The following is a 48,687-nucleotide window of genomic DNA, read 5'->3' on the forward strand; positions in this document are numbered from 1 at the left end:
AGGGCTGTAATGTTTCTGGCATATGCGGGCTGCGGGGCAGCCATACTCATATATAACCTTAACAGCACGGGGGACGGTGTGGTATACCTTGCGGGACTGCTCCTTATCGCCACAGCCATATTCCCGCACCGCTCCTTCCTGCACAGCACCGAGGGTCTTGTTCTGTATTCGATATGCGCCTTTTATTTGGCTGGCAAGCTGGGGTATGCCTATCTGGGAAACGCTTTTTTTCTAGGGTATGCCAGCCATTTGTACCTTGCCGACATGTTTACAAAGGAAGGCATTCCCCTGTCGGTAATCCCCATGATCCTGAAAAAAGCAGGTGTTCATAAGGTGTTGAAGAAATACACTTTGTACAGGGCTGTTTACGGGGTGCTGGACATAAGGCTGAGGCTTCCGTTATCAAGCACGGGAAGCAAGTCAGGGGACAGGCTTGAGGGTGCCTATGTGCTGCTGCTCCTTATTGCCTGTGCCGCTGCATTTTTGATCTCCGGCGCAGGTATAAGTATAGCCATATTATGAAACGCCGGAAGGAGGTGCAAATAGATGCTTTTTCATGTAATAGTCAGAGAAAAATCCTTAGACAGAGACTTTGTGAGGCAGCTTGAGGCGGATGGGCATGAGGTAGAGGTGAGCTTCAGCTTCAGGGATGCAATGGTCAGGATAACCTCTGCGGGGCTTAAGAAAAATTTATACTCGACAATGGATATCAGGGAAGAGGTACGCATACCCGACTACATAATTGCATCTGAAAACGCTCTGGAGGATTGCGGAGCTGTTGAAGAAGAGGACGGCAAATACAGATTGTTAGAGGAGTACATGGAAAAGCTGAGGGACAACATGTCTGAGGCGAAAATATTCCTCCAGATGGATACTGCACCTTCTAACGACTTTAAGGCTAAGTGCGGGAAGCTCAATGTTACAGTACAAAAGGGGCAGACGATAAACCTGAATATAGGGGGCGGTGCGGAGCAGGTGGAGCATACTGCTTCTCAGGCTCCGGCATCGGTTGAAAGCACAGTAAAGAAAAAAGTGCTGCTTGCCCTGCCTGATAGGCTGGAGGAAATGGTAGCAGCTATTGGGGACATAGAAATTGTGGGAAGGGCAGGCACCAAGGCCGAGACAGTACGGCTGGCAGGTGAGCTGAGGCCCGACATAATAATCCTGGAGTCAGAGCTTCCGGGGGATGAAGGAATAAGCTATGTTGCGGAAAATACAGGCATGGAAACAAGGATAATAATGCTTATGACCAAAAGCCTGAACGACCTTATAGTCGGCAAGCTGGAGAGAATGGGAGGTGTAGAGTTCGCCGATGAAGTCTCGGAGGAGGCTATCAAAAGGCTGATATTCAAGGATGGGTATTCCGGCAGCACGGAGGACACAGGGCAGCCCGAAGGTACTCCTTCGGTACATCCACCGGCACGCAGGGTAAGAAAGGCAAAGCAGCTCAACATAGAAAGCGGCAAAAGCATATTGAACGGGATAATGGGTGCTGCGGCAAATGGGGCAGGGCAGACAATACAGACATTTATGGAGGCAGGCAGGGGAGCTGCAAGGGCCGCCAGGGAAATCAGGCCGCCGGGTAAAGGCATGGGGATAAGGCGGTTCATAGGCGTAGGCGGCAGGGATGAAGCTCTGCAGGATGAAGCAGAGGATACATCTCGGGATATACATCACGAAAAAGAAGAAAGAGTAGAAATACAAAAGAGTCAAGATAAAATACAACAGAACAGCAGAGCGGAGTATTCCACATTCAAGGATAAGGATGTGGATTTTTATATGACCAATAGCAGATTGATAGCTGTTGTATCGGGAGCAGGCCATTCGGGGAAAACAACACTGGCTGCCGAGCTTGCATATATGGCCTCAATCAGGAAGGTATCTTGTGCACTTGTTGATATGGACTTAAAGCAGTTTGGACTAAGCCATCGGTTTGATATTAAAGAAAAGAAAATACGGCAGAACTTGAAATATCCGGGCTACAACAAATTTAACATGCTTTTTAACGCACTGAATGAGACGGATATTGATTCACTTCCGGATACGGCATACAGGGAAAACAAACACCTTTATGTATATACGGGCGATGAAGGGGAGATAAATCCAGTACCCCGGCCTGAGGATATTCTTAAACTGTTTGACAGGCTGAAGAGCATATACAATGTGACCATAGCGGATACGGGAGAATATGACGCTTTGGCGCACAGTACGGTTTCCATAGCTGATACCGTTCTGTTTGTACATGATTTAAGCCCTTCGGGTATACGGAAAAATGAAAGGCTTCTGTCGGAGCTGTGCAGGATATCAAATCTTAAAAAGTTTTACCTTGCGGTAAACCGCGCTGAAGATATACATGGGATAACTGTCAGGGAGCTGGTTGACTACTACAAGGAGGAAGGCATAGCCTTCAGGGATGTGTTTACTATTCCTGTGGACAGCAGGGCCTGTCTGGAGAGCGAATGGGCAATGAGGCCGATATCTCTTTCAAAGCACGCTTCACAGGATATTAGGGACAGCTTTGAGAGAGCTTATGCAGGGCTGCTTGGAGGGCAAATATCGCACGATAGTAAGTATAGTAAAAAGAAGAAAAGGTTTTGGAATAAGTGAAATGAATAAGGGAGGAGTGACAGGATGAGGTTTTTAAGAAACAAGATAGTTATATTTGTGCTGTGTTCAGCACTTGCGCTTTTGCTTGCGTTTGTGGCAATACCGGCACAGGTGGGAAAGACACGGGAGACTGAAAAGATCATACGGGTTTCCGACAACATACCCGCAAACACATTAATAACCGCAAAGATGCTTAAGGAGGCGGAGGTGGGAAGGTATAACCTTCCCAAGGACATTATACGGGACAGCGACAGCATTGTGGGGAAGTACTCTGCGATTGCCCTCACGCCTTCCGATAATCTGGTGCCGGAAAAGTTTATGGACAAAAAGGAAATGGAGGATGAATTTCTGTATTCCGTGGATGACAGGGGTGCGGTATCTGTAACCGTAAAGTCACTTGCGGCAGGGCTGTCCGGTAAGCTGCTGCCGGGGGATGTGGTGTCGGTATTGGTGTATTCAAAGGAGGATGAGGCCTTACAGCCGGGATATACCACGGCAAAAGGAGTGGTGAAGGAATATGCCAACCTTGAGTTTGTGGAGGTTGGGGCGGTAACGAACAATAAGGCCGAGGACACGGATGTTGTAAAGAGCAAGCAGGATAAAAGCTCCTCGGATACCATAATACCCAACACAGTAACCCTGCTTGTAACGAAGCAGCAGGCAAAGGATTTAATCGACGCCGAAAACAGCGGAGTGATACATATACTCTTCAGGGGCAGGGGAGAGGCTGCAAAAAAGCTGCTCGGACAGAATGGCGGGAAGGATGTCAAGAACACTACGCATGAGGCCAAGGCCGAAACAGTGCCGGAGCAGATGCCGGATGTCGGCACACAGGCCCAGAATGAAAAGAAGGGAACTCAGCAACCTCAGCAAGCGTTCCATCCGCAGCAGCCTCAGCAAGCGGCCCCGCCTTCAACCGGGCAGCAAGGTCAAGGTAAAAAGAATACCGACTTTAATTTACGGTAAAGGAGTGGGGTGAGGAGCTTGGTTATAGCAGTATGGGGGAAAAACGGATCGGGAAGGAGTACAATAGCCTCAAATCTGGCCGTGTGCCTTGCCGGCAAAGGGTACCTTGTCGCACTTGTTGGCGCAAGCAAGGCTTACGGCTCGGTGCAGCATTATCTGGGGATGGAAGTGCCGGAGGAAAAGAGCATTAAAAAGGCACTTGAAGCAATTAACGAAGATGACATGGTAAAGAGCTTTGTGCAGCATAAAAGACTGAAGGATCTGTTCGTAATGAGCCTCAGTAATACGGAAAACTGCCTGCGGCTCAAAACGGTAAAGGAGGAGGAAGGAAAAAGCCTGCTCATAAACACAAAGGACAAATTCAACTATTACATAATAGACTGCACCGAATCCTTCGGAGATACCCTTACCACTCTGGGCTGCAGGTATGCCGACAGGGTTGTGGAGGTAATCAGGCCGTCAATACAGGCGGCAGCCTTCAGGGCGGCGCACAGGGAGCTGATTGACGGGCTTAAGCTTGCATCTAAGCTTATACCGGTTGCAAACAATAATAAGAACCTTATAGATATTAATGAGCTTGAGCAGAAGCTTAAGCTCAAGTTCACCGGGATTCTTCCCTACTCAAGGAGCGTGGAAAGGTCAGAAGGCACGGGCGAGCCTGTATGCCTTTCGGGAGCTGTTACCAGAGCAGACAGGGAGTATATAAAGGAAATACGTAAGATAGTGGTATTGCTTGAAGCCAAATAAGGGGGGAGAAGGATAGATGGAGGAAATAAACTTAGATCAGGTGATATATGAGGCAAACAAGGAGGGTGGGGATGACGAGCTTAATCCTTCAGGAAGTAAGCCGGACAGTAAATCTTATGAGGAAGTGCTTAATATTATTAAGGAGCTGGTGAGTACAAACCACGCAGGGGAGCTTGCAACCGTGCTGGAGGATCAGAAGGCCCAGACGGTTATAAAAGGGCTGATAAGCAAGTATGTCCGTGAGAACAGAATAAGCGTAAGCGATATGGCGAGCCATGCAGCCCTGGTGGACAAAATTTATGAGGATATGGCCGGCTTCGCTTTTATAGGAGCTTACCTTTATGATGAGGAGGTCGAAGAAATAAACGGGAATTCATGGGCCGACATTGAGGTCGTAACGCCGAAGGGCTGGAGGAAAATTCCCGAACGCTTCATATCACCTCAGAACAGCATTGACGTGGTAAAAAAGATGATGCGGCTGGGAGGCATCACAATGGATGACCAGAAGCCCACCGCCGACAGCTATATTACAAAGGGAGTCAGGATTTCCGCTATTATTCCCCCGTGTGTCGATAAGGACACCGGAGCTGTATTTTCAATCAGAAAGCAGAAAAACACTATCCTTACAAAGCAGCAGATAATTGAATGGGACACCGCCACCGAGGAAGAGCTGGACTTCCTCATACTATGCATCACCTTCGGAATCAGTGTTGGAATTGCAGGAGCTACAAGCTCGGGAAAGACAACTGATACGACATTCCTGCTTTTCAACGTGCCTGATTACAAAAGAATATTTTCGATAGAGGACTCCCGGGAGCTTAATTGTATCAAAACCGATGATGAGGGCAGGGTTTTAAACAGGGTTATACACACAAAGACGCGGAGGGATGAAAAGAACCGTGAAAGGAATGTGGATGAAAGTGTGCTGCTTAGAAGATCCTTGAGGTTTCACCCTGACATAATCGTACCTGCCGAAATGAGGGGAGAAGAAGCCCTTATAGCGCAGGAGGCAGGGAGGACAGGCCATACCATATTAACCAGCTTCCATGCGTCAGACGCACTGGATGCATACACGCGGATACTTACCATGTGTATGATGTCCGGTATCAAGCTGTCGGAGAATCTCATGATGAAGCTCATAATCTCCGCATTCCCCATAATGGTATTCAAAAAGCAGTTGCCGGACAAGACAAGGAAGTATATGAAGATAATAGAGGCGGAGGACTTTATTGACGGCAGGGTAAAGGGCAGGACGCTCTTTAAGTTTATAGTAACGGGAAAAGAGAAGGCAGAGGACGGCAAAAGGATAAAAAGGATGTTGGGCTATCACAAAAAGGTTAAGCCCATATCCAAACGGCTTGCGAACAGGCTGCTGGAGAACGGCGCGGATATAGAGTCCATTAAGAGGTTTGCCGAGCCGGACTGGGATCCGGAACGGATTGAGGACGATCAGGAGGATTTGTGATAAGAGTTTGGGTGAAGGGGGTGATAAGTATTGATTAATATATTGAATGTAATATTGTTCATAGTGCTGGAGGCGATGCTGCTTGTACTCTTCGGGATATCTCCAAAGAGCCTGTACGGCTCCGCCTTAAAAGCGCGGATAAGAAGCCCTGAAAAGAACTACAGGCAGGTAAGGAGGGCCATGCTGGTTCCAAGAAAGCTTAACTTCCTGCAAAAGCACAGGGAGGAGGCAATTGAGGTTTTAAAGCAGGGCAGCTCCAGGCTGGATTACGACACATATATAAGGCTTGTCGTGGTATGCTCCGCTGTAGGCTTCGGAATAGGACTTGCCTTCAACAACATACTCATGTCGCTTATACTGGCTGGCGGATTGGCCTATGCTCCGGTGCAGTACCTAAAGTTCAGGCAGATAGGCAATGTTGTAGCATTAAATGACCAACTGGAGTCGGCACTTAATATAATAAGCAACTCATATATACAGGGTGATGACATTATACAGGCTGTAAGGGAGAACATAGGCAGGGTGGAGGGGCCTTTGCAGGTTGTGCTGAAGGACTTTCTGGTGGATACACAGTTTATTGACGCAAACTTGAAAAAAGCAATATTACGTATGAAGGTCAAGATAAACAACAGGTATTTCCGGCAGTGGTGTGACCACCTCATAATGTGCCAGAAGGACAGGGAGCTTAAGTCCACCCTGCTGCCCATCATGGAGGAAATGTCCGACACAAAGAAGATGCAGGCTGAGCTGGACACAATGATGTACAGGATATATAAGGATTTTGCAAGCGTGGTTGGGGTGGTGGCGGCAAGTATCCCCATGATGCGGATGATAAATAAGGAATGGTATGACTTCCTCGTAAGCACCTTCCCCGGCAAGCTGATTATGGCGATAACCTGCGCTGTAATACTGTTTGCCACGGCATATGTTATAAAGACAAACAAGCCTGTAAGTATATCTTAACGCTCATATTTAAAATCTAATATAAAAAATTGCATATAAGGATGGTGATGCCTTTGTACGGGCTTATATTAATATGTACGGCAGCGGTTAGCTTTGCCGGGATGTACGCATTCCTTACCGCTGTATTTTCCATACCCTCACGGAAAACAAAAATAGCCTTGAAGAGAATAAAAAGCTCTGATGATAAGAAGCCGGGCTTATACGATATGCTGCTTAGTCCTCTTGTGAAGAAAGCCGCAGACCTTATCCGGCTGCAGCCGCATAAGCGGAATAAGCTGAGTGTGGGGCTTAAAAAGGCGGGTATAGGAATGGAGCCTGAGGAGTACATTGCACAGGCAGCAGTGAAGTCCCTGCTGACGGCGTGTGCCGGGCTGCTCTTTATACTGCTGGGCATACCGTCTGCCGCAATGGGCTGTATTTTCCTATCAATAGCAATGTATTTTAAAGAGAAAGGTAAAGTCGATACCGTATTGAAAAAGACGAATGAGAAGATACTGAAGGAGCTTCCCCGGTTTATCCGCACCTTCTCGCACAGCCTTAAGGGTACCGACGACATTATTAAGATATTTGAAACCTACAGGAAGGTGGCGGGTAAGGCCTTCCAGTATGACCTTGATGTACTGATAACCGACCTTAAGATAGGCAACCATGAGGAGGCCTTAAAGAGGTTTGACGAAAGGCTCAACATACCACAGTTGTCCACGTTTGTGAGCGGAATAATCGGGACAAGCAAGGGCATTGACCAGAACACGTTTTTTGCGTTTATGGAGGAGAACATGAAGACGCTTGCCAGAGAGAATTTAAGGCGGGAGCTGCAGAAGAGGCCGGGCAGGTTTAAGGCTGCAACGTGGGCAGTAGCTGGCTGCGGTCTGCTTATGTACGTTGCACCGGTTATAAGCTCTATCGCAGATGGATTAAAGGCTTTCGGCTGAAAAGTCCAAGGCCCTTAAATATAAAAAAACAATGAAGAGAAAAGGAGAGAAAGCATGAGGAACATATTAGCAAAGGAAAACACGATAGATAGGTATATAAAAAGGGCTGTTGAGGTAATGAACAACCAGAGGGGTGACGGAGGGGGAAATGCCTTAGGTATAATAATTGCAATAGCAATAGCAATTTTAGTAGGCGGTGTGCTGCTTGGTCTGCTCAATGTGGCCATACCAGATCTTTTTAATTCTATGATTAATAAAATTAAGAGCAACTTTTCACTTTAAGGTTTATAGGAAGGTCAGAGAACACTTTCTGCCCTTCCTATAAAAATTCTACGATTTGGCGGTGATAATGTATATGTCCGGAGTAAAAGTTATAGGAGCAAAATGCCTGAAGCTCCTTAAGAACGACAGGGGCCAAGGCTACATAGATATGATATTTAAAATTGCAATAATAATGGCGCTGGTAATGTCCTTTGTGGCTCTGCCGGCGCCGTTCATTAAAAAACAAAATCTTGATCACATGGCGGTGTCGATAGCCAGAGCATTGGAAACAACAGGTGAAATTAATTCCGATATTGTAGAGCTTATAGAGGAGTATGAGGAGCTAACCGGGCTGAAGCCTCGTATAGAATGGGAGGGCAATTTTAACGCGTCACGAAGGCTGCAAATAAGGGAGAGATTTTCGGTAACCCTGACAGACACTGTAGCCATAAAGGTTATGAAGCCCTCCTTCGCCTCGCCGGTAAGCATAGAAATACCCATTTCAAGCACTGCGAAGGGTGTTTCGGAGGTCTACTGGAAGCCGGGGCAGATATAAAGGGGGGAATATGAAGCGTCTTGTTTTAATTTTTAGGAATAACAGAGGAACGTCAGGGGGATCTGTGATTCTTGCCTGCTGTGTTATAGGGGTGGTAATTGTGTTGATGATGGAGCTGTATAGGTACTATACAATAAAAGAAAATATGGACAGGCAGATGTCCAGAGCGATAAACATGGCGATTGATGTTGCCATGGAGGATTCCGCAAGGCAGGTGCATATATCAAAGATAGATACGGCAGTGGCGTACCAGGAATTCTATAAATACCTTACGGAGGATCTGGGGTTGGATGAGCAGCTTAAGTACAGCAGGGACAACTTAAATTACCAGCTTTACTTAAACAGCGTCAACATTGAAGCAGAGCCTCCGCGCTTTGAGGTTGAAGGCACCGTGATCCTTGAGCCTGAGATGCTTAAGGGACTGGTGCCGTATACAATAGAAATACCGGTGAGGGCCAGAGCCCGGAACCAGAGAATGGATTAGAGAAAGGATGAAGCATGAAAACAAGCAAAAGATTAAGTAGAAGGGGCAGGCACTTGGCCTGCCTTATTATTTCGGCAATGATTGTGTCTGTATTGGCGGGGTTTCCGGCCTATGCTTCCGGAAACGCAGATGTTGAGGTGTCATATATACAAAACAAGGTATGCTTTGAAGAGGAATGGCTGACAACCAATGTGGTATTTAAAAACAACTCAGGCACGTCACTGTCTGGTGTACCAATTCAAATTCAGATAGACGGAAAGACTCTTTCCGTTTCTGACTACAAGATCCCCAAAACGGTAAGCATCCCGGCAAATTTAAAGGTCACCATACCTGTGACATGGTACGCCGGAACGGTGGACGGAGGAACAGAAAAGAAGGTGGCCTTCAGGGCCTCTGTTATACCTCCGGAGGAACTCACAGATACAGGAGGGGAAAACAATATAAAGACGGAGGTGACTCTGGTAAGAAAATATGCTCCTGACTTTGAGGTGGTATCCATAAGCCCCGCAAGCTACAGAGAGTTTACCAGCGTGAACACTGTCATAACGGTGGCAAACAACAGTAAGGAAAACTATAAGGGCGTGACTGTAACCCTCAGTATAAACGGACACAGCATACAGAAAAAAGTGGATTTGCCTGCAGGCTCAAAAAGGAATGTGCTGCTGACATGGGATACCCCTTCTGCGGGGACTGATGTAACAATAAGCGCCAGAATTAACCCGGCAAACAGCCCGGTGGAGAGCAATACGGCAAACAATGCGCTGTCAAAAAAGGTTACTATCGCAAGCTATAACCCTGCCCCATACAGAAGCAATGATGCAATACGCATAGTCCCGCCTCCCAGCCCGTGCACAAACAATAACGTCACATGGTCTGAGATACGGGACAACTGGCAGCATGAGCAGGTAAGGACGGGTACGGGCCACGGAACCGATGCCGAAGGAAACCCTACCTCTTGGCCCATATACGAATGGAAGTGGGTTAACTACCCTTATGAGAAGACCTTCAATGCAAAGCTTAATGTTGAGATTATAGAAGTCAGAGAGGTATTCGGCAGCGGCAGAGATATTGTAAATCCGACTGAAATGAAATCCGGCTACGGTATAGAGGTAACACTGGCTACCGAGTTTGTAACCAACTATGACAGAGGGGACAGCATATTCGGGCCTCAGTATGTATACGCTTACTTCCCTGAGCATGAGTATACGTATTGGGAGGAGATGGAGAGCTCCAGCAGTCCCGGCAGCAGCAAAAACACATGGAAATTCCGCATTAATCCAAGCTCGGGGCTAAACAGGCGGGAGCATAACATACCTGTAAACTTCCCAGACAACGAAAGCTACACCTTGTATTTCAAGGCAGTGGGAGCGTCAGCCGGTGAAAGCGGAGGCATGTGCGACAGCCTTACAAGTGGCATATACATTAACGGCAACATGTATCAGGATGACACCACAGGGGGAAGCAATTGATGCAGATGGAATTGATATGGGGGATAGTATTATCGCCGAATAAAGATATGCTCAGGGTTTTATATCTTGCCGCACAGTTTCTTTATATTTTTCAGAATGTGTTTTTAATATTTGCAGCCATGGTAGCAGCAGCTATAGACTTAAAGACAAGGACTATTCCGGACAAGCTTAACATATTCCTTGCGGCTGTCGGACTTGTGTTTACGGGGTTAAGCTGCGTTATAAGCTATATGGCAGGTGCGGGGATTACTGGAGTTTATGACAAAGCCCTAGGCGTTGTGGCAGCCGGACTGCCGTTATACATTGCGGCCTTTGCCACAAATGGAGGGATAGGGGGTGGGGATATAAAATTCATGGCGGCAGCCGGTCTGTTTCTGGGATGGAAAAAGGCACTTGCTGCCCTTTTTATATCCTTTGCCGGCGCGGCAGTTGTGCTGGTTCTGCTGATTGCCTTTAAGGTCTGGCGCAAGGATACACCTGTGCCGTTGGGGCCTTTCTTTTTAATAGGCATACTTACAAGTGTATTACTTTTGTAGAGGGGGAGATAAAAAATGGGAAGTGCGTTGTGGAAGGATCGCAAAAGGATATTCGGCATGCCCTTATCCTTTACACGTTATGAGCTGGATGAGGAAAGGCTTACCGTAAAAATGGGGCTTATAAATCAGGTGGAGGAAGAGATTATGCTGTACAGGATTGTAGACATGACTCTTAACATGACCCTCATAAACAGGATATTCGGGGTGGGGAATATAAAGATTTATTCGTCGGATGCCTCTACACCTGAGTTTAAAATACTTAGGATAAAGGAGGCCAAGGCCGTCAGGGACAAGCTCAGTGAGCTGGTTCATAAGCAGCGGCGGCAGATAGGCATACGGATGGTGAATTATGAAAGCTGACTCATTAAGAAGGATAGGTGCTGCCGCAATGGCCTTGATCTTTCTGCTGCTGTTTTTGAATATGCCCGGAAAGGCCAGAGCAATTTCAAATGAACAGTCGGAGGCCTTCGCTGCTACTACCGCCGATGCGGATACTGATGATGAAGAGGAAAGAAATTGGTTTCAGAAGATAGGGGACTCCGTAAATGAGGTTATGAAGCCGGTAAACGAGATCATAAAGGCAGTAAAGGACATACTTACAAACGGAGTAAGCTATATACTTGATCTTACCATAGGCAGCATACTTCAGGGAGCATACAGCCAGGTGGTGGAGGGAATGGCAAGGTGGGTGTTCCTGACGCCAAAGCTAATTAATTTTGCATGGGTGAAAAAGCTGTGGTGGGTGTGCTACATTCTGGGTACTGTGGCGCTGGTTATGGGGATGCTGTTTACAGCATGGAGCATAGTGGCCGGCAAGAAAAAAAGGTTTGAGCAGAAGGGAAGGGAATTCAATCCTTCAGGCATGCTGGTAACGCTTATTGTGGCGTTTATAGGGATAACCTTTTCTCTTTTTATAGCTGATACAATAATTACAGCAGAAAACAAAATGCTCAACAGCATAGCTTCAAATACCCTGTATGAGCAGTACGAAAAGCACAGGGAAGGCATGGCGGCGATAGGTATAAACGACAACCTTACAAAGGAGGAAACAGGATTTGATTCGTTTTCGGGCGATACCCTGTGCCGTATGGCATACGGCTTAGACCTTAACCCCTCTCAGTCCATTACAGGCAGCTTCATAAAGCAATCGGGCTTTTCAGTTCTGATACCAATGTCCCTTGCAATGGTTGTGCTTATACTCATAGGCGTTTTTGGGCTGCTGCGTTTCTTTGTCATCGGTATTCTGGGTGCGGCCTCCCCATTCTGGTTTTCATACTGTGCATTTTCCGGAGACACCGATCCGGCATGGGGGTGGGTAAACCTGTTTGCCAGATCAGTAGCCCTTTCCTTCTTCTTTGACATGGCATGGCTGTTTTCGGTATACGTTAATATAAATATTGAGGAAAACTTCTTTGGTTCGGGCCAGCTGATAGCCAGCCTGCTTTTTCTTCTGGCGCTTGTGATTGCAATAAAGTTCTGGTTTAAGTGGGTTATTAAGGCGGTCATGAATCCCGTAAAGCTTGCCGGTGCCGAGGCGCGTATGAGGTGGGGCAGCGCAAGTGAAGGCATAGGCAGGGGTATGCAGAAGATGGGGGCAAGGTACGGGCTGGGTGAACTGGGCTATATGGGCGGACAGATGGCGGCGGCTGGGAAGGCCTACCAGCAGATCGCAAAGGAGACGAAGGAGGATAATTACGACTGGGAGAAGGGCTCTGTAAAGGACAGACTCTTAGATGCGAAGCAGAGATATGAAAATGATTATGTCAGGCAGTACGGAACCGAGGGGTATATGAACCCTAAGGGAAGCGTAACGGTTGAAAATGAGGGCACGCTCATGCAGCTTAATGCCGTAGGGCTTGATACCGGCGAGGTATATAACATATTAAACAAAGGCGGCCTTGGCGAAGTGGCCTTCAAGACAGAGGATGGCAGAGTAATGGTGGATGCTGAGCATATGGAGCAGGCAAAGCAGGCTGTCCGCAATTCCTTTGAGGAAGCCCATATAGAGGAGAACTCAATTATAGGGGATGACATAGGCTTTAAGGTAAAAGGCATTGAGGACACAAGTAAAATTGAAACCTTACTAAATGATAATAAGATACGATATAAGGAACTCAGAAAAGATTCGCATTCTATCACTCTGGAGAAGAAACAAATAGAACAGTTAATAGATTGGGTGAAGATAGGAAAGGAGATACATCCTGAGAACTTTGCAGAGCAGGCCAAGTATGAGAAATATGACAGTCTGCTTAAAAAATTTGTTCCTGGTGCCAAAGGGATCTATAATTACATGTTGGATGACGGAAACGAATATATTGAGGCCAAGAAGATGCTGGACAAGCTGGCAGTTGATTATAAGGTTGATAGCAAGACTAACAGCGAGCTTTGGGTAGATAATAGTTATAGGGATATATTTATGGAGAATCTGGCAAATGAGGATGACAGCAACAGCCTGGATTTCGAGGAAAGCAAAGAATATGTATACTTTAAAGTAAACTCCAAAGATTTAAAAGGGCTAAAGGATGAAATCAACTCCCAGTTCCCTGACTCCGCATTTATTGCCGGCTCCTGCATAGCGGTAGAAAAGGATGATGAAAAGGATGAGAGGATTAACAGGCTCATACAGGCATATTTCAAAAAGACGCCATATTGGGAGGACAACAAGGGGCGGTACTGGTACAAGGACAGCTCGGTAAGAAGGATTGTGCCGCACATGACAAAGCCTGAAAGGGGCGGCAGGTATATGGGCAAGCGATAGGGGGTGTAAAATGGCGTTAAGACAGAGATACATACCTCCTGATATAAGGGAGGATATAAAGATAGGGGGCATATTGCCCATAGACGGCCTGTGGTGGATCATAGGCTCTTTTTTATTGGGGCTGATGCTAGCATTCGGAATGAAGCTGAACATAGCAGTAAGCCTGATAGTGGTATTTATACTGCCTGCGGCCCTGTTCCTCATTTTTGTGCTTGATGCATATAACCGGGTTGTAAAATGCATTGACTTTAGTCTCACGGAAAAGAAACTCCGGGAGCTTTCCGAATTATGCGGCATACAGAAATTTGATACGATCTGCCGCACCAAGAGCAATATGCACAGGATCTTTCTGGAGGCAGATGCCGATCCGTGGGAGGTATGCCCGGATGCAATAAAGGAGCAGAAGGCAAACGTGTTCTCCCAGCAGGTGTTTTCGGTATTGAAGACCGGGGGAACGGTATCGGTTCATGCCACATCCGCGCCTGAAAGCACAAAGCAGCTTGAGGAACGGTACGCAAGGCTGGGCACATACCCTGAAGGGCTTAAGGATTTGGAGGATGCGAGGATAGCAGTTCATTACCGCATATCACGCAGGGCCAGCTCAGCCAGATATATTGTTTCAATCGGTATGCGTGACAGTGAGGAGGTGTCGGATGCGGCGGCAGCCTTTGAGGAGAATGCGGTGGTAATAGGGGGGGATATGGCAGAGGAGGCGGTTAACAGCCACTTGACTCCGGGGGCAAAGGTGAGCCGGGGGAGGATGTGAGGCACAATAATTATTCTATTTATTCCATAACACTTATAAAATATTGGAGAGAATTGACTTACATGAAGATAAATACTACAATATATAGGTAAAAATGAATATGAAAGGATGATAAGCGTGACGTTAGATTCTATAATGGTAGATATAAATAATTGTAGTCAAATATATCTTTTGCCAGACAAGCCTAACTCTATTGATATAATCAACGAGAAAATATTTTATATACAGCCAGAATATAAAGAAATAACAGTGAATAAAGATGCAAAATTTGTATTGTTTTCTGCTTCTGGAGCAATAGGGAAAAGTACCTTGGCTAAATATTTAGCACATACTAAAAGAGGTTTGTACTGGAATTTAGCAAAAATAAAGTTAGGTGAGAATAGCTTACATGGTACATTAGCCAGAGCAATTGGATATGATAAGCTGGGCGATTTTTTTAAAAACTTAAATAATGGAAATGCTTTTATGGTTATTGATGCATTTGATGAAGCTGATATGATTTCAGGAAGAGCAGCAATAGATTTTTTATTAAATGATTTGAATGAAATTTCATTAAATAGTAAAGTCCCGTCTATTGTATTATTGGCAAGAACAGAGACGGCTGTATACATTTCAGAATATTGTAAAAATAGAAATATTCGCTTATTACATTATGAAATAAGTTTTTTTTCTGAGTACAATGCAAGAACTTTTATATTAGAAAAGATTCAGCAAAGCGGGAAGCCTGTTAATGATCTTGTAAGACAATGTATAGACCAACAATTTGTCGAAATAAAAAAACTATTAAAGGATGAAAACCTTGTAAAACCTTTCGTGGGATATGCCCCTGTTCTTGAAGCATTAGCTAGTGCTTATGATGAGGAACGTAACACAATTAAGTTACTACAGAAGCTAACGAGTAAAATGAGCAGTGCGGATATAATTGTAAATATTTTAGAAGATCTTTTAATTCGTGAGCATGATAAGGTTTGTAGTGCATTAAGAGAGCGATGGCAAAATATCTTTCCAATGTTTTCAAAGTGGGATGAAATATACTCTTCCACAGAACAATTAACAAGAATAGCAAGCTATATTATATTTAATGAAATAGAAGATGTATATTATAAAAATGAAGAAATACCAAGCCAGATGTATGATGATTATATAGAAGTCATAAAAGGATTTCTTCCTCAGCACCCCTTCATTTTGAATTCCTGTATTGGTAAGAATAACATTTGTGACTTTACTGGTCCTGCATTTAGAGATTATGTATTAGCATTTATTCTATCACAAAATAAGTGTGAAGAATTAGCTATTGAATATTTTTCTAAGAATCAAGAATTATCACATTGCTCATCACAGCTTATGTTTGATTTTTATATTATTTTTTCAGGGAGTAGAATATTTAGTAATCACTTTCCATTTCTTTATGATTCGTTTAAGGCAAAAGAAACCTCTAATATTATTGCAAAACTTGAAATTTTTAATTCTGAAGATGAAATAGTCTCTATATTTAGCCTAGCGAATATACATGATTGCAAAACAATATCTGAAAATGAACTGAAAGTGAAAATAGTTAAGGATGGAATATATTTCAATCAATTGTCAAATGTATATATAGATATTCCTTGTAAGTTATTTTTAGGGGATGGGAATAGTAATATAAGAATTAATAGTTCATCAATAATCAGTGAAGAGATTTGGTTTAATGCGCAAAATATTTTTATTGAAGCTAAAAAGTCTTTGAACACTTTATTGGTAAGTAGGAAACCTGTAACCTATGGGAATTCAGGCTATCCTAAGTTTGAAATCAGATTAGAAGATGATAAAGATTTGAGGATTTCATTTCCGAATATTGAAATTATGCACAAATTAAAAAATTATGCATACCAATTTGAAGATGACAATAATTTAGACCTAGTAAAATACATTCATGTTGTAAAAAAGATTGCAAATACTCTACGTAAGCATGGTAAAGATACTCCAGCAAGAGATAAAGAATTTATTGATTTTACTGTTATTGGGGAGAATAAATTTAGACGTTCAATTCTTGAGTTTTTACTAAGTGAAGGGGTACTATATATTGATACGAAAGAGACACATTTGTATAAATTAAATATTGAAAAGTTAGGTACAGTAGGTCTTAACTGGGGAAGTTTAGCTCAAGGGAATATACAGATATTAGAATCCGGTTTTATAAAATATTCAGAATGGAAGAATAAAAACCAAATTTAGCTCTAGCATACAATACTCTATTAAAATGTGTAAAAAGTTTATCATGAAGAATTGAAGTTCCCTTTTTTATTTTGGAACAGGAACTTCTTGCAAATGGCAAGTACTTTTGTATTTTCTGCGTCAAAAACATAGTGCTTTTCTATAATGAACATCTTAATACCAGCTAAAAAGTTCCCACTCTTGCAATTATGGGAACTTTTTAGCTGTCTGAAGAATATTAAGGGAGCGTAATTTAATATGAATAATATAAGGACACCGGCAAAGAAAAAAGCAAGGGAGCTTGCAAAACATCTAAGAGGTGAAAGGCCGGATTACTATTATCTTAAGGCATTGTTTAAGGAGCTGCGTACTGAGCTTGAGGTGCAGGTGCCAGGGAGCTCAAGGAAGCTGCCCTATGTTCCGACAGAGGAGGAGCTAAAACGGTACTACAATGCTGTATGGAGCTCCAGCAATTTTCAGGATATGCTGATAATAAAGACTCTGCTTTACACCGGGGCAAGGGTAAGCGAGCTCTCTAATATAAGGCTTGATGCGATTGACTTCCAGAGCTGCAGGATCAGGATAAATCAGGGGAAGGGCAAAAAGGACAGGATGGTGCCATTCCCTCAATCCTTCAAGGAGCTGCTTGCAATGCACCACAGGAGCATGAAGGAAAAGAGAGCTGCATATTTATTTGAATCTTCTTGGAAAAAGAAGTATTCGGAAAGAGGAATTCGGAAAATTATGGCGAAATATACAAATGACGCAGGAATAAAGCAGCAATTGTCGCCTCATAAGCTGAGGCATTTCCTCTTTACATGGCTTAAGAAGCAGGGGGTGGACGATGCGCTTATTCAGCCTTATTCGGGGCATGAGAGCAGGCAGACTCTGGAGGTTTACTCAAAGCTGGCGATTACTGAGGCACAGGAGAAGTATGATGAGGTTATGGGGAAGTTTCCAGTGTGAGGGTAGGGATTATGGCTATTAGGGAAGTTTATAATAACCGGAAACTATTAACGAATTAACACCCAAGAGCAGGAGGATAATTGTGGCTAAGCATATGAGTATTAGATTATCATGGCACGGAAATGGATGGAATGGGAGGATTTGCAATGATCCAGCAAATAATACCTATTGTGTCGGGCATTACTCGTATCCTGGGGATTTAATATTTGAAAATAGAAACCTCGAATGGGAAAAAGAAAATACAGGTACTTTATGTGGAATGTGTAATAATGAGGTAGCGCCCTGTTGCCTAAGCATAAACGCATTCGGTTCAGAACACATTAAAGGCTATGTTGATGTGCCGAAATGGATGGAAGGTAAAGCCGAGGGAGTTAGTATAGATATACCTCCCTATACAGCTTTCACATGGGGTTATGAAAGCATGTACAGTGATGATGTTCTCACAAGCGCCGAAGATGGTCGAAAGTATAATAATGATGTTCGCTTTGCAAATGCTAGAGAGTATTTCGATAGCTTTGAAGTAAATAAATCCTTATTGTTTTATTATGCTAATTACAGTAACCCCTTCAGTGATGATGAAGTTCAGAAATATGTCATTGTGGGCATATCACGTCTTAAACAGATAGGAAATTATCTTTATTATGAAGATGCCACAGAAGAGATTAAAAAGAATTATGCAAACGGCGTTGTGTGGCAAAAGCCAATGACTTCATGCTATCCGGATCAAGGATTTTGTATACCCTATCACAAGTATATGGACAATGAGGAAGTATTGAATCGTATTGCGTTTATTCCTGAAAATACAAGGGTATTTAAATATGGATCTCGTGATGTTACGGATGATGAAGCGATCTATTACATACTTCGTTTTATTGAAATTGTTAATATACTTATTGAACTTAGTGATACTACTGAAAATTGGGGCTTGCGTAAAGAATGGCTGAATAGTTTACTGGCTGAGTTGTGGTGTAGTAGGGGAGCCTACCCTGGTATCCCGGCAATTTTAGAATTTGTGGGGCTAAACGATTTAATTCAAAATTACATGAATATGGTTGAAAAGAATACTCGCACAGGGTTCTATAAGGAATTGGAAAGTCTCCTTAATGGTGAACGTAGCAGTTTATCAAACTGTGAAATCAGTAGTCAAAAAATCAAATCAGCTCAGAGAAACTTTGCTTTACTTGGAGAAAGTGAACAAGAGTTTTTATTAGCTGTTGCTCCTAGATTTGATTTTTCTATAACACAACTAAACAATATCGTATCAGAAAGTAGGGCTAATAATGGCATTCAGTCATCTGTAAGTGAAATAGTACTCAATCCATATATTATCTGTGAAGAATATATACCAAATGATTTAGATGATTATATTTCTGTATATAAAATAGATAATGGAATAATGCCATCACCAGAGTATGGATTAATGAATATCTGTGAGAAAGATTCTCCAGAACGTTTGCGGGCTTTTACAGTTTCCGTGTTAAAATCCATTGCTGCGCATTCATTTGTAGCTGGAACGATCTTACTGGAAAGAATTAATAAAAGACTAACTGTAATGCCGGAATGGAAAAGCACTGAATATGTTTTGAGGAATTTCATGATAAAAGTCGATGCAGACGTATTATCAAAGGCGTTACATATACGAAAAAATGAGAATGGTGATATATACGTCTACTTAAAGCAAATATATGAAGATGAACGTTTAGTCGAAAATACGGTAAGGGAGCTTGCTGAACGTACAAATATCTCAATAAGAATACCTATTAGTACAGAGAAGTTTTATGAGAAATTGAGAACTAACGGCAAACTATTAGAGTTAGCCCCAGAAGAATATGAAAAAGCATTACAAAGTCAGGCCAAAATTTGTTATGACTTATTTTTAAAACCAATAAGTGTGATTTCCGGGGCAGCAGGAACAGGAAAAACTACAATACTGAAGTCTATAATAGAAAATATTAATCGTGTACATGGGGAAGGTACGCCTATTCTAATTATGACACCTACAGGGAAAGCTACTGAGAGAATAAAGAAACAAACTGGTAAGCCATCTACAACTATACATTCCTTTTTAGCGAAGCAGGGATGGATAGGCGAGAATTTTATTCTAAAACAAACTGGTGGTACTCGGGATAATAGTTATGATACAATAATAATTGATGAATGCTCAATGATTGATTTAACCCTATTCGCAACATTGATACGTTCAATAAACTGGAACAGTGTCAAGCGCTTGATCTTGGTCGGTGACCCCAACCAATTACCGCCTATTGGAAGGGGGAAGGTATTTTCTGATATAATTAAGTGGCTTTCGGCTGAATATCCTGAAAATGTTGGCATATTGCATGAAAACATTAGACAGCTTGCCAATCGGGTTGAAGGTAATGGAAACGGCATCTTAGATTTGGCAGAGATATTTATACAGGAAAAACAGAAAAATTGCGAAACATTGGACATGGAAAAAGAGGCCATCATTTCAAAAATTCAATTTGGCGGTGACATCGAACAGGATTTGTCAGTTTATTATTGGAATAGTCATGAGCAACTTGAACAAACATTAAAAAAAGTCATTATATCTGATATGGAGAAAGATACTGGCATAGAATGCGAAGAACGTAAAGAGTACTTGCTTTGGGATGCAGCATGCAAAAATGGTGAAAATAATAGGAGTGCAACATACCAGCAAATAATATCTCCATATCGCGGCGAGTATCATGGCACTCAAAACATAAATTTATTTATACAGAAACTAGTTAATGGTGCCATGTTCAAAAAGAGCCTACTTGATGGGATTGCGATTGGTGATAAGGTTATTCAATATCGAAATCGCCCAAAATCAGAGCCCGCATATGCGTATGATTTGAAATCAAGAAAAACTATAAAAAAAGAAATATTTAATGGGGAAATTGGATTTGTCAGACCCCACGGCTTAGATTTCAAGGATAACGCTTGGAAATGGAAACGAATAAAAAGATTTCAAGTATTGTTCTCAGGAGATGAACGATCAAATTTTTGGTATAACTATGGTGATCAATTGTTGAAAGATAGTGATAATAGATTTATACCAGAACAAAAACCTCTTGATAATTTGGAACTTGCATATGCGATTAGTGTTCATAAATCACAAGGAAGTGAGTTTAATAGAATTTACCTAATTATTCCAAAAAAGCAAAGTCACTTAATGTCAATGGAGCTCATTTATACAGCAATAACAAGAGCCCAGAGACATCTGACAATTTTCGTTGAAGATAATGCGTCGACTCTTTTGGCATTAAGTCGGTTAGAAAAATCCGGAGTACGGAGAATTAATTCGTCTATATTTGAATTTAACCCAATACCGGAAGACTTTTTGAATTTCTCAAGTTGGCTTGAAGAAGGAAAGAAAATTTCTACCCTTACGGAATATCTTGTTCGCTCTAAGTCAGAAATGAATATTGCTAATATACTATATTCTAACGGCATAGGGTTCCAATATGAGGAACCATTATTTGCTGAGGATGGTTCAATGTATCTTCCAGACTTTACAATCGATTGGAGGGGAAAAACATATTATTGGGAACATGTCGGATTATTAAATAATCCCCAATATGCTGCTCACTGGAAGAAAAAGAAATCTTGGTATGAAAAATTCTTTGATGGAAAATTAATCGTAACTTATGAAAGTAATATGCAATCTTCTGATATAAAAGATATATTTAGAGATTATTTTGAATTGATGATATAATATCTTGATTCTGCTCGATGAGTAGTACGAGAAGAAAGAAAACTCATAGAGCGATGGCGTAGGAACAGAAACACAGATTATTTTCCCCAAAATCTACAACAAAGTAAATCAAGAGAAATTCATCCCAGTTGTATTTGAGCGTGGAGCAAATGGTTAGGTACATAAGCCAGCATATCTCAAAGGTTTGCTTCACTTTAATCTATCAATGAGTGATATGATGATTATCTATATAATACAACCCGCCCAAAAACAAGGCATTCAGCCCCTAAGCTGACCACCTTGTTTTTTTATATATATCCCAAACAAAAAGGAGATGATAACATGCTGGCCAACAAAATTAAGCTTGTCAGGGACAGGATATGAAGTAAAATGGAGACTTATATTTATTTGAATCCTTCTGGAAAAAGAAGTATTAGGAAAGAGGAATTCGGAAAATTATGGCGAAATATACAAATAAGGCAGGGATAAAACAGCAATTGTCGCCTCATAAGCTGAGACACTTCCTATTTACATGGCTGAAGAAGCAGGGGGTAGACGATGCACTTATTCAGCCTTATTCGGGGCATGAGAGTAGGCAGGCTCTGGAGGTTTATTCAAAGCTGGCAATTACTGAGGCTCAAGAGAAGTATGATGAGGTTATGGGGAAGTTTCCAGTGTGAGTGTTGGGATTATGGCTATAATGGGAAGGTAGTGAACAATTGTTATATACTAAGCTAAATAATAAGGCATTGATATAGGGAAAGGGCGATTTTATGGATGTAAGTAGAGCACGTGAGGTCGATATTGGAATTTTAAAGTGGTTTCACAAAAGTTATAAAGCAACAGATATGGTAAGTGCATTAACATACAAAATTGGGCGATGTGATTTTGCATTGCAAGTTAAAGAATTACTTGATATTGAAAATTATTTGAAAGCAATACGTCAAGACTTTAGGAAAATATTTCTAGCAATAAAAGACATTGAAGATATTTACGCAAAGTATATACATGAAAAAGATAATACGCGATTACCTGAAAGTGAAACCGTAGCTATTTTTATTGAGTATATTTTTGCAAAATATAGAGTTATAATTGAATACACTTTAAAAATATTAGATATGCTTGTTAAATATAAAGGTGATAAGGTATCGGAACATGAACGGTTTAATATGAAACTAGACTATCTGAAAGCTTTAATTGAAAATGATAATAGACAGTATATTTTAAATTCAGAGTGGTTTCAGAGTATCAGGAAAACGAGAAATGCCATAATTCATAATGGTGCTACTTGTGTTGTGTTTAATGATAATAAAAATAAATTATTCCAAGTGTATAACTTGGAAGTAGACGAATTAGTTACCGATGGCGAGATGTATTTATATAATGGAAACTGTATTTATTTTAATTATTTTATCGTCCTAAATATAGCATATTTGGCTTATTTTATAGATTCGGTTTTTTCAGTAGTATTAGATAATATCGGATATAAGGAAAATCTAGATGCATTAGAGGCACCACTAATTAATTCTATGTTGAAAACAGTGTCCGATAAACAAGATTGCATTATAGGATGGATGGAAAAAATAATTAATCAATATGATGAGAATAAACAATTGTAGGATATATTCACTAACAAGTTTTCATCCAAATAATATCGAAATCAATAAAGTCCAACCGAACTTTCAATCATCCATATAATGGCAAATTCAGCAAACTTCTTATTTGGCTAATAATTGGAAGTTTAGAATATTTACAGTTATAGTAATAATGATAAGTTCGTATTATGGGCCTAATAGGAATTCTATATTGGTATAATTTAATCTGTCGAAGGTGGGATAATAGTGGAATTAGAATTGTTCCAAACCACAGTTAAAGAATACAAGCGTTTTACACAACAACTGCCAATAAATTATTCTAATGCAGTATTGAGCGATTTTCTCGATTCTATATACGTTGCTGCACAAACTCGGCTCATGTTGCTTCGTAAGTACACGCGAAAAGGTAGAGGCAATTTGTATTTAACTAATATTGTTACTGAGGCTATCCGCCGCTTCCCGGGACATTCAGATTATTTATCTGAGTTTCAGGCACGTTTTCAGCAATCCTGTGATCAGTCGCTCAATCACTCTCTCGCTGATGGCACGGAACGAACACTGGATGAATCCATAGATGATACGATGTACGGGCTTCACTTACACGCGGATGAAGAAAGGATTTATCGTATTGCTCAAGATAATGAGCTGCTCAGACTGTTTTGTGTCGTAACATTTGTAAAGGAAATCGAGGCTTTAGTCATTGAACTTTCCGATTTTTTTGAGGTGAACGGCGTGACCTGCATTGAAAAAGCGCACCACTTCCGCGCCCCAGTGATTCACCTTGAATCACAAGATTCAGACGCGAAAAATATCACAGGCTCACCTTTTTGGTGTAACCTAATCGGTTCTGATATAACCGAAGAAAGCACCGCAACCATTTTCACCACATTGCTCGAGCAATACACATTTGAAGAGAAGCAATTGTGGGCGACTGCTTGCGCTTTCACACAACTGCTTGCGCAGGAACAGTTTTCTTATGATGAAATGAAGCGACTTGTGTTTGAGCCGAATATCTACGACTGGGGTGATTTTTCCAAAGCCGTCGCTTATTACAAAGCCATTCCGTCGCCAGGGATGAGCTCTGTCATTCGGTACAACCAACAACGCGACACAGCGTATATCCATATATACCCTCGCGTAGAGAAGGGCTTTATCGTTGATTCTCCCCAAATTACTTCGGATGTCTACATGATCACACTTGTCAAAGATCAAAGGGTGGGTGAGTGGAGAGTTTTTGCCTTCGGAGGTCGCGTCGATCCGTTTATCCGTGACTGATTGTACATGTGCCCCTGTCACAACACCTTATCCACAATCTTCAAAATTGAAATCATAACCCCAAGCTTCGTTTAATATTTATAACCAACTACAACATGAAATTAGCGAGCTTCCCATTATCCATATAATACAAACCCAATACAGCCCACCCAAAACAAGGCCTTCAGTCCTCAAGCTGATTTTATATACATTTCAAACAAAAAAGGAGCTGATAACATGCTGGCCAACAAAATTAGGCTTGGCAGGGACAGGCTTGGCATAAACGACATGCACGTAAAGACCTTTCTCATAACCGGCTTTCCGGAGAAGGTCATACCGGGGATGCTGTACTTTATAACCCACGGTGAGCACACCGGCCCGGAAATAATAATAAACTATTTCCTGCACTTTAAGCCCTCAAAGCTCAAATTTGATTTCAAGATGAAGTCGAAGCTGCGGCGGCTGCAGAGGAACATCAATACCCGGCAATCGGGAGACATTGCGGAAACAGCGCGTTCAGAGGAGGTAAAGGCTCTGGACGCGTTGTTGTATTTAAGGGGCATACTAATTTTATTAGATCCACTTTTTAAATCGTAATAATAGTGCTTAAGGACAAAAAAGTTTGACCAAATTCGGATTCGCAAATGGATAGTTGAATCAACCATATGGATAACAATATTGCCGTATTGGATAAATAAACATATAAAATGGATAATAAATATTGCGACATGGATAGCTTTATGATATTATTTGTATGAAAGTGGGGATAATGAGATGAATCATTTTTCGGAAGTTATTAAAATAATTGATGGAGCTTTAAAAGCAGATAAAAAAAAAGTTGTAGATTATTCTACTCTTTTAGCAGGAAAACTAGAAAACGATGGAGAATTAGTAAAATGTCAAAGAATAAGTAAAATGCTAGAAAGATATAATTATATGCTAAACGAAAATATTAGTGTCAATAGCATAACTGCTGGTAATATAAAACAGTTACCATTTGACCAAGAATCTAAACTTGAATTGGCAGATATACTTTTACCGAACCAGATAGATGAAAGAAACTTAGTCCTTAGTGAGGAAACTGAGAAGCAAATTAAAGAAATTACTCTTGCTTATTTAAATAAGGATAAACTTGCTTCTTATGCATTAGATATGCCAATGACAATGATACTGTTTGGACCGCCAGGGTGCGGAAAGACGGAAATAGCATTAAGTGTTGCAAGGAAGCTTAATCTACCAATTATAATTGCAAGACTTGATACTTTAGTCTCTTCGTACCTAGGCAATACTGCAAAAAATATAAGATTTTTATTTGATTATGCTTCAAAAATTCCTTGTGTACTTTTTCTTGATGAGTTTGACGCAATAGCTAAACAGCGTGATGATATGCATGAAATGGGTGAATTGAAGCGAGTAGTTAACTCTCTATTACAAAATATTGATTCATTAAATAGTAAAAGCATTTTAATTGCAGCAACAAACCATGAACAAATGCTAGATGAAGCAATCTGGCGAAGATTTAATATTAGAGTTAATGTTGTTCTTCCAAATCATACATTGATTTATAAATATTTAGAACAAATAAGCAATGAAATTGGCCACTTATTAGATGCAAAATCAATGGATTTTTTATCATGTCTTTTCCAAGGTCAATCAGTTGCAGATATACAACAAATCGTAAAAAGATCTTTCAGGAGAGCTGTGTTAGAAAACAGATCGGCAGAACTTGCTGATTTTGTTGAACACTTTTTTGCATATGTTTATATTAATCAAGCAGTCCCTGATGACGCTGATTTATCAAGAAGAAAAAAGGTTGAATATTTATTAAAACATAATAGTGGCTTAAGCAATAGATTTCTTGGTGAAGTATTAAGATGCCATCACAATACTATAAAAAATGATCGAGAAAAAATTAAAAGTGAGGTTGATATACATGACTGATGAAAGATATTCCGCTAAAAAGGTCCGTTTTAGACAACGAGACTATCGTAACGATAAAGTACCAAGTTCTATTCCAGAACCAGCTAAATGGATATATGAAAACAAAAAAAATATATCTGATCATCTTAAAAAGCTTATGTTTCAAGTTAATCACCTTTTAAAAAACTATATACCCCAAAAAGTGGTACAAATGGGCGAAGAGGAAATTCCTGTTCCTGTAATTATTAGAATGCATGATAGAAAGCTTGCTAAAAGCCATAGGCCAGACTCAATATTAAATGAAATAGGTTCTAAGATTATTTCAATCCATGGTTTAGGAGAATATATTATTGGTGTATCAAGTAATACACTTGAAGAATTTTTCGATTTATTAAATAATCTTCTCCCCGAAATTCCAAGCCATAGAGAAAACTGGATATATAATAAAAATGATAAAAATGGAATACCTCGTCCTTCAATAATTTCTGAAAGATTAAATGAATACGAGTTATTACATGAGTTGACTTCAATAACGGATATTCTTGAATATTCTACTAAGGATGTTCTTATAGATATGACTACTACTAATTATTATGATGCAGAACAAGATGGCCAAATCAAAGTGCGTTTTTTCAATTATGGAAGCAACAAGTTAGATAATTTAGCTTTAACAAGTTTTATAAAGCAATTTCAGGATTTAGGAATAAGAAAAAGCAAAATCCAAAAGTTATCATATTCAAAAAAGTTTAATACTTATATAGTACCTTATATAAGTGAAAAAATAACAGCACAAATGGCTAACTTCCCGGGCGTAGAACATATATCCACATATCTAAAATTTCAAAACCTAACTACTAATCCTTCTCTTTCTGACAATAAAATTGATGTTATTACCCCTAAAGAAGGAGTTTCATATCCTAAGGTTGCAATTGTTGACTCCGGTATATCGCCAGATAATATATATTTGAAACCTTGGGTGACTCAGCAAGAATCCTTTGTTCTACAGGACAGGCAAAATAACTATCATGGGGATTTTATTGGAGGTTTGTTAGTTTACGGACATATTATAAACCCGGAATTAAAAGAAATTGTTGATAGTGGTGTCAAAATACTGGATATCGTAGTAATCCCTGATCCAGAAAAAGAAACTATTCGTGAGAATGAACTTATTGCATCGCTTATTGATGCATTAGATTTACATTCTGAAGACTATCGTGTATGGAATTTATCTTTAGGCACTAAGTGCCTTTGCGCTAGTATTGTTTCCGATTTTACTGCAGCAATGGATGAACTTCAGGATACATATAAAGTGATTTTTATTATGGCTGCAGGTAATTATGAGACTTTGAGAGACAATTGGCCTGTAAATGATTTCTTTGAAGATGATGAGGATAGAATTTGTATACCCGCGGATTCAGTTAGAGCTGTAACAGTTGGTTCAATTGCTATGATGCATGATGATAGTACGTTGGTAACAACAGGAAATATAGCCCCGTACTCTAGAAGAGGGCCAGGAGTCGGATTAAGTATTAAGCCTGAAGTAGTTCACTTTAGTGGTAATCCCCCAACATTCCCAATAAAATCGATAAATTCCGTTGGTAAAATCATTGGAGATTATGGAACAAGCTTCTCAACCCCCATGATATCAAGTATTTTAGCAGAATACTTTGAATTGTATCCAAATGAGTTGAGTTGTAATCTTGCTCGAGCTTTATTAGTCCATAGTGCCGTTCACCCAATTACAAACAAAAGAGTTAGTCTAGCAAATGATCATTATTTTTATGGTTTCGGTATCCCCAAAAGATTACAAAATGTTCTCTATGGAAATGAGCATGAAATAACGCTAATCTACGAAGGACGGTTAAACTACAGGGAAGGTATAAACTGGATTAAAGTTGCCGATTTTCCATTTCCTCAATCCCTTGAACTAGAGGATAAAAAAATTCGAGGAGAAATTATAGTTACAATTGCATATGAGCCGAATTTAATACCTTATTTAGGCAGTCAATATTGCAGATGTAACATTGACTTAAAATTACGCTCATTAGTAAACGGAACATTGAATACAATTTCTAAAGGCTGCTCAGCAAAAGAGATGGATGTTGAAGAACAATGGGAAAAAAACCAGATGACAAAATTACTGAAGTGGTCCTCAATAAAACAAATCTATTTTAGCAGCCTTCGAGGAACAAAAGGATCAAGTGAAATATCATTAGAATTATCACCAACTTGGAGAGATATAGATGAAAGACAAGAAATACCTTTTGCAGTTGTTATAACTATCAGAGATCCTAAGAAAATAGCACCAGTATATAGCGATGTTACTAAATTATTGCTACAATCATTTCAAAGTACAGACGTTAATATTAAGTATATACCTGTTAGAACAGGACTTATTAAAACAATTTAGGGGTTAAGTAAAAATGAATTTTAGTGTATTTGTTATTCGGATAATTTTACTTCTTTTACCAGGAATAATTGGAGCAAAGATATACAGAAAACTCAGAGGTAAACGCACAAAAAAAGACTGGGAAGATTATTCGGAAATATTTATTTTTTCTGTTGTAAGCTATGTTTTACTTGGTATTTTACAATCAGTGAATTTAGTCATCCATCCTTTTTCATTTTCATGTAAGTACTCAGCTATTACTGCTTTCAACGCTTTTGTGGATGAAAAAGCTGCAATTAATTGGGATGAAGTTTTATTTTCTGTAGTAATCGGGATTATTTTGGCTTACATAGCATCGTATATTTATAGGTTTAAAATTATTAATAGATTTGGACGCTTAATTAGCGCTACGAAGAGATATGGTGATGAAGATGTCTGGGATTACTTGCATAATATTCCTAATATAGAATGGATGGTGATACGAGATCACAAAATAAATATGTATTATTATTGTTGGATAAAAGTTTTTTCTGAAACTGATGAAAAAAGGGAACTGTTATTAGGAGATGTATCAGTTTATAATGCGGATGGACAGTTTTGTTATGATACAAAAGCTATGTATATCTCGAGAGAATATCATGACTTAACAATAGAATTTTTTGATACAGGTGACATACAAGATACCCAAATTACTGGAGAGGAGCGCGATCAAAGTGAGTAAAGATGCAAACCCAAAGGGTGAAAAGATTGTTAACTTTAGTATTTTGAATGAAAGTATGAGTAAAAAGGGCGGTCAAAATCCTCGGCCTTCAAATCCTAAACCTAATTTTTCACCTCCACCTCAAAAACCTAAGCAGTCTTAACACTCAAAATTTAATGACAAGAGTCACCACCAAATTGGTAGTGCAGATAGAGAGGCCTAAATACTACTCTAGGGAAATGTCAATGTGTCTGGGTGTTACGGCTATATCTATAATATCATCAGCAGAAGGGGATTGTAATAGACGTGCCAAACAGCAAAAAAGCAAGGTGTCCTTCTGGGAGTGCGTCAGATATTTGCTGCCCCGAGGAAAAGTAACAGCTCCTTAACTGTGCCTCTCGGCAAAAGATTGTAGCAATCAATAATGAGAATTTGGTTTAGAACGTTTGTAATAATCAAGTTTTTATAAAAAATATAAAATTGAGGTGAAACTAAGCCAATGAAGCAGGTTGCAAAATATATTTCAAGGAAAACATTGTTATACAAGACCGGTGTAGAATATGGTGATTATACTATAAATCATGTGCAGGGATGTTCGCACGGGTGCCAGTACCCATGTTATGCCTTTTTGCTTGCCAAGAGATTTGGCAAAGTGGGAACATATGAGGAATGGCTTGAGCCGCAAGTGGTTCATAACGCATTATCTTTATTAGGCAATGAAATTCCTAAACTAAAGTCAAAAATTCAATCGGTACATCTTTGTTTTACCACCGATCCATTTATGTTTGGATATTCTGAAATTAGCAAATTGAGCGTTGATATAATTAGATTACTCAATGAGGCGGGAATTAAATGCACTGCATTGACAAAGGGAATATTACCCGCAGAGCTTGCAGAACTGAGCAAGGAAAACGAATATGGTATTACCTTAATATCATTAAATGAAGATTACAGAAGAGAATATGAACCATATTCAGCTACCTACCAGCAGCGAATTTCAAGCCTTTATTATTTGCATAAAAAGGGATATAAGACCTGGGTAAGTATTGAGCCTTATCCTACACCCAATATAATAGATCAGAATTTTTCTGAAATATTGAACTCAGTTGCTTTTGCTGACAAAATTATTTTCGGGAGATTAAATTATAACCCGAAAGTCACACAGTACAAAAATTATAAGGACTTCTACAACACTTTAAGCGAACAGGTAATAGATTTTTGCCAGTCAAGAAACAAGGAATATCATATTAAAAATGGCACTATGACGGATAAAGGGAATAGAATTATAGCTGCAATATAGTAATGCTTTAGAAATGTTGCAAATTTTGAAATGCAGATCAGTTTATGTGGTCTGCATTTTGTTTTTATCTTGTATTTTTAAAATATTTTCAGGAGCGTAATTTAATATGAATAATATAAGGACACCGGCAAAGAAAAAAGCAAGGGAGCTTGCAAAATATCTAAGAGGTGAAAGGCCGGATTACTATTATCTTAAAGCATTGTTTAAGGAGCTGCGTACTGAGCTTGAGGTGCAGGTGCCGGGAAGCTCAAGGAAGCTGCCCTATGTTCCGACAGAGGATGAGCTGAAAAGGTACTATAATGCTGTATGGAGCTCCAGCAATTTTCAGGATATGCTGATAATAAAGACGCTGCTTTACACCGGGGCAAGGGTAAGCGAGCTTGCTAATATAAGGATTGATGAGATTGACTTCCAGAGCTGCAGGATCAGGATAACTCTCAGGGGAAGGGCAAGAAGGACAGGATGGTGCCGTTCCCGCAATCCTTCAAGGAGCTGCTTGCAATGCACCACAGGAGCATGAAGGAAAAGGGGGCCATATATTTATTTGAATCTTCTTGGAAAAAGAAGTATTCGGAAAGAGGAATTCGGAAAATTATGGCGAAATATACAAATAAGGCAGGTATAAAACAGCAATTGTCGCCTCATAAGCTGAGGCATTTCCTCTTTACATGGCTGAAGAAGCAGGGGGTAGACGATGCACTTATTCAGCCTTATTCAGGCCATGAGAGCAGGCAGGCTCTGGAGGTGTACTCAAAGCTGGCGATTACTGAGGCTCAGGAGAAGTATGATGAGGTTATAGGGAAGTTTCCGGTGTGAGGGTGGGGATTATGGCTATAATGCGAAGTTGGCTGATAAATAAAATCCAACATGGAGGCTCTTATGCAAGACATCAATTGGAATATGTTTAACCTTAAAAATCCTGATAAACGAATGGCTTTCCAAAATATGTGTAAACATTTATTTTGCAGAGAATTAAGTATCAGTGGATATGATTTACAAGCAAATTATAATAATGCTGGTTTGGAAGCAAAACCAGTACTTCATGATGGCAAATATTATGGGTTTCAGTGTAAATATGTAGAACTAGCAACGAACCCTAATAATTTTTACCGACAAATAAAAAAATCTTTAGATATTGCATATCGAATCTATAAAAGCCAGTTGGATGTTATTTATATATATTCCAATGCTGATATTCAACCCGACATTTCTGATAATGAGGCTTCTACTCAAAAAAGTGATACAAATCGACTCAAAATACAAGAAGATGCTCGTAAGAACGGTATAACAATAGAATGGAATACCAAAGACAGCCTAGAACTTATATTAAATGAGCCAAAAAATGATGATATTGCAACTTTTTATTTTTCAGAGAGTAGAGAACTAAATTTTTTAGACAGTTCTATTTCTATTGAGGATAAGACCTTCTTAAATTCAGAGGAATTTATTCCTTTGCCGATTAGAGAGCATACTGGCTATGATGATGTTATATGTCTTTTGCAAAAAAGATGTTGTGCTATAGTTCTTGGTGACGCTGGAACTGGTAAAACTTTAATGATGAAGAAATTCTTCTCTCACTTTAAGGATGATTTTTTAAAAAATTATTCAAATGCTATAACGGGAGCAACTATTTTCCCCGTATTCATAAGATTGCGGGAATGTATTAATGGAAATTTGGAAGATATTCTGCGGCAGCGATTAAGAGATTATAGAATTGACAAAACAGCGAATACATTTAAATACTTATACTTTCTTGATGGATTAGATGAAGTCTCAGCAAATTTCATTGATAATATCCTAAACTATGTTGAAACCGTAAAAGACTACGAGAACACACACGGAATTGTATTTTCATCAAGAAAAGACTCATTTAATTTAGTATTTATGTATAGACATTTTCCTGATATAAAAAAAATAGGACTATTACCACTAACTATAAAGTATATTGAAGACTATTTTAGGGCAAAAAAAGATGAAAATAAAATTAAAAAGCTCCAAGAATTAACAGGTAAAAACAGATCTTTGGTTGCTGACCTTAATGATATTTTTTCTATTAACCTTTTCTGGAATATGATAGAAAGAGTTGATGAAGCAACTACAAAAATTGATTTATGTGAACAAAGTGTCAATTACTTTCTAAATAAATACAATAAATTAAATGAGATAAGCCTACCAGAGCCCAAAACACAATATATTAAAGAGTTGTTCAGTGATATTGCGTATCATATGAGAACATCAAATTTGCTCAATATCAAGCTTCATAAATTACAATTATTAATACAAGGTAGATTTGACAGATTAACCTATGATGACACTAACAAAATTATTTATTGCTTTAGTGAATTATTTTTTGAAAAAGCGGATCATCAGGATCAAATGATATTTTCTTTCAGGCATAGAAGATTTCAGGAGTATTTTCTGTGTAAAAAAGTATTAGAAGTTTTTCCTAAACATCCCTGTGTTTTAAGAGAACTTCAGCTATTAAATGATAAAGATTTCATTTTAATGCTTTTTCTGAAATATGGAATAAAAGAAAGCATTGCAAATAGAAATATTTTATTAAATCTTGCTTTAAGATTCTTTGAAGCGTATTTAGGTTCAGATTACTGGGCTGGATATAAAGATAGCTATATTGGTATAAGAAGTGACTATGGGGTTGGGGGTGTAAATCCTTTTGAGCAGGATGAATTTATCAATGCTTTGGCAAGTCAGACAATAGAGAATATCTTTATACTTTTTGAGAGCCTTGGCATCAAGAAGGCTAATCTGAGCAATCCCAAAATTTTTTCTAAGCTAATAGTATTATTTCACAAAAAAAACAATATCAATGTATTTGATAATATGAGAAAACATTTTTCTTATAAGGAAGAAGAATTAGAAAAAATAAAGTTCAATTCTATATATGACATGTTGTATTTTAATAAATTTTTTTGTGAAAAAGATATTAGTTTAAAAGTATATGATGAAAGAATCAAGAAATTTAAAATAAATCCCAACACTGATTTTATGTCAATTGCAGATGAAGGTTGTCAGCATGTTTTATCCTTCTTTAATTATTTAATCGATTATAACATTCCATTCTTATGTACAATAATTAAAGAAATAGAAATTGAACATCTAGAACTTTTATGTTACCAGCTTCTGAGAAACGAGTATATTCATTTGATCGTTTCAGAAGAAACAGAAGTAACCAATTTAAAAAGTAGTATTGTCGCAAGAATTGAAAACAATGATAAAGATACATTCTTGCTAAATACTATTGTTTTTTATAATCTAGTGACGCATAAAGATTATGGTATTGAAACATTAAAAACGAGATTTGAAAAAGTCAACCAAAATAATTTACCAACATGGGAGAGAAATATTGAAGCTAACCAGTATATAGCTATCTTGCTCAAAAAGAATAAAACTATATATACTCCAAATTACAAATTTGGTATAGAAATTAAAAATATATCTATATCAGACAATTCATTAGATAGTATTTTGCAGAAAATTATTTCTGTTGTGAAGAATTACAATTTTTCAACTTATAATTGGTTCAAATATAAGAATTCAAACTTAATAGGAGCTATTTTAGCGACATATCCTTTTGTATTGGATGACATAAAAAAAGTTTTACACTTGTTATTTAAGTATGATAGTGTTGTGAGTATGCTTACTATTTTTTATAGTATTTTTAATATAAACCTTAATCTCTTTAAGCAGGTTGCAAATGAAGCTATTCTAAACAAAATCTACGAAGAATCGACCAAACAATTGTCTTATTACGATGATAACTCAAATGCAGAACATATGTTTTCGGCTATGTATGCTTATTTTAATACGGGTAAAAGCCATCAGCTACTTTTAAAAGGATTAAACAATTCTATCTGCCGACCAGCCTTTAGAGGAGAAGATTTGATTGATCATGTATTACCATACTGTCTTAGTTTATTTGCAGTAGATAATTGGTACAGTGAATATCAATTGGAAATATTTGCATCGCGAATATATGACATGCTAAAGATTATGTCTGATACTACTGATGGGGGCACAGATTTATCGCTTTTCAAAGAAGTTTTACTTGAATATATTCCTTCAAGTTCTCTTTTGAATGAAGATGAAATTTATAATACAAAAACAAAAAATATGGATAAAGAAACTGAGAATAGCAAAGGTGCAGTGGCTGGCTTACAGAAAAACAATTTAACTATGGAAAACATAGATCATTATTACAAATGCCGAATTGATGGGGCTGATTATAATTCCACAGAAACTTGGGAGAGCCTAATAAACTTTGAATTGGAAAACGATAAAGATTTAAATAATTTGTTTAGCGTTTTAATAGATAATCGTTATCCTGAGCCATATGGGGGTAAAGTAAATGAGGTATTCCCTTTAATTACTGCTGTTCTATTAAAGAACCCTAAAACCAAGCAGCGGATTATCGACTTTATAATATCGCAAGGAGGCAGGAGTGGTTTGGTCAATATGATTAAAGCATCCATGTACAACTCAGATATTGCCAGTGGAAAACGTTATTTTGAGGAATTACTTTTACTGTGCGAAATGATTGTTTACCCAATGAACGCAAGTTCTTTAAAGGCTGAAAAGAGAGTTGATTTAGTATCTGATATAATATCAAAAATAGAAAATAGCACGAAAGAAGATTGGTATATTAATGAAAACGATGAAAGAATATTGCGGTTAGACCCTAACATAAAAATTATATCAAGCGACTTTGATGAACGCAGACAATTTCATGAAGAATGGGCAATAAGATATTCAGATTCCCATGCTTATTTATACCAATATTATCTGTATTATAATTCAAGCTTAATAAAAAAATACAAATTGGTTTCTGTAGATGGGGGCAGAGCGACTTTACCCATTCCTCGTGCAGGAACAAATATTGTATCGAGAAAAGATTATAGGTTTGCGCTAATTATTAATGAGAGCAGGATATTAGAGTATGTTTATCGCTATGGGTTGATAGTTGAATGAATAAATACTGGAAAGGGAACTTATTATTTTTTACTCAGCTTCCCATTATAATAATGGGTTATGCGCTGCTCCAAGGATAAATAGAGGAGGATAAAGTGTAATGGAAACAATTAATCCATATCGGGAATTTGTCTCGAGCATCTCTGCTACCGAATTTGAAGAATATTGTTTAGAGGTGTTGAAGGCTTATGCTGAATCAGAATCTTTAAAAGATTTCTCCATAATCCATAATCAAAAAATTCAAACTGATGATGGAGATTATCAAATAGATATTTATGCTGATTTCATTGCATTATCAGTTCGTTTTAAAGTAATTGTAGAATGCAAACGCTATACACGACCAGTTGAACGTGAAAAAATTGTTGTTTTAGCCGATAAGGTGCGAAGCTTGGGAGGGCATAAAGGGATTTTGATCTCTACATCTGGCTTCCAGAGTGGTGCATCAGAATATGCGAAAAAGCATGGTATTGCACTATTGCAAATTTTTGATAAACACGTTATGCATATTCAAAATTCGCTACATCCTGAAATGAATCGCTTGTACATTGAACTTGTTCGTCAATCGCCTAAGTATTACGCATACCAATGGAATTATAGCTTATATGATTTTCCGGATAAACGAATTTATCCTTCAGAATCTATGAATTTAGATTTGCGTAAAAAAGTTTTAGAACATTTCAACATGAACGATTATGTTAAGCAGAATAGAAATAATTAGTTCATTAACATTCGCATTATCCATATAACACAAGCCTCACACAACCCACCCCAAAACAAGGCATTCAGCCCCCAAGCTGACCACCTTGTTTTTTTATATACATTCCAAACAAAAAGGAGATGATAACATGCTAGCCAACAAAATTAAGCTTGGCAGGGACAGGCTTGGCATAAACGACATGCACGTCAAGACCTTTCTCATAACCGGCTTCCCGGAGAAGGCCATACCGGGGATGCTGTACGTTATAACCCACGGTGAACACACCGGCCCGGAGATAATAATAAACTATTCCCTGCACTTCAAGCCCTCAAAGCTCAAATTTGATTTCAAAATGAAATCGAAGCTGCGGCGGCTGCAGAGAAACATCAACACCCGGCAATCGGGAGACATTGCGGAAACAGCGCGTTCAGAAGAGGTAAAGGCTCTGGACGCGCTGCTGTATTTAAGGGGCATACAGTCGGGGAGGTACGCCGATGTATGGCTTACCGTTACCATATCCTCCGACAGTGCCGCTGCATTTAAAAGCAGCATAGACGAATTCAAAAGCCAGATGGAGTTTAGGGACTACACCGTAAACGAACTGGAGCTGGAGCAGCACCGCGCTCTGGATGCCGCATGGCTCGGCGGAGGAGGCAGCACCCTGTTTGAACGCTACCACGGCAGGGTAATGGACCTTGACGCGGTATCGGCGCTGTACCCTTTTGTTGACGGCAGCATAAGCGACGGAAGGGGCTCATATATAGGCCACAGGATAAAGGATGCGACGGCAGTATACAAGGATTTTACTTACGGCTCGGACAACCAGAATATTATCGTCGTCGGCAGCTCCGATGAAGGGAAATCCACATGGATCAAGGGTGTGGTTATATCCCTGCTGCTGGAAGGCTACAAGGTGTACATATTTGATGTAGACGGTGAGTATTACCCCCTGTGCAAGCTGGTGGGCGGAACGTGGGTAGACTACACCATGGGCACCGGACTGTATGTTGACCCTACCTTTATTGAGCCGCCCATACTATCTGAAATTAACGGGCATTCATTGGACGAGGAAAGACTTGTAACGGCAAGAAATGCCGACAGTGCCCGGTATAACGAGGCGGTGACAAACACACGCGCCACAATAAGCCTGCTGTGCGACGACTTCAGCACAAAAAAGAAGAATGCGTTAGGACGTGCGCTCACGGAAATGTGGGAGGACGCAGGCATAATAAAATCAAGCCCGGATACATGGTCAAGCCGCAAAAGTGAGATAGGCCTGCACCAGTTGTACAGGAGGATAAAAGAAAACGGACAGAAAGGGGATGAGGGCGCGAAGGAGCTTGCGGAGGATTTATGGACGTACTTTGAAGGCCCCGACAGCGACTTGTTTGCAAGGGCGGAGTCGGGGGAATGGCTCAAGGAATCTCAGCTTGTTGTCTTCCATGTTGCCAGCTCGGCGGACAATATTGTGGATCAGAAGATGGGAGCTGTAAAGATAGTGTCCACTACACACATGACGTGGCAGCAGATTAAAAGGGACAGGATACTGGGTAACCACTTCTCGGCGGAGGTTTTCGACGAATGGCAAAGGCTGCGTAAAAACCCATATGCCAGAGCTCCAGTCTACAGGAGCATAACCACGGGACGCAAATTCAACGATCAGGCGATACTCGGTTTCAACGATCCTTCGGTGCTGTTTTCTCAGGAGGATGGGCAGGCACTCTGGGACAATACAAAATATAAGGTGTTATTCCGATTGGAGGAGAAATCAATAAGAAGGCTTGCTCAGGATGCCAGTATGCCGGACGAGGTTATACAGATGTGGCTTTCACTGCCCAAGTACAGCTTTGTATTCCGGCAGAGGAACGGGGGAAGGGACATATACGATGTGCTTAAGATGGAGCTGCCGGAGAGTGAGCTGCAGAAGATATCCAAAACAAGGGGACTTAAACAGGGGGGATGATTTGAAATGGAGGTAACAACAGCTCTTTCAGGTGCTGTTAAGAGGAAGGTTAAAAAGAAAATATGGCTTTGGTTGATAGGAGCCGGAATGCCGCTCCTTATTTTTTTGTCCATTGTACTGGCTGTCTGCATGTTCCCCTTGTTCATACTGGGCGGGGACAGCCTGTATTATTCACCCGGCTATGAGTATGACATGTACTACGGCAGCGAGTCGGGAGGGGCAGCCTTCAAGCTTACCGGGACGGGAGAATTCCTTTTCCCCATAAATACTCAGAAAATCGTCATAACCTCAGGCTTCGGAATGAGAATGCATCCCGTTCTGAAGGAGCGTAAGCTGCATACCGGCATAGACATTGCATGTGATACCGGAACGCCGGTGCTTGCTGTGAGCGGAGGTACCGTAAGCTTCGCCGGTGATGGAGGAGGCTATGGCAATCTGGTAATAATAGAGCATCCCGGAGGCTATAAAACCTATTACGCGCATTTGTCAGTAATCAGCATAAATAACGGCACTGTAATTTCCGCAGGCGAGCTTATAGGGAAGGCAGGCAATACTGGCTTTTCGACAGGCCCGCACCTGCACTTTGAGGTGAGGAAGGATGACAGTCCCATAGACCCCGCTCCCTTTCTGGGACTGGTGCAGGACATTCCGAACGTTCTTCCTGAAGAGCTTAAATATACTGAAATAGATGCACACAAGCTAAAGACATTTCTTGACGGCAGGGACTCAATGCTCTCCGATGAGCCGTATTTCTCCGCCATAATGGATTCGGCAAGGGAATACGATGTAAGCCCTGTGCTGCTGTTTGCCATCACAGGACAGGAGCAGAGCTTTGTCCCGCGTTCACATAAGGATGCAATCAAGATAGCAAATAACCCCTTTAACGTATTCCATAGCTGGCGTGAGTACAACACCGATATACGGGACAGCTCCAGAATAGCTGCCAGAACTGTTATAAACCTGAGCAAAAACAGGCCTGATGCATCCAACCCCATAGCGTGGATGAATACACGCGGAGGATCGGGAGGATACGCGGAAGATCCAAACTGGTGGGTGGGCGTATCAAAGATTTTTAACCAGCTCCGGCAGGTAGCCGCGCTATGACGGACGAAATTATTTCGTCTGTTTTTTTATCCCCAATGAGGGCCTTGCGGAGGTATTAGAAATGCCCTTAAAAGGCCCTGTCAATGCCTTAATTATAAAGGAATTATAGAGGAGGAACATGCAATATGACGGACAAATACATCTTCAGGGTAGACCCTGATATAGGACAGAAAAAGCCCGAAGACAGCAGAGATAAGAAAGTAAAGGCTATAAAGGTTTACTGCACCCGTGAGGATCATGAGAAATTCCAGAGGTATTGCGCCGACCAGAGAATATCATGCTCCGTATATCTGGGTAAGGTAATCCGCAGGCTGACACGCAAGATGGAATAACAGGGACTTAAGAGGGTTCTATAAAGGCCCTGTAAGGGTTCTGTGAGGGCCTTCTTAAGTCCCATCCAAAGATAATAAACCAGAGAGGACGTGAAAAGTAATGGGTTCTATAATGCTTGCTGCAGTGGTTATTACCGCAGCCTTTGTTGCCGGTAAATTTGCGGGCAAAACAGTAATGAACGGAGTACGTATCCTTGCGGTGGTGCTGGGCATCCTTGCCCTTGCCCGAAACTGGGACAGTACCGTGGTTCTTTTAGAAAGGTTCATTAATGAGCTGCTGCCCTACCTGTGGGGCAAGGCCGTAAGCTTTGTTAACTGGGCGATAAGAAACGCTGTTGATATATCTAATGACGCTGTAAAGGAAATTACAAAATAAACATGGAGGTATTGTTATGTTAAATATATTAAATCCCGAATTCTGGAGAAACACACTGTTTTCTTTAACCCTTGTCTTGGCAGCCGTTGTTGTGTTGCCTGAAATAACAGACTGGCTTATAAATGCCCCGTGGGAGGACAAAAAAGGCCAGAAGGGTAAAAGCAGCCGGGAGGACGCCGGCAGTCCCCGGCCATCATTTGCCCAATACGCTCTAAATACCTTAAAGAATACTGGCATAACATATGCCGTGCTTATGCTTCTGGGGCTTGCACTGCTCATTGCACGTAAGATATCCACAAACATTGATGCAGCAATAGCAAAGGGTACAATTGACATCCCTCGAATTGACCTTGCCATAAATATTTCCTTCCTGAACTACTATATTAAATTCTTCTGCACCTGGCTTGTGCTGTTATTAACTGTGGCAGCAGTATACATAGCCTTCAGGGTAGTATTGTCAGGGCTAAAAAATAAAGAGGTATTGCCTGAAGCACAGGACAAGCCTGTGGAGCCTGCCATTGAATTAATCGAAGGGCCGCTGAAGGAAGGCTGCCCTCCGTTATCCCTGCTGGACAAGTATTCACATGCACAGTCTGGGGCTCAGGACACGGGTATGAGGTCAAGGCTGCAGCAGTGCTTTGATGAATATGGGCTGAGCTTCCTGTCCATTGTAAAGGTTGAAACCGGCCCTACAATAACAAGGTTCACTGTTCGCATGGACACCTCCGGCAGGCTCGGTGCTGTACTTAAAATTGAAAAGGAAATGTCAATGTATCTGGGTGTTACAGCCATATCTATAATATCCTCAGCAGAGGGAGTTATAATAGACGTGCCAAATAGCAAAAAAAGCAAGGTAGCCTTCCGGGAAGTGCTTCAGATATTTGCGGGCCGGAAAAGCAGCGGCCCATTAAGCGTGCCTCTCGGCAAAACTGCCGTGGGAGAGCTGCAGGCCATAGCAATAAACGAGGCTCCTCACCTGCTGATAGCAGGGACAACCGGCTCAGGTAAAAGCGTATGCATAAACGAGATAATAGCCAGCATCCTGTTTACCTCCTCCCCCGATGAGGTGAGGTTTATATTTGTAGATCCCAAGGTTGTGGAAATGAGCTGCTACAACGGAATCCCTCACCTGCTTGCCCCGGTGGTTACAGACCCGGAGAAGGCTGCAAAAATGCTTGACTGGGCGGTGCAGGAAATGGAGAGTAGGTATAAAGAGCTGGCTGAGGCGGGAGTCAGGAATATAACGGCATACAATGAAAAGAAACGCAAGCAGGAAAACAGAATGCCTTTTATAGTAATAGTCATCGATGAGCTGGCCGACCTTATGGTAGTAGCAAAGAAGGGAAAGAACAAAAACGAAAACTCGGTGGAGGAGTCGATACAGCGGCTTGGACAGAAGGCCAGAGCGGCGGGGATACACCTTATTGTGGGAACGCAAAGACCCTCTGCGGATGTAATCACCGGCACAATAAAGACCAACATCCCTGCAAGAGTGGCGTTTACCACCTCCTCAGGGATAGACTCACGGATAATCTTAGGCGAAAACGGGGCAGAGAAGCTGCTGGGGAAGGGAGATGGCCTTCTGCTCACGATAGGCGCTCCAGTGAGGTTTCAGTCGGCATATATATCGGATCAGGAGGTAGAGCGCGTGGTTGAGTGGTGGAAGGGCAAAGGAACGGAGAATAAGGGGGAAATACTGGATTGGGATAATGTACGGGGGGAAGCTGATAGTTATACAGAGAGTGAAGCAGAAAGCAATAATGGCAGCTTAGACAGGCCTGAGGAGCTGCCAAAGAACTATGCACGGGATGATTATTACTCAAATATAAAACTGTATGTGGCTAAGCTTGCAGCCGGAGATGAAGAAGAGCTATACCTGCCGAGTACCAGGCAAATTGAAGAGGATCTGGGTATAAACCACAGGTATGTTATTGAAGGCTTACAAAAGCTTGTATCTGAAAAATGGATTGAAAAGGTGGGCAGCAGCCCAAGAACAATGAGGTATATGGTGACACTTTCTCAAGATGATGCAATGCTGGAGCTGGATAAAAATGCAGTGTAAATTTCCAGTTATTTAGCTTAAAAACTTTGGTTAAATTTTTTGGTTACAGAAATGATGTATCCCTGTTGTACCTAAAGGAAATCTTTAAATAACCAAAAAAATAACCAAAATCCGTAACCAAAAAAATGTGCTACAGATTTTCCAGTTTTCTAGCTGAGCGAGGAATTTATAATGTATACTAATGGAGTGTAAATAAATCCTGCTAATAGAAAGGGTAATCGGAAAGAGCAGGTGTGATTGTTGCCTTCATTCTTACAAAAGAGGGGAGAGAAGGCCTATGGATACATACCAGATTGTCTTTAATGATAGGATCGGGGATGTTTGTTCTGACGCTTATCTCCTTAATTATTGCGTTAGTAAAGGCAATAGCTAAGGAAAAAAAATAATCACCCTGCACTTCATTCACTGAAGTGCACCACAGGACGATTATTAAGAAATGAATACAACAAAATATCCTCCTTCTTTAAGTGATTGTTGTTTCCATGTTTTATAGCGGTTAGAGATTATCTCACTTATTATTTTATTTGGAATCTTTTTTTTATCATCTGATATCATTGTATCACATTCCTTCCAATAATAGTATAAAACATAAAGGGGTTTTTTGATTTTAAAAAAATTTTCCATAAAACCAATTATTTACTTTGTTCCGATATGAAAAATACTGCATACTAATAATACGAAGTATTAAGATTTTATCTATTTATTTTTATATAATATTTCATATAAAGTTGTCAATACTTTTTAAAGGAGGTCGAAGGAGATGTTAACAGTGGAAAAAAATTCAAAATATGCTTCAAATCCTTATGATGCTGCCCTTAAATGGTTTAAGGACAAAAATGGGGTGGATTTTTTTGAACTTTCTGAAAATAATGAAAAACGTAAAGAGTTTTATAAAAAAGGAAACTCTATAAAAAACCCAGATGAGGAAGAAATTCAAGATGTTTACAAACATACAATCGAAAAACATTATTAGGATTTTAAAAGTCTCTGAACATTTCAGAGGCTTTTTGCTTTTTCAGACTTCATCAAGCAATTCTTTCAGTTTTTGTGCAATTTCATGTGAAGTCATGTTTATTGTATTCATAGCCATTTTGCCTCCTATCTAAATTTGCAATATCTTTATCAAGCTGATTAACAGCAAATTGGGATTGCTCAACGCTCATAACTATACGTCCCTGCTTTGTTAAATATATAATGTAAATGATAATTTATTTTTTTATTCTTTTAGCAGTGAAATCAGTATGGTCAAACTCAAATTGATGATCTCTATTATTTTCACAATAACCGATAACATGTCCTGTTTCAAAGTTTTTGAAGAAATTAATTTTCCCATTGCATTCATCGCAATTTCCGGCAATTTTAATTCTAACTACTCTTCCATCATCAAGCTTTTTTAACCGAATGCTTACTAATTTAAAAGGCCTTAACCACGTAAATCCATGTGTTTTAGATAAATCTTTACAAATAGCATACAGATAGACACCAATACCACAAAGGACAATAGCAAAAGGCAAAATTATACTTGTAAATCCTAAATTTGTAGACTTAAAATTTATAAAGGAAGTTATAATTGTAATTAAGCTACCAATAAATCCAATAACCATAGCAAAAGTCGAAAATGTTTTTAATTTATCATACTTAATCCCCTTTCCCTTTACAGTATAGGTACAGGGGATTTTCCCTGACTCTCTGTTATTAATATGGTTTTCGATTTTTCCTATTCTTACTTTATTTCCACTACCAACTCCAATGCCGACACTTCCAGCGGTTATTTTTATTTCCTGTTGAACATCATTATTCAATGGTGCTGCACAGTTTGGGCAAAAATTCTTTTTTTCTTTAATTTCATCTCCACAGTTTGGGCAATTCATAATTAACCTCGCTTTTATAATTATTTTTTGATTTTTCTTTCCAACACCTTTATTTCTTCTTATAGTAAAGATCGACCTTCCACACCCTATCCCTTTTTCTGCAGCTCTATTTTAACGTCATACCCATATTCCTGAAACATATGGACTAAATTGGACCCGTCAATCAAGGTGATGGGCTTATCCTTTGAAAATTCGCGGGCATCATTCCCGTAATAGCTCGTTGTTACCAGAATCCCTTTAACAGCGCCTTCGTTTATCATGGTTCCATATAAATCTCTTACCGCTGATACAGAGACGACATTATTGTATCTTTTAGCCTGTATGACAAATTTTCCGCCACGGATAGGATCAGGATCAAAAGCGATAGCATCTACTCCTCCATCACGGCTGGCCTGAGTAACTTTTACCTCAGCGCCATCCTTTGAGAATATTTTTGAAAATAATTCCCTGACTAAATGCTCAAAATCCTCCCAGTCCATTGTTGCTAAATTATCTATGCTATTAATTCCCGCCAGCACTTCTTTGGACTCGACAAACCTGCTGTCTTCTCTGTTTATTTCCATTATAGGTTTTACAGGAGCCATTGCAGCAAGGGGGCCTGCGGTAAGACCTTTTAGGCTGCGAATACATTCTCGGGGACAGATTCTTGATAAATTAAATGATTGGAATACTTCCTTTGACACTTGGCACGAGATAATACATGAGGTAAATTCATTTCCTGTTGATTTATCTATTCCTTTTACCCATCCATTGAATACTACTGATTTAACAAAATTTGTATATACGGAATCAAATACCTTATGGATATTTACTAAAGCTATCTGAAATATAACTGATTCATAAAAAGTGTCAAGCTCTTTCTGCTTAATATATATAGGCTCTATGGTTTTACGGACTTGAACAAATTTATATCCATTTATTTTTGGAATATTATCAATGTCTGGCAACCAGTAAGAGAGTATTGCTGCACCACTTATAGGTTCAAATGCTATCTCTAAATCTTTATTGTTATCATAAGGAAAAACCGGCTTATATAAAACTAAACTTAAATATTTTTCAATAGCTTCAGGAATGCCATTTTCAAATTCGTTTCTGAAGCTATTAATTGAGTCATTATGCTCTTTTTGTTTTTGAAGGAAAACGCTTTTTTCATTTTCATACTGTGCTTGTGCTGAAGCTCTTCTGGAGTTGTATTCTTCTAAGCTTTTAGTATTTTCAGATAATATCTGATTTTTATATTTTTCATATTTTTTCATTTCTTCATTATAGGCTACTTTTACAGCTTCTTCAGCAGAAATTCTTTTTACCCTGAAATATGGAATTAAATTTTCTATAAATCTTTTGTCGGTAAGCCCCGCATTTTTCATATAGGTCTCTAAATCCATTGGTTCATGAGGAGTGATAGCTACCGGCACCTGCTCGTTAAAAATAAATTTCTTATTAAATGGCTTAGTATTATATAATGTGTGCCAATCTATTTTATTTTTGACGGACAAAGCTCTGGAGAGTATATTATTATATTCTTCAATAAAATCTTCAGACTCTTTTGTTTTTTCAAGAGCCTGTTCTTTTAAACGGTCTATTTGAGAAGTTGGCTTTAACATTGAATCTTCTCTTGTAAGAGGTGCTTCATGTTTACTATTAAGGCTGAAATTAGATTTATTGAGTTTTTTTTTGTCGTCCGTACGAACTGGAGACAAAGTGTGTTTACTGCCATTATATATTCTAACGATATTATTCCTCTGACGGCTTTCTTGAGGATGTTTGAATCTTTTATAGGCTATAAATCCGGCGGAGCCAGCAACTGCAGAAGTTAAAAGAATAGTCGCGGACTTTTCATCAAATTTATAAATAATTATAATTAAGGCTAATAACGATACTATTATATCTGTTTCATTGTGCCGGAATTTTTTTAGTCCAGGTAACCTCACAATAACAGGTCTGGATACAAAATAACAGAATAAGATTGCTACAGAATCTAGTAAGAACTTATTATGTACATTAGGGTATGCAAGTAAATATCTTAAGATAGCAGAAGTTATAACTAATGTAATAAAATATGCACCTATTTCTTTCAAAATATAGCTTCCTCCATAATACTATAAATAATATGAAATACGAGTTTTGCAGTTTGTGCTTTAATAATATACGAAAACTCACACATCTTAGCAAATTATACCATAAACTATAAGTCCCAGCAAACATGAATATTATCATATTCTGTCACTTATGCACTTCTTTTGTCGATGAACAATAAAATGCAACCATTTCTATTGATTTCCTTTGCAAGATAATATAAAATTTCAAATAAATATTAAAAACATAGAAGATGTTTGTAGAATGAGGTGAATAAAGATAGAATGAAAGATGGACTTATGCATATGCTTTGGAATGTCATATTTGTTAGCATACCCGAAGAAACCTTTTTGGTTTGTTTTATTTTAGTATTGCAAAAAAAGTTTGACTATCTAAACTTTTCTAATAAAATAATGTTCTCAAAATTTGCTGTTGCGATTTTAATTCCAGCTATACTTTCCAACATATTAAAATATTTTGGTATTGAGGGAAATAACGTGTTGCTCTTTTTTATACCTACTCTTATAATTTCTATGCTGATAATATATAAAGCAAATACAATTAGAAAGTTATTAGACTCAGTGGTAAGTACACTGATTGCTGTATTTGTGTGGATGACAATCGAATTTATGTACATGCCGATAGTTATTAATCTTATTAGTGCTACTGTGGTAGAAATAAATAGCTCGGTATTTTTGAATTTTTTATTAACAATACCCGAAAGGCTGCTTGAAATTTTAATAATTGCTTATTTCTTAAAAAGAAAGTTTAATGCATTTAAGATTGATATAATAAGAACTATTTCTAAAAGTAGAGCAATGACTATATTTTCTCTAATTTTATTATCAATTAACATATTTATTATTGGTCTTGGAGGTAAATTTATTATATTTGATAGATGCTTGGTATCTCTGGATATTGGTAAGCAATTATTTTTCATTATTGAAACACTTATAATCCCTATTTTTAACATGGTAATAATCTATGTGATAGTTTATAACATGAAATACAAGGAAATAGCTGAAAAAGTAGTAAAGCGAGATAATATAAATACAGTTATAGCAATTGTAGATTCATCATTAAACGAAGGTAAATATAAAGAAGCTTCGGCAGCTCTGGAAGATATTAAAACTATAATTTGATTAGTGGAGGGGTTAAAGTATGAAGGTTGTAAAAAGTGTATTACCATTTGTCTCACTTTTCTTAATTTTGATTTCAGCAGTTACTGTAAGCACTGCATCAGGGTGGATTTTTTATCAGCCCAAAGAGCCAAAGCAATTAAAAAAGCAGGCAAGAGCTTCTTAAAGCTCTTGTCTGCTTTTTAAAAAAGGATAATTTTATGATCTCTTTTGAGCCATCATCCCATCAATAAAAGCTTCTATTTTAGATAAATCTAAATTGTTTTCAGTTATCTTTTTTAGCACTCTTTGCAAAGAAGAATTGCTTGAATATTGGAAAAAATCAGAATCCAATAATTCTTGATTTAGACTGTTTAAATAATAAAAATAATCAGGGTCTTGACCCTCTGCCTTACATATCTGTAGTATCACTGATTTAGGTGGTTCTTTAATATTGCCTTCGTCATCTTTTTGGCCTTTTTCATAGGATTCCAATTGTAAGGCTGTAATAGGTATGTTTAATTTTTGCTGCAATTGCTCTGCAAATTCGGCATATGTTCTATTTCCCCTTAATTCAACCAGTTTATCTCTTTTAAATATGCTTTGATTTTCTCCCAATAAATCAGAGACAGAGACTCCTATAGCTTCCGCTATTTTTTGAGCAAGGGGCAATAAAGGTATTTTTTTACCCTTTTCAATTTCACTCATATAAGCAGTGGTGATACCGACAGCAGAAGCCAACTGATATGCCTTCATGCCTTTTAATATTCTAAACTTTTTAATATTAGATCCTAAGGTCATAGTTGTTCTGCTCCTAAATTTAGCTTAGCGTACAGCTAAATTTATTTTATTTGAAAATTAGCGTAATTGCAAGATATTTTGAGAAACATTAAAATATCTTGCAATAATTTAGCCATAAGCTACTTTGAAGAATTTTACATACTAGCCTCAAGCTAATATAATTAAAAGCATTAGGAGGTGAGTTTGTTGCTCAATATAAAAAGTATACGTCAACAAAAGAAACTTAGTCAAGTTGATTTAGCGGAATCGACAGGTCTATCTGCTGCGTATATACATGAACTTGAAAAGGGGAAAAAAACAAATCCTACTATTGATACATTAATAAAAATATCTCAAGCATTAGGTGTTCCAATAACGGCTTTATTTAAAGATTAATATAATAAATATCCCAATCCGAAGGGAGGTGACACAAACATGCAGCAGTTTTACACCCAGTCGCACGTAACAACGGTCTTTGTCCTTGGCATATTGCACGGCTTCTTAATGGGGGGGCCTGCTAATATCGCGGCTGAAGAGCAGGCCGAAGGCAGCAGCCGTAAAAAGCAAGATACCCAGTGCTGCAAACACTGAGTATCCAAGTAAATCAACAAAGCTATTAAATTCAAGGGCTGTATAAACCCTGTACTTCTACTGTAATTATACAAAAGATATTACTGGAAATCAATAGGCAAAATGGCATGACTGCACCTTGACAAAGAAAGCTGTAATTCCCGGATACGAAAGGCAAAAGGGGTACAGCAGCATAAAACAAAGAAAGCCCTTGTATCGGGGCAGCAT

The 48,687-nt window shown here is 39.3% G+C and carries 44 protein-coding genes; 41 read left to right on the forward strand and 3 right to left on the reverse strand.

Going from position 1 to position 48,687, the window contains the following annotated elements:
• From DFR58_RS18300 to DFR58_RS18475, 37 genes are all read left to right on the forward strand, one after another.
• The coding region (locus DFR58_RS18300; protein ID WP_147273208.1) for a metal-dependent hydrolase at positions 1 to 522 on the forward strand (522 nt) is incomplete at its 5' end.
• 24 nt (positions 523 to 546) lie between these two features.
• The gene (locus DFR58_RS18305) at positions 547 to 2,607 is read left to right on the forward strand and encodes a CpaE/TadZ family protein (RefSeq protein ID WP_114299396.1); all 2,061 of its coding nucleotides are present in this window, start codon (positions 547 to 549) and stop codon (positions 2,605 to 2,607) included.
• Between the two features lie 24 nt (positions 2,608 to 2,631).
• On the forward strand, positions 2,632 to 3,573 hold the full coding sequence (cpaB, locus tag DFR58_RS18310; RefSeq protein WP_114299398.1) for a Flp pilus assembly protein CpaB: 942 nt from the start codon (positions 2,632 to 2,634) through the stop codon (positions 3,571 to 3,573).
• Between the two features lie 18 nt (positions 3,574 to 3,591).
• Positions 3,592 to 4,320: an AAA family ATPase gene (locus tag DFR58_RS18315; RefSeq protein ID WP_170138222.1), complete on the forward strand. Its 729-nt coding sequence runs from the start codon at positions 3,592 to 3,594 to the stop codon at positions 4,318 to 4,320.
• Positions 4,321 to 4,336: 16 nt separating this feature from the next.
• Positions 4,337 to 5,785: an ATPase, T2SS/T4P/T4SS family gene (locus DFR58_RS18320; protein WP_114299402.1), complete on the forward strand. Its 1,449-nt coding sequence runs from the start codon at positions 4,337 to 4,339 to the stop codon at positions 5,783 to 5,785.
• A gap of 30 nt (positions 5,786 to 5,815) precedes the next feature.
• A complete protein-coding gene (locus DFR58_RS18325) occupies positions 5,816 to 6,748 on the forward strand; it encodes a type II secretion system F family protein (protein ID WP_114299404.1) in 933 nt (310 codons plus the stop codon).
• 53 nt (positions 6,749 to 6,801) lie between these two features.
• Positions 6,802 to 7,680, forward strand: coding sequence for a hypothetical protein (locus tag DFR58_RS18330; RefSeq protein ID WP_147273209.1), 879 nt, complete (start codon positions 6,802 to 6,804; stop codon positions 7,678 to 7,680).
• A 54-nt stretch (positions 7,681 to 7,734) separates the two neighbouring features.
• Complete coding sequence (locus DFR58_RS18335; RefSeq protein ID WP_114299438.1) at positions 7,735 to 7,962, forward strand: hypothetical protein; 228 nt, start codon at positions 7,735 to 7,737, stop codon at positions 7,960 to 7,962.
• A 73-nt stretch (positions 7,963 to 8,035) separates the two neighbouring features.
• On the forward strand, positions 8,036 to 8,497 hold the full coding sequence (locus DFR58_RS18340; protein WP_170138223.1) for a DUF4320 family protein: 462 nt from the start codon (positions 8,036 to 8,038) through the stop codon (positions 8,495 to 8,497).
• 10 nt (positions 8,498 to 8,507) lie between these two features.
• Positions 8,508 to 8,981 (forward strand): hypothetical protein, encoded by a 474-nt coding sequence (locus DFR58_RS18345; protein WP_114299442.1) that lies wholly within the window; start codon positions 8,508 to 8,510, stop codon positions 8,979 to 8,981.
• A 14-nt stretch (positions 8,982 to 8,995) separates the two neighbouring features.
• A complete protein-coding gene (locus DFR58_RS18350) occupies positions 8,996 to 10,450 on the forward strand; it encodes a DUF8195 domain-containing protein (RefSeq protein WP_114299444.1) in 1,455 nt (484 codons plus the stop codon).
• Positions 10,450 to 10,986 (forward strand): prepilin peptidase, encoded by a 537-nt coding sequence (locus DFR58_RS18355; protein WP_114299446.1) that lies wholly within the window; start codon positions 10,450 to 10,452, stop codon positions 10,984 to 10,986. The genes DFR58_RS18350 and DFR58_RS18355 overlap by 1 nt, the downstream gene beginning before the upstream one ends.
• A gap of 15 nt (positions 10,987 to 11,001) precedes the next feature.
• Positions 11,002 to 11,346: a PH domain-containing protein gene (locus DFR58_RS18360; RefSeq protein ID WP_114299448.1), complete on the forward strand. Its 345-nt coding sequence runs from the start codon at positions 11,002 to 11,004 to the stop codon at positions 11,344 to 11,346.
• Entirely contained in the window at positions 11,336 to 13,744 is a 2,409-nt protein-coding gene (locus DFR58_RS18365; RefSeq protein WP_114299451.1) for a LysE family translocator, read from the forward strand. The genes DFR58_RS18360 and DFR58_RS18365 overlap by 11 nt, the downstream gene beginning before the upstream one ends.
• 10 nt (positions 13,745 to 13,754) lie before the next feature.
• The gene (locus tag DFR58_RS18370) at positions 13,755 to 14,510 is read left to right on the forward strand and encodes a hypothetical protein (protein WP_114299453.1); all 756 of its coding nucleotides are present in this window, start codon (positions 13,755 to 13,757) and stop codon (positions 14,508 to 14,510) included.
• A 117-nt stretch (positions 14,511 to 14,627) separates the two neighbouring features.
• A complete protein-coding gene (locus tag DFR58_RS18375; protein WP_114299455.1) occupies positions 14,628 to 16,724 on the forward strand; it encodes a hypothetical protein in 2,097 nt (698 codons plus the stop codon).
• A 237-nt stretch (positions 16,725 to 16,961) separates the two neighbouring features.
• Complete coding sequence (locus DFR58_RS18380) at positions 16,962 to 17,669, forward strand: tyrosine-type recombinase/integrase (protein ID WP_114299457.1); 708 nt, start codon at positions 16,962 to 16,964, stop codon at positions 17,667 to 17,669.
• Positions 17,670 to 17,751: 82 nt separating this feature from the next.
• The gene (locus DFR58_RS18385) at positions 17,752 to 21,387 is read left to right on the forward strand and encodes an ATP-dependent DNA helicase (RefSeq protein ID WP_114299459.1); all 3,636 of its coding nucleotides are present in this window, start codon (positions 17,752 to 17,754) and stop codon (positions 21,385 to 21,387) included.
• Between the two features lie 425 nt (positions 21,388 to 21,812).
• Entirely contained in the window at positions 21,813 to 22,046 is a 234-nt protein-coding gene (locus tag DFR58_RS18390; RefSeq protein WP_341457413.1) for a tyrosine-type recombinase/integrase, read from the forward strand.
• Positions 22,047 to 22,139: 93 nt separating this feature from the next.
• The gene (locus tag DFR58_RS18395) at positions 22,140 to 22,985 is read left to right on the forward strand and encodes a hypothetical protein (protein ID WP_114299463.1); all 846 of its coding nucleotides are present in this window, start codon (positions 22,140 to 22,142) and stop codon (positions 22,983 to 22,985) included.
• Positions 22,986 to 23,207: 222 nt separating this feature from the next.
• Complete coding sequence (locus DFR58_RS18400; protein ID WP_114299465.1) at positions 23,208 to 24,236, forward strand: hypothetical protein; 1,029 nt, start codon at positions 23,208 to 23,210, stop codon at positions 24,234 to 24,236.
• 216 nt (positions 24,237 to 24,452) lie between these two features.
• Positions 24,453 to 24,812 carry a hypothetical protein gene (locus DFR58_RS18405; protein WP_114299467.1) on the forward strand — a complete coding sequence of 120 codons (360 nt, stop codon included), beginning with the start codon at positions 24,453 to 24,455 and terminating at the stop codon, positions 24,810 to 24,812.
• A 177-nt stretch (positions 24,813 to 24,989) separates the two neighbouring features.
• Entirely contained in the window at positions 24,990 to 26,156 is a 1,167-nt protein-coding gene (locus DFR58_RS18410; protein WP_114299469.1) for an AAA family ATPase, read from the forward strand.
• On the forward strand, positions 26,149 to 28,545 hold the full coding sequence (locus DFR58_RS18415) for a S8 family peptidase (RefSeq protein ID WP_170138224.1): 2,397 nt from the start codon (positions 26,149 to 26,151) through the stop codon (positions 28,543 to 28,545). The genes DFR58_RS18410 and DFR58_RS18415 overlap by 8 nt, the downstream gene beginning before the upstream one ends.
• Positions 28,546 to 28,558: 13 nt before the next feature.
• Positions 28,559 to 29,245 carry a DUF6338 family protein gene (locus DFR58_RS18420; RefSeq protein WP_114299473.1) on the forward strand — a complete coding sequence of 229 codons (687 nt, stop codon included), beginning with the start codon at positions 28,559 to 28,561 and terminating at the stop codon, positions 29,243 to 29,245.
• A 478-nt stretch (positions 29,246 to 29,723) separates the two neighbouring features.
• Complete coding sequence (locus tag DFR58_RS18425) at positions 29,724 to 30,524, forward strand: radical SAM protein (protein WP_114299475.1); 801 nt, start codon at positions 29,724 to 29,726, stop codon at positions 30,522 to 30,524.
• 106 nt (positions 30,525 to 30,630) lie between these two features.
• Entirely contained in the window at positions 30,631 to 31,044 is a 414-nt protein-coding gene (locus DFR58_RS22545) for a site-specific integrase (protein WP_278278822.1), read from the forward strand.
• On the forward strand, positions 30,987 to 31,340 hold the full coding sequence (locus tag DFR58_RS18430) for a tyrosine-type recombinase/integrase (RefSeq protein WP_278278823.1): 354 nt from the start codon (positions 30,987 to 30,989) through the stop codon (positions 31,338 to 31,340). The genes DFR58_RS22545 and DFR58_RS18430 overlap by 58 nt, the downstream gene beginning before the upstream one ends.
• A 63-nt stretch (positions 31,341 to 31,403) precedes the next feature.
• The gene (locus tag DFR58_RS18435) at positions 31,404 to 35,510 is read left to right on the forward strand and encodes an NACHT domain-containing protein (RefSeq protein ID WP_114299477.1); all 4,107 of its coding nucleotides are present in this window, start codon (positions 31,404 to 31,406) and stop codon (positions 35,508 to 35,510) included.
• A 100-nt stretch (positions 35,511 to 35,610) separates the two neighbouring features.
• Positions 35,611 to 36,228 carry a restriction endonuclease gene (locus DFR58_RS18440; RefSeq protein ID WP_114299479.1) on the forward strand — a complete coding sequence of 206 codons (618 nt, stop codon included), beginning with the start codon at positions 35,611 to 35,613 and terminating at the stop codon, positions 36,226 to 36,228.
• A gap of 127 nt (positions 36,229 to 36,355) precedes the next feature.
• Positions 36,356 to 38,170: a VirB4 family type IV secretion system protein gene (locus tag DFR58_RS18445; protein WP_114299481.1), complete on the forward strand. Its 1,815-nt coding sequence runs from the start codon at positions 36,356 to 36,358 to the stop codon at positions 38,168 to 38,170.
• A 6-nt stretch (positions 38,171 to 38,176) separates the two neighbouring features.
• Entirely contained in the window at positions 38,177 to 39,274 is a 1,098-nt protein-coding gene (locus tag DFR58_RS18450; protein WP_114299483.1) for a M23 family metallopeptidase, read from the forward strand.
• A gap of 125 nt (positions 39,275 to 39,399) precedes the next feature.
• A complete protein-coding gene (locus DFR58_RS18455) occupies positions 39,400 to 39,606 on the forward strand; it encodes a hypothetical protein (protein ID WP_114299485.1) in 207 nt (68 codons plus the stop codon).
• 100 nt (positions 39,607 to 39,706) lie between these two features.
• A complete protein-coding gene (locus DFR58_RS18460) occupies positions 39,707 to 39,982 on the forward strand; it encodes a hypothetical protein (RefSeq protein WP_114299487.1) in 276 nt (91 codons plus the stop codon).
• 16 nt (positions 39,983 to 39,998) lie between these two features.
• A complete protein-coding gene (locus DFR58_RS22240) occupies positions 39,999 to 42,044 on the forward strand; it encodes a DNA translocase FtsK (RefSeq protein ID WP_114299489.1) in 2,046 nt (681 codons plus the stop codon).
• A gap of 302 nt (positions 42,045 to 42,346) precedes the next feature.
• Positions 42,347 to 42,430 (forward strand): putative holin-like toxin, encoded by an 84-nt coding sequence (locus DFR58_RS22640; RefSeq protein WP_423230847.1) that lies wholly within the window; start codon positions 42,347 to 42,349, stop codon positions 42,428 to 42,430.
• Between the two features lie 374 nt (positions 42,431 to 42,804).
• Entirely contained in the window at positions 42,805 to 43,017 is a 213-nt protein-coding gene (locus DFR58_RS18475; protein WP_114299493.1) for a hypothetical protein, read from the forward strand.
• A gap of 235 nt (positions 43,018 to 43,252) precedes the next feature.
• On the opposite strand, the gene DFR58_RS18480 is transcribed toward DFR58_RS18475, so the two are convergent.
• Positions 43,253 to 43,915 carry a zinc-ribbon domain-containing protein gene (locus DFR58_RS18480; protein WP_114299495.1) on the reverse strand — a complete coding sequence of 221 codons (663 nt, stop codon included), beginning with the start codon at positions 43,913 to 43,915 and terminating at the stop codon, positions 43,253 to 43,255.
• An 86-nt stretch (positions 43,916 to 44,001) separates the two neighbouring features.
• A complete protein-coding gene (locus DFR58_RS18485) occupies positions 44,002 to 45,993 on the reverse strand; it encodes a restriction endonuclease (protein ID WP_147273211.1) in 1,992 nt (663 codons plus the stop codon).
• 282 nt (positions 45,994 to 46,275) lie between these two features.
• On the opposite strand from DFR58_RS18485, the gene DFR58_RS18495 reads away from it, so the two are divergent.
• Positions 46,276 to 47,133, forward strand: a complete 858-nt coding sequence (locus tag DFR58_RS18495) for a hypothetical protein (protein ID WP_114299501.1) — start codon at positions 46,276 to 46,278, stop codon at positions 47,131 to 47,133.
• A gap of 19 nt (positions 47,134 to 47,152) precedes the next feature.
• Positions 47,153 to 47,296 carry a cyclic lactone autoinducer peptide gene (locus tag DFR58_RS18500; RefSeq protein ID WP_114299503.1) on the forward strand — a complete coding sequence of 48 codons (144 nt, stop codon included), beginning with the start codon at positions 47,153 to 47,155 and terminating at the stop codon, positions 47,294 to 47,296.
• Positions 47,297 to 47,328: 32 nt separating this feature from the next.
• Here DFR58_RS18500 and DFR58_RS18505 read toward each other — a convergent pair whose 3' ends face one another.
• Positions 47,329 to 47,910, reverse strand: a complete 582-nt coding sequence (locus tag DFR58_RS18505; RefSeq protein ID WP_114299505.1) for a helix-turn-helix domain-containing protein — start codon at positions 47,908 to 47,910, stop codon at positions 47,329 to 47,331.
• Between the two features lie 186 nt (positions 47,911 to 48,096).
• On the opposite strand from DFR58_RS18505, the gene DFR58_RS18510 reads away from it, so the two are divergent.
• Both DFR58_RS18510 and DFR58_RS21975 read left to right on the forward strand, forming a co-directional pair.
• Positions 48,097 to 48,285 (forward strand): helix-turn-helix domain-containing protein, encoded by a 189-nt coding sequence (locus DFR58_RS18510; RefSeq protein WP_114299507.1) that lies wholly within the window; start codon positions 48,097 to 48,099, stop codon positions 48,283 to 48,285.
• Positions 48,286 to 48,324: 39 nt separating this feature from the next.
• On the forward strand, positions 48,325 to 48,480 hold the full coding sequence (locus DFR58_RS21975; protein WP_170138225.1) for a hypothetical protein: 156 nt from the start codon (positions 48,325 to 48,327) through the stop codon (positions 48,478 to 48,480).
• Positions 48,481 to 48,687 lie beyond the last annotated feature (207 nt).

The organism is Anaerobacterium chartisolvens, from assembly GCF_003337415.1.
GTDB classification, from domain to species: Bacteria; Bacillota; Clostridia; order Acetivibrionales; family DSM-27016; genus Anaerobacterium; species Anaerobacterium chartisolvens.

Excerpts from the sequence above, each read along its gene's own strand:
- DFR58_RS18305 (WP_114299396.1), top strand. The coding sequence starts at position 547 with ATGCTTTTTCATGTAATAGTCAGAGAAAAATCCTTAGACAGAGACTTT.
- cpaB (WP_114299398.1), top strand. The coding sequence starts at position 2,632 with ATGAGGTTTTTAAGAAACAAGATAGTTATATTTGTGCTGTGTTCAGCA.
- DFR58_RS18320 (WP_114299402.1), top strand. The coding sequence starts at position 4,337 with ATGGAGGAAATAAACTTAGATCAGGTGATATATGAGGCAAACAAGGAG.
- DFR58_RS18335 (WP_114299438.1), top strand. The coding sequence starts at position 7,735 with ATGAGGAACATATTAGCAAAGGAAAACACGATAGATAGGTATATAAAA.
- DFR58_RS18340 (WP_170138223.1), top strand. The coding sequence starts at position 8,036 with ATGTCCGGAGTAAAAGTTATAGGAGCAAAATGCCTGAAGCTCCTTAAG.
- DFR58_RS18345 (WP_114299442.1), top strand. The coding sequence starts at position 8,508 with ATGAAGCGTCTTGTTTTAATTTTTAGGAATAACAGAGGAACGTCAGGG.
- DFR58_RS18350 (WP_114299444.1), top strand. The coding sequence starts at position 8,996 with ATGAAAACAAGCAAAAGATTAAGTAGAAGGGGCAGGCACTTGGCCTGC.
- DFR58_RS18355 (WP_114299446.1), top strand. The coding sequence starts at position 10,450 with ATGCAGATGGAATTGATATGGGGGATAGTATTATCGCCGAATAAAGAT.
- DFR58_RS18360 (WP_114299448.1), top strand. The coding sequence starts at position 11,002 with ATGGGAAGTGCGTTGTGGAAGGATCGCAAAAGGATATTCGGCATGCCC.
- DFR58_RS18365 (WP_114299451.1), top strand. The coding sequence starts at position 11,336 with ATGAAAGCTGACTCATTAAGAAGGATAGGTGCTGCCGCAATGGCCTTG.
- DFR58_RS18370 (WP_114299453.1), top strand. The coding sequence starts at position 13,755 with ATGGCGTTAAGACAGAGATACATACCTCCTGATATAAGGGAGGATATA.
- DFR58_RS18380 (WP_114299457.1), top strand. The coding sequence starts at position 16,962 with ATGAATAATATAAGGACACCGGCAAAGAAAAAAGCAAGGGAGCTTGCA.
- DFR58_RS18395 (WP_114299463.1), top strand. The coding sequence starts at position 22,140 with ATGGATGTAAGTAGAGCACGTGAGGTCGATATTGGAATTTTAAAGTGG.
- DFR58_RS18405 (WP_114299467.1), top strand. The coding sequence starts at position 24,453 with ATGCTGGCCAACAAAATTAGGCTTGGCAGGGACAGGCTTGGCATAAAC.
- DFR58_RS18410 (WP_114299469.1), top strand. The coding sequence starts at position 24,990 with ATGAATCATTTTTCGGAAGTTATTAAAATAATTGATGGAGCTTTAAAA.
- DFR58_RS18415 (WP_170138224.1), top strand. The coding sequence starts at position 26,149 with ATGACTGATGAAAGATATTCCGCTAAAAAGGTCCGTTTTAGACAACGA.
- DFR58_RS18420 (WP_114299473.1), top strand. The coding sequence starts at position 28,559 with ATGAATTTTAGTGTATTTGTTATTCGGATAATTTTACTTCTTTTACCA.
- DFR58_RS18425 (WP_114299475.1), top strand. The coding sequence starts at position 29,724 with ATGAAGCAGGTTGCAAAATATATTTCAAGGAAAACATTGTTATACAAG.
- DFR58_RS22545 (WP_278278822.1), top strand. The coding sequence starts at position 30,631 with ATGAATAATATAAGGACACCGGCAAAGAAAAAAGCAAGGGAGCTTGCA.
- DFR58_RS18430 (WP_278278823.1), top strand. The coding sequence starts at position 30,987 with ATGGTGCCGTTCCCGCAATCCTTCAAGGAGCTGCTTGCAATGCACCAC.
- DFR58_RS18435 (WP_114299477.1), top strand. The coding sequence starts at position 31,404 with ATGCAAGACATCAATTGGAATATGTTTAACCTTAAAAATCCTGATAAA.
- DFR58_RS18440 (WP_114299479.1), top strand. The coding sequence starts at position 35,611 with ATGGAAACAATTAATCCATATCGGGAATTTGTCTCGAGCATCTCTGCT.
- DFR58_RS18445 (WP_114299481.1), top strand. The coding sequence starts at position 36,356 with ATGCTAGCCAACAAAATTAAGCTTGGCAGGGACAGGCTTGGCATAAAC.
- DFR58_RS18450 (WP_114299483.1), top strand. The coding sequence starts at position 38,177 with ATGGAGGTAACAACAGCTCTTTCAGGTGCTGTTAAGAGGAAGGTTAAA.
- DFR58_RS18455 (WP_114299485.1), top strand. The coding sequence starts at position 39,400 with ATGACGGACAAATACATCTTCAGGGTAGACCCTGATATAGGACAGAAA.
- DFR58_RS18460 (WP_114299487.1), top strand. The coding sequence starts at position 39,707 with ATGGGTTCTATAATGCTTGCTGCAGTGGTTATTACCGCAGCCTTTGTT.
- DFR58_RS22240 (WP_114299489.1), top strand. The coding sequence starts at position 39,999 with ATGTTAAATATATTAAATCCCGAATTCTGGAGAAACACACTGTTTTCT.
- DFR58_RS22640 (WP_423230847.1), top strand. The coding sequence starts at position 42,347 with ATGATAGGATCGGGGATGTTTGTTCTGACGCTTATCTCCTTAATTATT.
- DFR58_RS18475 (WP_114299493.1), top strand. The coding sequence starts at position 42,805 with ATGTTAACAGTGGAAAAAAATTCAAAATATGCTTCAAATCCTTATGAT.
- DFR58_RS18480 (WP_114299495.1), bottom strand. The coding sequence starts at position 43,915 with ATGAATTGCCCAAACTGTGGAGATGAAATTAAAGAAAAAAAGAATTTT.
- DFR58_RS18495 (WP_114299501.1), top strand. The coding sequence starts at position 46,276 with ATGAAAGATGGACTTATGCATATGCTTTGGAATGTCATATTTGTTAGC.
- DFR58_RS18500 (WP_114299503.1), top strand. The coding sequence starts at position 47,153 with ATGAAGGTTGTAAAAAGTGTATTACCATTTGTCTCACTTTTCTTAATT.
- DFR58_RS18505 (WP_114299505.1), bottom strand. The coding sequence starts at position 47,910 with ATGACCTTAGGATCTAATATTAAAAAGTTTAGAATATTAAAAGGCATG.
- DFR58_RS21975 (WP_170138225.1), top strand. The coding sequence starts at position 48,325 with ATGCAGCAGTTTTACACCCAGTCGCACGTAACAACGGTCTTTGTCCTT.